The organism is Campylobacter suis (assembly GCF_905120475.1).
Taxonomy (GTDB): Bacteria; Campylobacterota; Campylobacteria; order Campylobacterales; family Campylobacteraceae; genus Campylobacter_A; species Campylobacter_A suis.
The window spans coordinates 1-56681 of sequence record NZ_CAJHOE010000006.1 but is presented as its reverse complement, the minus strand read 5'-3'; the positions used below and the strand labels follow the sequence as shown (position 1 = coordinate 56681).

Below are 56681 nucleotides of genomic sequence, written 5' to 3'. Positions count from 1 at the left end.
ATATCTGAAAACTTAGCCTGCGATGTCCAAAATGGCTCAAGTGTGATGATGGCATCTAGCTTACGCAGTGCTATGGCTGCTCTGTTTGAGTCTTGGTGGCGGGTGAAGAGAGAGCCATTTGTGCTAAACATGAGTTTTAGCTCAGGAAATTTATGCACCTTGCCATTTCTTTCTATCTCACTGCCGGGTCGCTCTAAACACTCGATAAGGCGGGAGTTTGGTATGACTGAGCCTTTTGGATTTATCATGGCTTTGTATTTTTTATCGTGTGGCAAGACATCGAAATTTCGTATCTTTGGGGCTTTATAGTGCGTGTCGCCTGTTTTGTGCGTCTGATCATTTGTGATAAAGCCACCACCTGCTTGTCCCATATGCCCTAGCATAGCGTTTAGGACGATTAACATCCAGTAGGCTTGCTCGCCGTGATCTGTACGCTGTATAGCATAGCCACTTACTATCATGGTGCGATCTTTTGCGATGGTTTTTGTAAAACTCTCTATCTCATCTTTAGCAACCCCACAAATCTCACTAGCCCAAGCTATGTCTTTTACAACACCATCTTTTTCTCCCATAAAATACTCTTTAAATTTATCAAACCCAACACAGTTATTTTCTAAAAATTTATCATCGTGTAAGTTGTTTGTATAAAGATAGTGACACATCCCTATCATCATAGCTGTGTCTGTGCTAGGACGAAGTAGAAGTGTTTTAGCGTTAAAATACTTTGCGCTTTCGTTTTTAAAGACATCGACGCTGTAAATTTTCATCTCACCGCGCGCCGCCATGTCTTTTATAACGCGGTAATTCGCATACGCATCATGAAGCGGTGCGCCGATACCAAGCTCGTTTGACACGATAGGATCAGTCCCCCAAAATACGATATTTTTCGCATTTTCCTGTATCGCTTTCCAGCTAGTTGGATGCTGTCTTGTCTCCATCACACCCAAAACATGTGGCATAATCACTTGTGCGCATCCATACGAGTAGCCTCCAGCCTCACTCACATAGCCACCAAGGACATTTAGCATGCGCTTGCCGATGTTTCGGCTGTGCCCGACCTTGCCTAGGTTGCCCCACTGATACACCTGCCCATAAACAGCGTTTGCTCCGTAAGTATCATAGGTGTGCTTTAGTCTTTGCGCCGTTAGATCAAGTGCCACCTCCCAGCTAACTCGCACAAACTCCTCCTTGCCACGAAGCTCTGGCTTTGGGTTTGTGGGATCATCTAAAAAGCTTTTACGCACATATGGGTGTTTTACACGAGTTTTGTTTTTTTGAATGATCTCAGGGATGATCTCGTTTAGTTTGTTTGTGTGGATATGACTGCGAAATGGCGTAATATTTGTTATCTTATCCTCGCTACCCTCCACCCAAAATACACCAAATTTATTAGCACTTAGCCCCTTTTGTGGTATGGCTGTGCTTGCTTGTAAATTTGTATATGCTAGTGTACTAGCAACTGCGCTTAGTTGTAAGAATTTTCGTCTTTGCATGTGGGTTCTCTGTGTTTAGTTATTTGCAAACTTGCAACTTAAAAGGCAATTTTAGCGAAATTTTGCTAAGATAAAGCAAAATTTTAGGGGAAATAATGATATTTGAAGACGAGTTTATATGGATAGAGCGTGAAGAAAACGAGCTTCCTTGGGTTAAGATCTTTACTAAAAAGCCTTTTCGTGAGCTTAGTGATTGTGATGAAAAGAGTCTTGCTAGGCTTTGGGAGGCTAGTTTAATTGTTGAGCGCGAAATGAGAAAATTTTATAACCCCACAAAAATAAATTTAGCAAGTTTTGCAAATGTCCTGCCACGCGTGCATATGCATGTTATGGCGCGCTTTAAAGATGATGCGTTTTATCCAAATAACCTTTGGCAAGAGCCATTAAGAAGCTCTAGCTTAAGACTGCCAGAGTTTAGTGAATTTGCTAAAATACTTCAAAAGGCTCTGAGTGAAAAATAAAATTCTACCACTTATTTTTGGCATCGTCACAGTTGTAGTTTTAGCGATATTATCTGTTTTATACCTAAGATACAGCGAGCAAAATCATATAAATACAGCAAAAGCATTTTTTGACTATCAGATAAAACAGCTTTATAAAAATATTGATGAGTCTAAAAGCTCGCTGCAAGCACTTGCGATTATACTTGGCGAAAATGCTGCTGTAACCGAGTGCTTTTTGGAAAAAGATAGAGAAATTTGCAAGAAAAATATAAATAAGATTATATCCAGTATCCAAAACGCACCAGCCTATCACAACCTAAAGCTCCACCTTCACACAAATGATATAGTGAGCTTGATACGCAGCTGGGATATGGATAGGTACGGCGATGAGCTTAGTAGTTTTCGCTATATGATATATGTATCGCGACAAGGAAATGGCACTATAAGTGGGATAGAGCGCGGTGTTGCTGGTACATATATTAGGGCACTTTCACCAGTTAAGAAAAATGATGAAATTTTAGGCACTATCGAGCTTATGAGCGACTTTGAAGCGATTAGTAATTTCTTTAAAAACCAAGGCATAGACCTTTTTGTCTTGCTTGATAAGGAGATAAATTTTGAACGAGCCGCTAGGGATGGCGATGAGATAATGACAAATTATTTTATCGCAAATTTAAAAAGTGCAAATTTAAGCGTTGTACCTGTGATACAAAAGCTAAATTTGCAACAAAATGGCTTTTTTGTCCAAGGCTCACACTATCTTTCAGTATCGCCGATATTTGATGCTAGCTCAAAACGCATAGGCTCTTTCGTGCTTCATATCGACAAAGATTTTAGTGATAAAAAAATTCTCAGCGAAAATATGTTCTTAAACCCACTTTTCTAGGTTTTTGTAGCCTAGAAATTTTAATAATTTTTAACTCCAAAATAACATTTTCATAACTTGATTCAAATCAAGCATATTTAAACTAAATTTAGACTATAATTTCATTAAATACAATTTTAACCAAAGGAGAAAATATGGATCGTCGGGATTTTATAAAAAGTGCTGCGGCAACGGCTGCTTGCGCTAGTGCTGGCATCGCAGTGCCAAGCTCGCTAAGTGCTGCCGAAGCAGAGAAGGGCTGGCGTTGGGATAAGGCTGCCTGTCGTTTCTGCGGAACGGGCTGTGGCGTAATGATCGCTACAAAAGAGGGTAAGATAGTTGCTGTAAAAGGCGACCCAGAAGCTCCAGTAAATCGTGGTTTAAACTGCATCAAGGGCTATTTTAACGCTAAAATAATGTATGGTTCTGACCGTATAACTCAGCCACTTTTGCGCGTAAATGAAAAGGGCGAATTTGATAAAAAAGGTAAATTTAAGCCTGTGTCTTGGGAAAAAGCCTTTGATGTAATGACTGAAAAATATAAGCAGACTATCAAAGAAAATGGCGTTCACTCAGCTGGCGTATTTGGCTCTGGTCAGTATACCATTATGGAAGGCTATGCGGCGGCTAAATTTTTAAAAGCTGGCGTTAGAAGCAATGCCATAGATCCAAATGCACGCCACTGTATGGCTTCAGCTGTTGTTGGCTTTATGCAGACATTTGGTATAGATGAGCCAGCTGGCTGTTTTGATGATATCGAGCTAACTGATACTATCATCGCTTGGGGAGCCAATATGGCTGAGATGCACCCAGTGCTTTGGTCTCGTGTGAGTGATAGAAAATTAAATAACGCTGAGCGTGTAAAGATAGTAAATTTAAGCACATACTCAACTCGTACTTCAAATATAGCAGATACTGAGATCATCTTTGCTCCTTCAAGTGATGTTGCTATTTGGAACTATATCGCACATGAGATAGTTTATAACCATCCTGAGGCTATTGACTGGGATTATGTGAAAAACTATTGTGAGTTTGTGACAGGTCCAGTTGATATAGGTTATGGCTTAAGAAATAATCCAAACCACCCAAAATACGCAGCCGAGAAAGATATCTTAGAAAAAGAGATTAAAAAGACTTTGAGTCAAGCAGAAGGCAAGACATTAGCTTATCTTGGATACAAAGAGGGCGATGTATTAGAAAATAAAAATGCCGCAAAGCCTGATAAGCACTGGATTATAACATTTGAAGATTTCAAAAAAGCGCTAGCTCCTTACACTCTTGATTTTGTTGCAAAAATTTCAAAAGGCGATCCAAACGAGGATATTGAAGAATTTAAGAAAAAACTAAAAGAGTTAGCAAATTTATATATAGAAAAAGGCCGCAAAGTTGTAAGCTTTTGGACTATGGGCTTTAACCAGCACCAAAGAGGAACTTGGGTAAACGAGCAAGCTTATATGACGCATATGCTTCTTGGTAAACAAGCCAAACCAGGCGATGGCGCGTTTTCTTTAACAGGACAACCAAGTGCGTGTGGAACGGCTCGTGAAGTTGGAACTTTTGTTCATCGTTTACCAGCTGATATGGTTGTAGCAAATCCTGAGCACAGAAAAGTAAGTGAAAAAATTTGGAAGCTCCCAGAAGGCACCCTAAATCCAAAGCCAGGCTCACACTATGTAAAAATGATGCGTGATTTAGAAGATGGAAAGATGAAGTGGGCTTGGGTTCATGTAAATAACCCTTGGCAAAACACTGCAAATGCAAACCACTGGATAAAAGCAGCTCGCGAGATGGATAACTTCATCGTTGTAAGCGACCCATACCCTGGTATCTCAGCCAAGGTTGCTGACCTTATACTTCCATCAGCTATGATTTATGAGAAGTGGGGTGCTTATGGAAATGCTGAGCGTAGAAGCCAGCAATGGCGCCAGCAAGTACTGCCAGTAGGTGAAGCGATGAGTGATACATGGCAAATTCTTGAGTTTTCAAAACGCTTTACTTTAAAAGAGGTTTGGGGCGAGACAAAGGTCGATGATAAGCTAACACTACCAAGTGTTTTAGAGCAAGCAAAAGCTATGGGTTATGATGAAAATGCAACACTTTTTGATGTACTTTTTGCAAATGAAGAGGCAAAAACTTACAAAGCACAAGACCCGATAATGGAAGACTTTGATAACACCGAAGTTTTTGGTGATAGTAGAAAAGTTGTCGGCTCAGATGGTAAAGTGTTTGAGGGTTATGGATTTTTCGTTCAAAAATATCTTTGGGAAGATTACCGAAAATTTGGTGTTGGTCATGGTCATGATTTGGCTGATTTTGATACATATCACAAAGTTCGTGGATTGCGCTGGCCAGTTCTTGATGGCAAAGAGACTCAGTGGAGATTTAACGCAAAATATGACCCATACGCGAAAAAATATGCTAATGGCAAAGCATTTGCTTACTATGGAAATGCAAAAGCTAAGCTACCAAAAGGCGATCTAAAAGGCGTTACAAGTGGCGAAGAGAAATTCTCATTGGCCCATAAAGCTAAAATTTTCTTCCGTCCTTACATGGATCCATGCGAGATGCCAGATGATACATACCCATACTGGCTATGTACAGGTCGTGTGCTTGAGCATTGGCATACAGGCACTATGACTATGCGTGTTCCAGAGCTTTATCGTGCTGTTCCAGAGGCACTTTGCTATATGCATGAAGGCGATGCGACCAAGCTTGGTGTAGCACAAAATGATATTGTTTGGGTTGAGAGTCGTCGTGGTAAGGTTAAGGCTAGAGTCGATCTTCGTGGCAGAAACAAAACTCCACAAGGGCTTGTATATGTGCCATTTTTTGATGAAAATGTATTTATCAACAAGGTCTGCCTAGACTCAACTTGTCCGATCTCAAAAGAGACAGATTACAAAAAGTGTGCGGTTAAAATTTATAAGGCTTAATCATGCAAACTAGAAGAGAGGCGTTAAAGTTTGGACTAAAGGCTATTAGTTTAGTGCTTGCAGGAGGTTTTATGTGGAGTACTCAAACTAGCCTTAAAGCTCAAACTCTGCTTATCAGACCGCCTGGCGCACTAGATGAGAATAAATTTCTTGCTGAGTGTGTTAGATGTGGGCTTTGTGTTGAAGCCTGTCCGTGGCATACGCTAAAGCTGGCTGATTTAAAAGATGGTTTGCCTTATGGCACTCCATTCTTTACGCCACGAGAAATTCCGTGTTATATGTGTACTGACATACCTTGTACGGTTGCTTGCCCGACTGGAGCGCTTGATCCTGTTTTAGTTAGCAACGATGATGGAAAGCTAAATATAAACAAAGCAAAGATGGGTATAGCTGTGCTTGATCCAAATTTTTGTATCGCTTATGAGGGGCTTCGCTGTGATGCTTGTTATAGAGCCTGCCCTGTTATAGATAAGGCGTTAAAGCTTGACTATAGACATAATGATAGAACTCAAAAACACGCTATGCTTATACCTGTTGTTGATGCAAATTACTGCACGGGTTGTGGCATGTGTGAGCAAGTTTGTGTAACGCCAAAGCCGTCGATTTTTGTGCTTCCGCTAGCTCTTGGACTAGGCTCAAGCAACGAGCAGTATGTTAAGGGCTGGATAGCAGATGATGAGAAAAAGCTAAGAGATGTCGCTCCAAAAGAGTTTAAGCAAGATAGTAAAAAGCTTGATGATTATCTAAATAGCGATAAGGAGCTGTGATGAAGTATTTGATACTAAGAAGAATAACTCAAATTTCAATCCTTGCTCTATTTTTTGTCAGCAACTTTTATGGGCTTAAAATTTTACAAGGAAATTTAAGTAGCTCAAAGCTTTTTGATACCGTTGTTTTAAGCGATCCATTTGCTGTATTGCAGCTATTTTTAGCAAGTTTTAGCATAGCTAGTTCGGCACTAGTTGGGGCGGCTATCATTTTTGTTTTTTATGCCATTATAGCGCCTCGTGCGTTTTGTAGCTGGGTTTGTCCTGTAAATATCATAACAGAGACAGCTCGCTGGGTTAGGGTAAAATTTGGCTATGATAAAGATAACAAATTTGTAAATTTCTCTCGCAATGCAAGGTATTATGTGCTTGGTTTTGTTCTTGCTCTTTCGCTTGTAACATCGGCACCAGCCTTTGAGGGTGTTAGCTTTATAGGTATAATACAACGCGGGATAATTTATGGCACAACACTTTGGCTTTTTGTGGCATTTGGGGTTTTTGCGATAGATGCATTTGTGGGCGATAGGGTGGTTTGCTCTAAAATTTGTCCACTTGGTGCTTTTTATGCGATTATCTCAAAATTTTCACTTATTAGGATAGAGCATAATAGTGATAACTGCACTAAATGTATGAAGTGTAAGCTTATTTGCCCAGAAAATCAAGTCTTAGGCATTATAGGCAAACAAAATGGTTTTGTAACCTCTAGCGAATGTACAAGTTGTGGTCGTTGTATCGATGTTTGCAATGACGATGCATTAAAGTTTAATATAAGAAATTTAAGGAGAAAATGATGAAAGCTTTTAAGCTTATTTTGGCTGGTCTTGGTGCGGCGGCACTATTGGTTGGCTGTAATACAAAAAACGCAGACTTGACAAGTTTTAATCAAAATGATGTCTTTGATGATAACATTACATTAGTTGATGTAAACTGGACTGCTACACCAGCAGGAGAGTCAACTAAGATAGATCGTGCCTTTGAAAACGCACCACCGCTTATCCCGCATGATATTTCTGACATTATACCTATAACAAAAGATATGAATATGTGCGTAACTTGCCATATGCCAGAGGTTGCTGAGGGTGTCGGAGCTACAGCTATACCAAAGTCACATCTTTATAGTATAAGATTTCAAAAATCAACTGGTAGCGAGCTAAGCCAAGATCGTTTTAGCTGCACACAGTGCCATGTCCCTCAAGCAAATGTAAAGCCAAGAGTGAAAAATAACTTTAAAGCGGATTTTCGTGATGAAAGTTCGTCAAAAAGCTCAAATTTACTAGATGTCTTAAATGAGGGTGTTAGGTAATGCAAGATGTCTCACGAAGACAGCTTTTTAGAAAAATTTTGGGCGGTAAATCCGCTCAAAATTTTATCCCACCGCCATATTTTAGCGGCGAGTTTGAGTGTGTAGAGTGTAAAGCGCCTTGTGTTGGTGCTTGTGATGAAAATCTGCTTTCATTTGATGGCGAAAAAGTAAGTTTTAAATTTCAAACTAAGGGTTGTACTTTTTGTAAAAAGTGCGCCATAGAGTGCGAAAACACCCAAAAATCAGTTTTAAATTTAAAATTTCCTGCTATCATTGAGGCTAAAACCACTATCGATGTTAGTAGCTGTTTGGCATGGAATGGCACGATGTGTTATAGCTGTCAAGATATTTGTAAATTTCGTGCGATAGAGTTTTTTGGGGTATTTAGACCTACTATAAATGATAGATGCACAAACTGTGCACAATGCATGGAAGTTTGCTTTGTAAATGCTATAAAAATGGAGGCAAGATGAGAAAAGTTTTAGTTCTTTTGGCTTTTTTTGGAATTTGTTTTTCGGCTGAAATTTCGCAGCCAACTCGAGTTGTTAGTGCTTTTGCAAATGTTATCAGTTCAAATTTGATAGATGAGATGCTTTATCTTGGCACGGATATCGGTGAGGTTGAAATTTATGATATAAAAAATGACAAATTTTTACCTAAAATCATACTGCCTAAAAAGAAGGCATACTTTGCTGATGAGCCTAGCTCTAGAGTGTTTAGTATAGATAGACTAGATGATAAACTTCTCGTTTTGGCTGAGCTTAGTTATGATGAGAGAAGACTTTTTGTATATAAATTTGACGGAGAGAAATTTACCGAGATAAATAACTTTATCACTCCAAATAAATCTGCTAAAAAAGCCTTTTTCACAAGTGAAAATGAAGCCATAATTTCAGACTTTGGCAATGAAATTTACATTGTAGATCTAGCCAGCGCACAACTGAAGTTTAAACATAAATTTTCAATAGCACTTTATGTTGATTTCGAGATTAGCAAAAACCGCGATAAGATAGCCATAGGTGCTGAAAGTGGCGTGATATACGAGTATGATTTAAAGACAAGGCAAGTTATAAAAACGCATAATTTCTTTAAAGATAATATGTATGATATTGACTATGTAGATGATGCTTTGGCTGTTGGTAGCATTACGCGTCAGGTGGGTGTTTTTGATGGATCGAATATGAACTATTTTAACGCTGATTTTATAGTTTATGCCTTAGCTCTTAGCCCAGATAAAAGCAAGATAGCTTTTATGAACGGCGAGCATAGCGATATCGTAGTTTATGACATTAAAAGTAAAGAGCTCTTACATACCATAAAAACAGGGCAGGAAATTTTAAGCGAAATTTATTTGTCAAATGATGGCAGGATAATAAGCATAGCGTATCAAAAAGAAGTAAAATTTTGGAGTATTAAATGAATATATCAAGCCTAATTGTATATACAAAAGATGAGACGAGTGCTGAAAATGTTATACCACTTATTGAGAATGTAGATGGTTGTGAGGTTGTTGCTGCACAAGATGGAAAGATAGTGGTGGTGGTTAGTGTTGAGAATTTAGATGAAGAGATAGAGAAATTTAAGGTACTTGAAAAATTAGATGGTGTGTCAAGTGCAGCCATGATATATAGTTATCAAGAAGATTTGCAAAATGATATAGAAAGTATCAAGAAAAGTGGCAAGATAAGTGAAATTTTACTTGATGAAAATATTGATGCTAAGAATATAATTTATAACGGTCATATAGGAGATCGTGTAAAATAGGACTTAAGAGTAAATCTTAGTTTTTAGAGAAGTTTGTTTTTTATCGTAAAAATTTCTAGTTTTAGGGTTTATAATACTTTATACTAAATAATAAAATTTATTAGATAATATAAATTTCGTTTACTTTTTTATGTTATAATTTTATAAATCAAACAAAGGAGACAAAATGTCAAAAGTTATTTCTCAATTAAACAAAATTCAGGCTGACGCTCATGCGTTATACATTAAATTTCATGACCTACACTGGAATGTAAAAGGTATCCAGTTTTTTAGCATTCATGAATATACAGAAAAAGCCTATGATGAGTTTCATGAAATTTTCGACGAAGTAGCTGAGCGCGCTATAATGCTTGGTGGCAAGGCTATCGTTAAAGCTGACGAACTTGCAAAGACAACTTGCATAAAGCATGAGCCAAAAGCAAGCTATACTCCGACAGAAGTTTTAGAGATAGTTTTGGCTGACTATAAGCACCTTTTAGATGAGTTTAAAAAACTTGATGAAGCTGCTGAGGGAGATACAACAACTCAAGCTTATGCACAAGATCAGATAGCTCACTATGAAAAAGCCATCTGGATGCTAAACGCTACACTTGCAAAGTAATTTTAGCCCCATATTTGGGGCTTTCTTTCTTAAAATTTTACTTTTTACATTTTTTAGACTACACTATTTAAGATTAAATTTATTTTTAGACAACAAAATTCAGGCAAAAGAAGTAAAACCGTCGTTATTATTAGCGATAAGACTAAGGGTTTTTTTGGGCTTGAGATAAATTAGGCGGTGTGACTAAATTTATGACTAAGCTTTATGATATAAAAGATGGTTTTGATGATGTCAAAAGTAACTATTAATATTTTTGACTTTAAATCAAGTCAAAAAAATAAAATTTGCCAAAAAGCGCAAAGTACTACATATAAATAAAATTTGGTTAGCTTAAAACCTACTATAGCAAAATAGCATTTAAAATATCACTCGAAATTTACAGGCAAGCTTACACAAAATGTCTTTGGATTTAGCGTGACTTCGATACTGCCGTGATGTGCTTGTATGATTTGCAGGCATAGTGGCAGTCCAAGTCCGTTGCCATTTAGCTTACTTGTCTTAAATGGTTCAAATACCGCGCCAGCATTATTTATCCCTACGCCACTATCGCAGATATAAAATTTATGCTCAGTTTGCGTTTTTTCATAGCTTATACTTATCTCATCGCTCTCATTTTCACTCTCTTCGCATGCGTCAATAGCATTAAAAAGCATATTTTCAAAAACCATAGATAGCAAGTTTTTATCTGCGTTGTAATCTTCATCTCCAAAGTTAAGTAAAATTTTTATATCCTTTGTGTAAGAGTAGTATTTTAGGGCTTCTTCGCACTCTATCTTTAACTCATTAAAATTAAAATTTGTTCGATTTATCTGCACACCTTTTGTAAAGAGTAAGGTCGCTTTGATGATACGCTCAACTCGCCATATAGCTTTTTGAATTTCTATCGCAAGCTCGTGAGTTTTGCCTTCGCTTCGTCGCAATAAAGATGAGGTAAGCAAGGATACTGAGCCGATAGGATTTCGTATCTCATGGGCCAAGTGAGCGGCTACGCTATCCATGCTAGCAAGGCGCTCGGTGCGCTTTTGAGCCGTGATATCTATGGCTGATACGATCTTTTTGTCATCTTTTATGGCGATTTTAACTAGATAAAATAGACCTTTTAGCTCTATCTCACACTCTGAAATTTCAAGGTTTATGCGTGAAAAGAGTAGGGTATTTTTGGCTGCTTGAGCATTTTGTAAAAATATGGTCGCATCGCTGTTTAGTACCCATATCGCTGTTGGTAAGACATCTACGACATCTTTTATGATCTTTTGCAAACTTTCGTATGAGTTGTTTAAATTCTTATACTCTTGCTCTATTAGATAGGTTTGTTCTATTAGGCTTTTTAGTCCAGCTTCGATATTTTGCTCGTTCATTCTAAAAGCTCCGTCATTTGATTTAAATTTATGAGTTTTACGCGCTTTTGACCTAAGTTTTCAAGCTCTTTGCTAAAACCACTTTTTGAAAAAAGATATACTTCATTTGGCACAAATCCAAGTCGCTCGCACTTTGTTAAAAGTAGCGTCAAAATGCTTTTACAAACCTTTTTTGCTCTAAATTTAGCCTCCGCAACAACTATGCCATTAACGCCTATGCCAAGCAGATCTATCTCTATGTTTTTATGCCAAAAGCTATTTGCATTTTTAACGCCTCTATCGCGCAAAAATTCAGCACACAAAAGTTCAAAACCAAGGCTAGCGTATTCATAAAACTCGGCTTTTATGGTCTGCATGACGCTTGAAAACTCTCCATTTTCAAGTTGGGCTAAATTTGGTTGGATAAACCTAAACCAAAAGCGCGTAAAGTGGCTTGTAAAATGCACTTTATCTTGTACTATGTAGCGTCGTTCGCTCTTTTTTAGCTTTTGGTTTTTGGCTTTGACAGGGCGAATTTCACGACTTTTTTCTATATAAATCAACCCATTTTCAAGCAGTTTTGCAAAAGTTTTGCTAGCTAAAATTTGCGGTAAAGCTTTATTTATACTAAATCTTTTTCTATCACTATTTGCAAGCTTTAAAAGAGCTTTTTTCATCGGTTCACTGAGCTCATCATCAAATTCAAAGCGCTTTTTTAGCTCCTTAATATTAGCAAAAATTTCACCCTCTATCGCTTCAAAAACATCGTAGTAAGCCTTGCTTAAAACTATCTCATCAAACACGATGTGAAAGTTAAAAACATCATCTATATCAAGATGTTTCATGCGCTCGTAGGTTGATTTTAGTGCTTTTATGTTTGCTCCTTTTAGCCCATTTTACAAAAATTTTAATGAAAAATAGCTATAATCACCCAAAATTTTTAAAGGTCAGCGTGTGCAAATAGAAAATTTAAGAGATGATATTATTTTAAAAGATGGAATTTATTATTTTGACTTTACGGCTTCTGGTCTTGGTTTAAAAAGTATAGAAGAAAAGATACAAAAAATGCTTTTAACTTATGCAAATACCCACTCAGACAGCGCTAGTTCAGCCATCATCACGCAAAATTTATACGAAAATGCACGCAAAAGCCTAAAAACATCGCTTGGGCTTGATGATAGTTTTGCACTGCTACCAACAGGATATGGCTCAAGCTCAGCGATTAAAAAATTTCAAGAGCTTTTGGGTCTTTATATTCCACCAAAAACTCGCAAACGCTATGCTATCAAACAAAACTCAAGCTCCCCGCTCGTCGTGCTAGGACCTTATGAACATCACTCAAATGAAGTTAGTTTTCGTGAGGCACTTTGTGATGTTGTGCGTATTGGTCTTGATAAAAATGGAGGCATAAATTTAAAAGAGCTAGAGCAGGTTTTAAAGCTAAATTCAAGACGCGAGATCATAGCTAGTTTTAGCGTGGCTTCAAATGTTACTGGCGTTATTAGCGATTATAAAAAAATTTATGAGATGGTTAAGGCGTATGATGGTGTTGTTGCGCTTGATGCAGCGGCTTCTAGTGGCTACTTTAATGTAGATACTAATCATTTTGACGCGATGTTTTTATCGCCGCACAAACTTCTTGGAGGTGTTGGAGCGTGTGGCTTGCTTGCGATAAAAAAAGAGCTGGTAGATTGTGATGAGCCTACATTTGCTGGTGGTGGAACCGTGGGTTATGTCTCACGAACATCTCATATTTTTGTGCCTGAGATAGAGCAAAGGGAGCAAGGTGGGACACCTCCTATAACACAGCTCATGCGTGCAGCTCTTGCGTATAAAACTCGTGATGAAGTCGGACTTAGTAAAATTTATGACATAGAATTTGAGCTTGGTGAGTACTTTGAGCAAAGGCTAAATAAATTAGATAGCGTGAAAAATTATCGCCCAGAAAGGCAAAAGGCACTGCCGATATTTTCATTTAATGTCGCAGAAATTTCTCCTTACGATCTGTCTGCGATACTTAGCAACGACTTTGGTATCCAAACTAGGGCAGGGTGCGCTTGTGCTGGACCATATGGGCATGAGCTCCTTATGATGAAGGATGATGTTTTGCTTGATAAGAAGCCAGGCTGGCTTCGCGTGAGTTTGCATTATACGCATACGAAAGAGGATATTGATTATTTTTTTGACGCACTAAAAAAAAGCATAGAGAAATATCATACGAGCTGGGCTGAGGAGAGATCTTTTTATACGACATACAGCGAAAAGCTTTGTTAAAATTTTAGAAAAAATGTAAAATCAGTCTTTTTTGGTTAATAAATAGTAACAAAAAGACAAAATTTAAGCTATATTTTAGAAAATAATAGATAATATTTCGATAAATATTTTCAATAAGGAGACAAAATGAAACTTGCAAAAATTTCACTTGCAGCTTTGGTTGCGTTAGGTGCATTTTCAAGCGTAGCTTCAGCTACACCACTTGAAGAGGCTATAAAAAATGTTGATGTATCTGGTTTTGCTAGATATAGATATGATGTTAAACAAATAAAATCATCAGATTCAACTGAAGCAAAGGAGATCGATCGTGGACATAAATTTAGAATCACGACTGACTTTAAGGCTGCTATTGATGATAACTTCTTTGGTGTTTTAGGTATAAGATATAATTCAAAAGACGATACTGGAAATATTCATGATAAGACCAGTGCAGATGATAAATTTGGTGTATATCAACTATATTTAGGTTACACTGCACAAAATACTACTATTACTGCTGGTAAGCAAATTTTAGGAACTTTCTTTACAGATGACGAAGTTGGCACAGGTATAAAGATAGTAAATAATGACATTGAAGGTTTAACACTTGCAGCTCTTGCATTTGACGCTCTTGATTATGACACATATGAGGCTGATGGTGGTTTATTGGCGACAGCGGGTGGAGCAAATGATGAGTTAAATGAAATTTTTAGAAATAAAGCCGGACTCGTAAATAATGAGGCTTTAACATATAAGCCAGGTAATCTTTATGGTGTAGCAGCTATTGGCTCTTATGATCCAATTGGTTTTCAATTATGGTATGCTACTTTAACCCAGTTAGTTGATATAGCAGCAATAGAATTAACAGGCGATTTTAATATAACTGATGATGTAAATGTTGGCGTAAAGGCTCAATATGCACATTCTGATGCAGATAAAAAAGCTAAAAAAGCATTTACTGATGCAGTTGATATCAGTTATGGAGATGGAAATTTTTATGCTGGTGAGCTTTCTACATCACTATTTGGTGCTGACCTATCTGCTGGCTATATTGGATATAAAGCCAGTGGTAAGGGTTATACGACATTTAGTCTAGAAGATCAGGGTTCATATATCAATCCAGGAGAGCTTTTTTCAGATTTTGTTGATTACACACTTGTAGATGGCAAAGGAAGTTTTTGGTTTGTGACAGCTGGATATACATTTGATGATAAATATTTTATCGGTGCTGAGTATATAGATGGTAATAAAAAGACAGCCGATAACACTAAAGAAAAGTATAAAGAAGTTGTTGGAAGATTAGGCTATAACTATAGCAAAAAGCTTGAGTTTAGCTCATTCTATGCTCATGCACAAGTTAAAGAAAAAAATGTTTCTGGCAAAAATAAAGCTGACCACTTTAGATTTCAAGCTAAATACTCATTCTAATTTAGTCTGATTTTACAAAGTTATGCTATAATCCCAAGTTAGGTTCGCCCTGCTTGGGATTTTTAAATTTAAGGGGAAAAAGTGAAAATTTTTGCGACATTATCTTTGGTGTGTATTTTAGGTGCTAGTGCATTCGGTGCTTCTGAAGTGTATTATATCAGGGCAAATGGTGAATTTGGCAAACAGCTAAGCGAAATGGCTAAAAACTACGCCAAAGATAATAATCAAAAAGTCGATATCTTTGTTGATGAAGATCCTAGGGTTTATAAGGATACTAGAATTTTAAAAACAGGTGTTGATAGAAAAAAAGGGCGCTACTCTGTCTCTTTAGGTAAAGAGATCTATGATACAAAATGTGCTAGCTGTCATGGCGAGCAGGCTGAAAAAAGGGTCGGCGGTATAAAGCCATTAAAAGATCAAAGTGCAGAGGATATAGAAGATGCGATGGTGTCTTATCGTTCAAATACAGAGTTTGGTGGCAGTATGCGTAGTGTTATGCAAAATATCGCAAAAACAACAAGCAATAACGACCTCGGTGCGATAATAGCCTATCTAAAAGGCAAAGACGCATACATAAATGAGCAATACGAGGCAAACAAGCCAGTTTCTACAGAGAAAAAACAAGGAAGCTATCTAAGATAAGGCTAAACAAATTTTAAAATTTGCCGATATAAAATATGAGAGATAATCAAAGGAGAGATTATGAATGTATCATTAAACCAAGTTAAGGGCATTGCTGGTTATACAAACCTTAACCAAGCAGGCCAAAAAACAGAGCAAAAGGATATGGCTGAGTCTATCAAGCAGATGGCGTCAAGCATAGATGTTAAGGCACTTACAAATAGTTATTTTATGCAGTATAATTCTGAAATTTTTAGCCAAACAACATCTAGTTTTTCGGCTCAAAGCTCGCTTTTTGACCTAGCAAGCGGTCACACTCCACAAAATTTAGCTGAAATTTTGGGTGGTATAGACCTAAATGCTATCGGCTATACTGGCAAGCCACTTGTATCACTTTCGCAAGATGAGGCAGCTGAGTTAGTTAGTGAAAAAGGTTTTTTTGGTGTTGATCAAACTGCTGAGCGTATAGCCGGCTTTGTTTTAGCTGGTGCCGGAGATAGCCTTGAAAAGCTACAAGCTGGACGCGAAGGCATGCTTCGTGGTTTTAAGGAAGCTGAGAAGGTTTGGGGTGGAGAGCTACCTGAAATTTCTCAAAAAACTATGCAAAAAGCGCTAGAAGCTGTTGATAAAAAGATAGCTGAGCTTGGTGGCAATGTCTTAAATGTAACTGCGTAACTAAAAGCCCAGCTAGCCTGGGCTAGCCTCGAATTTCAAATCTTTCATGCTTTATAAAAGGATACTGATGTATTATAAAATTTTGCTTTTTATTGTATGTGCATTTTTACTAAATGGTTGTGTTTTTCAAAAAGAGCAAGTAAAACCTGCGCCACCAGTAGCTATAAAAAAACCACCGATAAAAAGTGCTATAAAAGGGATAATAACTGAGCTAGCCTATGTTGATGGCAGATACTGCTACAAAATAACTTCAACTGATACAACAAACGCAAAGCTTCCAAAAGCAGAATTTTGTTCGGTAAAATTTTATCATAACAAAGGCGACCTAGTATATGCAACCCTTATTGACGATAGTCTTGAAAATATGATGCTTATACGAGAGGCAAAAGAGAGTACCCCGGTAGTTAAATCGGGTAGCAAAAAAAATATAAAAACAAAAATTTCCGTTCCTAAAGAAGAGAGCATAAGTTTTTGATTAGCCGTTGATTTACCGATGCTTGTTATAATTTCACCAAGCAATCAAAATAAGAACTCCTTTTTATACACTGGCGTCTCGTGTGGGACGCCTTTTTTATTTATACTAAGTTTTATACCAAGATAGATCTATGTTTTTTGTGAGTGTTGAGCTTATGCTACTTGATATTTTATAACTTTAATCTTTAAATTTTTGCTCAAGCTCTAGCAAAAATCTTTTTGTTTCTATCCCTTTGCCACCAGAGTACCCGCCAAGCCCTTGCGTGGATACAACTCTGTGGCAAGGTATGATGATGGGGATTTTATTTTTGGCATTTGCATTGCCAGCAGCCCTAAATGCCTTTTGTCGACCTATGCTGGCAGCAAGTTCGCCATAAGTTATCGTTTTGCCGTATGGGATTTGTAAAAGTGAGTTGTAAATTTTTTGCTCAAATTCGCTTGCGTTTATGTAAATATCTATACTAAATTTTCTAAGTTTTCCAGAAAAGTAAAGCTCAAGCTCTCTTAGTACTTTTTTTAAATTTTCATCATTTTTGTCATTTTTGCCACTATTTTCGACAAAATTTAGCTCACAAATTTGCTTGCCATTACTTACAAGCTCAAGAATGCCAATAGGTGAGCTAAAATATGCCCTTTTCAAAGCTTATTCAAGTCCCATGCTTGCACGATACTCTTCATAACTACCACGAAAATCAACCACTTCGCCATTGCCTTTTAGGTGCAAAATTCTATTTGCAAAGGCATCTATAAGCTCTCTGTCGTGGCTTACACAGATAACTGAGCCAGCAAAGTTATAAAATGCTTCGCCTAAAGCGATGATAGCTTCAAGATCTAGATGGTTATTTGGTTCATCCATGATGAGTAAATTTGGCTTATGAAGCATAAGCTGGGCTAGTCTTACACGGTGCTTTTCCCCACCGCTTAGCGCTCCGACTGCTTTTTCTTGATCAGCCCCGCTAAAAAGCATTCTGCCAAGGCATTTGCGAATTTCATCTATATCTTTGTTTTTAGCATCTTGCAGATATTCATAAAGTTTTAAATCGCCAGTTATTTTATTTACAACATCTTGAGCAAAGTATCCAAGCTCAATAGTTGCGCCGATATGAACATCTCCGTTATCTGGCATAAGCTCTGAAGTTATTATCTTACAAAGTGTGCTTTTGCCAACACCGTTGTGTCCTATTATGGCAAGCTTATCGCCTTTTTCTAATTTAAAATTTAACCCTTTAAAAATTACCTTATCGCCAAAACTTTTATCTATATATGTAAGTTCAATAAGTTCGTTGCCTATCTCGCGATTTGTGCGAAACAAAATACTAGGATCGCGCCTGCTTGAAACAGCGATCTCAGCTATGTCTAGCTTTTCAAGCTGTTTTGCACGACTCGTTGCTTGCTTTGCTTTACTTGCATTTGCAGAAAAACGAGCAATAAATTTTTCAAGCTCCTCTTTTTCTTTTAGCTTTTTATCTCGCTCCATTTCGTGCTGTTTTGCCATCAAATTTGCAGCCATATACCAATCATCATAGTTGCCACTAAACTCACGAATTTTCTTAAAATCAACATCCAAAATATGCGTGCAAACCCTATTTAAAAAGTGCCTATCGTGGCTGATGACTACAAGCGTTCCTTCATGGCGATTTAGCTCATTTTCTAGCCATGCGATAGCATCAATATCTAGGTTGTTTGTAGGCTCATCTAAAAATAAAATATCAGGCTTTGGAAACAAAACCTGAGCCAAAAGAACCTTAACTTTGTCAGAATTTTCAATCTCACTCATAAGCTTATCAAACTCATTTAACCCAAGCGAGCTTAAAATTTTCTCTATCCTTGTTTCGTATTCATAGGTTGGGTCTTCTTCGGCGCTTATTATCTCTAGCTGGCTTAAGCGATCATTTATCTCATCGGTAAATTCCTCGCTCATATAAAGCTTTTCTTTCTCTTTTACCGCATCATAAAGTCGCTTATTTCCATATAAAACAGCATCTTTTATACTAAAGTTTTCAAATGCAAACTGATCTTGCCCCAAAACGCCGACTTTTAAACCATTTTCTATCACGATTTCGCCGCTACTTGACTCTATCGTCCCACTTAAAATTTTTAGAAATGTTGATTTTCCAGCACCATTTGCGCCTATAAGTCCGTAGCGATTATTTCTTTTTAGTACTAAATTTACATCTTCAAAGAGTAGGCTGCTAGCAAATCTTTGAGTAAGTCCTTTAACTTCAAGCATATTTTTCCTTATCTAAATTTTTAAATACGATATTTTGCCAAAAGATTGATTAAAAAATAATAACTATTGATTTATTTTTTTAGGGTATAATGGCGCAAAAAATTAAAAAGGATATGAGATGATAAATGTATTGATGATTGAAGATGATGCAGAATTTGCACAAATTCTTTCCGAATATTTAGAAAATTTTAACATTAGAGTAACAAATTTTGAAGATCCGTATCTTGGCATAAGCGCAGGCGTGAAGAACTTTGACCTACTTATCCTTGACTTGACTCTGCCTGGTATCGACGGACTTGAAGTCTGTAAAGAGATCCGCTCAAAATACGACATACCTATTATCATAAGCTCAGCTCGTTCAGACATTAGCGATAAAGTGGTCGGTCTTCAGCTTGGAGCGGATGACTATCTGCCAAAGCCTTACGATCCAAAAGAGATGTATGCTCGTATCACAAGCCTTATCCGTCGCTATAAAAAAACTAGCGAAGTAGTTGAAGAGACTATAGATAGCGCATTTAGGGTAGATGAAAAGCGTCATGAAATTTTTTATAATAACGAAAGTTTGGTTTTAACGCCTGCTGAGTTTGAAATTTTAAGCTATCTTATAAAACAACATAGCTTTTCGGTGTCTCGCGAGCAGCTAGTTTATAACTGCAAAAGCCTAAAAGACAAAGACTCAAAAAGTCTTGATGTCATTATCGGACGCCTTCGCACAAAGATAGGCGATAGCTCAAAATCGCCAAAACATATATTTTCAGTTCGTGGCATAGGATATAAGCTTATCGGATGAAAAACTCGATAGCAACAAAGATAACTATAATCTTTGCCCTCTCTTTCACGCTTGTATGTGTGCTCTTTTTGACCTATGCTAAAATTCAAAAAGAGCAGGCTCTTGAGCGTGTAAGAGATAAGCAAATAAGCTCCATAAATTATCTACTAGCACTTTATGAGCGAGCAAATGCTCCCCAAGACTTAGTGCAGTACTTTAAAAATTTTGGTCTAGAGTATGTAAATAACGCAAAACTAGCAGCTATGGTTGTAGATAAGGGTGATTTGGTTGTTGCTCGTCAAACACCCATCGGTCTTGTTCAGTCGCTTTTATATAAAGACGACCTTTATCTTAGTATAAAAAATACCACATTTCAGTTTTTGTTGCAAAGCAATGAGGCAAAAAATGTAAATGACTCGCTGTTAATTATATTTGTTGCAGCCGTTGTGCTTATCATCTCACTTTTTGTTTCAGTTCTTCGCTCTCTTGCTCCGCTAAGAAAGCTAACGCTTGATATAAGGCGTTTTGCAGCTGGTAACTTAGATGTAAATATCGCAAATTCTTTTAACCAAGATGGACGAAAGAGAGATGAGATAGGCGAGGTTGCATATGAGTTTGATAATGCTGTTTGTAAAATTCGTGACCTTATCCGCTCGCGTCAGCTTTTTTTGCGTGCGATAATGCATGAGCTAAAAACACCTATTGGTAAGGGTCGTATCGTTTCAGAGATGGTTGCTAATGATACTCAAAAGTCGCGCCTGATTTCGGTCTTTATCCGCCTTGAGATGTTGATAAATGAATTTAGCAAGATAGAGCAACTACTTTCAAAAAGTTACTCGCTAAACTATCAAGAGTGCCATTTTTCGCTTATCTTAGAGCAGGTTATTGATATGCTTATGCTTGAAAATTTTCACGAAAGAGTTGCGTGTGAGATAAATGATGATGTGCTTTTAAGGGTTGATTATCAGCTTTTTACGCTTGCGGTTAAAAATTTAGTAGATAATGCCCTAAAGTACGCTGATGACAAGAAAGCTATTTTAATATGCAGTAAAGATGAGATTATCGTTAAAAATTTAGGCAAACCGCTTGAGTTTGGTATCGAGCATTATATGCAAGCTTTTGTTAGAGGCGATAAAAACGCTAAGAGCTCTGGTATGGGGCTTGGGCTTTATATCATAGATCAGATCGCACAAATGCATAAAACTAGCCTAAAATACCGTTACGAGGACGGACATCATTGCTTTGTTATCCCGCTAAAAACTGAGCAAGCAAAAAAGTTAAAAGATGAAAAAAGGGCTTGAGAAATTTAACGAGCTAGTCGATGCTTTTGCTAGACTGCCCGGAGTTGGTAAAAAGTCAGCCCAAAGATATGCCTATTTCGTAAGCTTGCAAGATAGCTTTGGTGGCTTAAAACTTGCACAAAGCATTGAAGATGCGGTTCGATTTATTCGCCGTTGTGAGTGTTGTGGAGGGCTTAGCGAGGATGAAATTTGCGATATTTGTAGCGATGAAAACCGTGATAAAAGCAAGCTTGTTATCGTTGAAAGCCCAAGAGATATTTTAGTTTTTGAACAAAATGCCATTTATGACGGACTTTATTTTGTGCTTGATGACTTAAGCGAGCAAGCTCTACAAAAGCTTCGCTCGATGATCTCTAAAAATGGTATAAATGAAGTGATATTTGCCTTTACTCCTGGGCTAAACTCAGACGCTATAATGCTTTTTACGCAGGAAAAACTAGGTTTTAGCGAGCTAAATTTTAGCAAGATAGCACAGGGAGTGCCTACTGGTGTCAGCCTTGAAAATATAGATATGCTGTCGCTTATAAAGGCATTTGAAAGTCGCGTAAAAACCTAAATGCAGCAAAAAAGCGCACAACTTTTTTCCAACAAAGATATTTTTAAACTTTGCCTACCCATAATTATCGAGCAGTTTTTAGAGCATTTTGTTGGGCTGGTAGCTTCATTTATGGCAGCACATGTTAGTGAAGATGCACTAAGTTCTGTCTCTTTGGTTGAGTTTGTTATGGCGCTGTTTATTAGTGTCTTTACAGCTATTGCAACTGGTGGTGGTGTTATAGCAGGTCAATACCTTGGTGCAAATGATGAAAAAAATGCCAAAAATACCGCAACTCAGCTCATTTGGCTTTGTTTTGGAATTTCACTTTTTGTGATGTTATTGATGTATCTTTTTAAGGACGCTATACTTGATATTCTTTTTGGGCGCATAACGGCTGAGGTTAGACAAGGGGCTAGCATATACTTACTTTTTACGGCAGCAGCAGTGCCTTTTATAGCGATTTATGCGGCAGCTGCAGCTATTTTTCGTGCGGCTGGAAATACAAAACTTCCTATGTTTATAATGTTATTTGCAAATTTTTTAAATCTTGCTTTTGCTGCCATGGCGGTTTATGTGTTAAATTTTGGCATCTTTGCGCTTGCGATTTGTATGTTTTTGGCTAGATTTTTAGCTGCTGTTATAGCGATATGGTTTTTGCTTGATGATAAAAATAAACTTTGTATAGATAAAAGTTTTAGGTATAAATTTAATGCAAAAATCGTAAGAAAAATTTTAAATATTGGCATACCTTATGGCTTTGAAAATGGTATGTTTTATCTTGGGCGCATACTTGTTTTTAGTATTGTTGCGCTTTTTGGAACAGCTGCTATTGCTGCAAATTCCGTTGGAGGCACGATAAGTATTTTTCAGGTTTTAGCTGGTTTTTCTATCGGCATGGGACTTAGCGTGGTTGTTTCGCGTTGTGTTGGTGCTGGTGAGTATGAGCAGGCAAAAATTTATGCAAAAAAGGGTATTTTTATAGTTTTTTGTGTTCATATTATTACAACATTTCTTACTTTTTTGTTTTTAGATCAAATTTTAGCCATTTACAATCTCTCTGTTGAAGCTGAAAATTTGGCGCGTCAGATAGTTCTTTGGCATGGAGTGGTTACTATGCTTATTTGGCCGCTCTCTTTTACATTTCCACAACTATTTCGTGCGGCAGGTGATTCAAAATTTGCTATGAAGGTCAGTATAGTTTCGATGTTTGTTTGTCGAGTCTTCTTGGCTTATGTTTTTAGTGTTTGGTGTGGGTTTGGTATGATGGGAACATGGTATGCTATGTTTGTTGATTGGGTGGTTAGGGCTGTATTTTTTACTTTCAGGTTTAAAAATGATGTATGGCTTAAATTCAAAACAGTTTAAAATGGTGCGGTCGACGAGACTCGAACTCGTACACCCGGAAGGCACTACCCCCTCAAGATAGCGTGTCTACCAATTCCACCACGACCGCAAGATAAATTTAAAAGAACAAATAGCCCCAAAAAAGGGGCTTTAAGATCACCTTGATTATTAGCCCAACATTGGGTTTGCATAAAGAAGGATAAGTGTTATAACAAGTGCGTAGATAACTTGTGCTTCGATCATCGCAAGAGCGATAAACATCGTAGTCATAAGCTTTGAGCCTACACCAGGGTTTCTAGCTGTACCACTGATAGTAGCCGCTGCTGTGTTGCCCATACCTATGGCACCACCAAGAGCTGCAAGACCAAGACCAAGACCAGCTGCGATAACTGTGTATGACTTAATCATCTCACCATCAGCACCAAATGCAAATGCAGCAAGACCAAGAACTAAAAAAACGATCTTTTTCATCGTATCTCCTTAAAATTTTAAGCCCTTTCGGATCTGTCCCCTACTCAAACTTTTAAAGCGTGCATTATACAAAAAAAAGCTTTGATTTACTTAAAATTTGCAAGAGTTTTATTTTTGTTTCTAAAAAACCCAGCCAAAATAAAATTTTTTCATATTTTGTTGCTATTTATATAAATTCAAAGCTTTTTATGGTATTGTTGCAAAATATTTATTTTAAATTTATTATTTAAATAGGGCAAAAATGAACGAAAAATTTACAAAAATAGGCTTTGTTTTAGCGATGGCAGGCTCTGCTGTTGGGCTTGGCAATGCTTGGAAATTTCCCACAATGGTCGGCAACAACGGCGGTTCTGCCTTTATAGTACTTTATTTAGCGCTTACTTTTGGTGTTGCTTTTGTGGCATTTTTGGCTGAGCTTAGCGTTGGAAGGCTTGGTGAAACCGATGTTGTAAATTCCCTTTATAAGCTTGCACCAAAACATAAAAAAACTTGGAGTTTGGCTGGGTTTTTCATGATAACAGCTGTTTTAATCGCTTCGTTTTATATGGTTGTTATAGGTTGGATTTTGTATTATATATATCTTAGTTTTGGTTCGCTTCCAACTCAAGCAAGCGATGCTGGAGCGATATTTGGCAAGCTTTTAAGTGGAGATGTTGCAAGTGCGCTTATTTGCTTTAGTGCTGTATTTTTTCTTATATTTTATGTTGTTTCAAGAGGTATAAAAGGAGGCATAGAAAAGCTAAATATATGGATGATGCCAACACTTTTTATTTTGCTTGTGCTTATGCTTTTTTATTCGCTTTCCATAGGCGATGGCTTTATGCAGGCTGCAAAATTTCTTTTTGTTCCAAATTTTAGTGCCATAACTGGCGATACTGTTTTAGCAGCGCTTGGACTTGCATTTTTTTCACTATCAATGGGTGTTTGCACCGTTCCTACATACGCAGCAAGCTTGCCAAGTGGAACAAATCTAGTAAGATCAACACTTTCTATCATCTTTATAAACATAATGATAGGTATCATAATGGGGCTTGTGGTTTTTACCTTTGTTTTTGCCTATGGAGCAGATACTACGCAGGCTGGACCAGGTCTTATTTTTGTTTCGCTCACTACACTATTTGCTAAGCTTGGTGTTGTTGGTAATCTCTTATCGGTGGCATTTTTTACATCACTTTTGTTTGCTGGCGTTACGAGCGCTGTTTCTATGATAGAGCCATTTGTTTTTTACCTTGTAAATAGATTTAAGATATCAAGAATTAATGCACTTGTTTATGTTGGTATTTTTGTCTATATTTTGGGTGTATTTTGTATATTTTCTTACTATGAGCCAACAGCTGCAAATTTCACACTCTTTGGTAAGCCTATTTTTGATGCGCTTGATTATGCTACATCAAATATCTTAATGCCGCTTGGAGCGATAGTTTTTAGCTTTTTTGTAGGTTTTATGCTTAAAAAAGAGGCTCTTGTAATGCTTTTTAGTGGTTTTATGAGTAAGGGCATGTTTGAAGCATGGTACTTTTTGCTTCGCTATATCACACCACTTGCAATCATGGCGATTATGATATATCAACTGGTTAAGTAATGAACGATAAATTTTCAAGACTTGGCTTTATTTTATCTATTGTTGGTGCTGCTATAGGGCTTGGCAATGCGTGGAAGTTTCCATATATGGTCGGTTCAAACGGCGGTTCGGCGTTTGTGCTTGTGTATCTTGTATTTGCTATCGTTGTTGGGCTTAGTATATTTTTTGCCGAGATGAGTATGGGCAGACTTGCTAAAACTGATCCTGTAAATTCATTTAGGATGCTTGCACCGAGCAATAAACGAGCGTGGGGATTTGCTGGTGTTATGATGATAACGGGAATTTTTGTAGCATCATTTTATACTTTGATAATAGGCTGGGTGGCAAAATACGCACTAAATTCATTTTTTGAATTGCCAGCAGATATCCAAACATCATCGGCGCAATTTGGAGCATTTATATCATCTGGGGCGGGCGAGCAAATTTTATATTTTACGCTTGCTTTTTTTGCATACTTTTTTGTGCTTGCAAAGGGTATAAAAGGTGGCATAGAAAGTATAAATTTGCTTCTTATACCGACACTTTTTGTGCTTATTTTGCTAATGCTAGTATTTTCAACCACTATGGATGGTTTTGAAAAGGCGTTGGAGTTTTTACTTGTGCCCGATTTTTCAAAGCTAACTGCCGAGAGTATTTTTATGGCACTTGGACTTGCATTTTTTACGATGTGTGTTGGTATTGGAGCTATTGTGACTTACTCTGCAAACATGAACGATAGCACAAATTTATTTACATCATCGCTTTATGTTGTTGCTTTAAATATCATAATAAGCATAGCCATCGGTCTTGTCATATTTACATTTGTTTTTGAGTTTGATGCTCAGCCAAGCCAGGGTGTGGGGCTTGCATTTATATCCTTGCCAACGCTATTTGCAAAGCTTGGAGAGATAGGGCATTTTTTATGTTTTACGTTTTTTATAGCACTTGTTTTTGCTGGTCTTACATCGGCAGTTTCAATGGTTGAGCCGTTTATATTTTTTTTAGAGCGAGAATTTGGTTTTTCAAGACTAAAAGCCATAAGCATTGTTGGTGCGGTTGTTTATGTGTTAGGAATTCTTTGTGCGCTTTCAAATGTTGATGGCTTTAAAGAAGGTCTTACATTTTTTGAAAAGGGATTTTTTGATTGGCTTGATTATATAGCGTCAAATGTCATGCTTCCGCTAGGTGGCATAGTCTTTTGTGTTTTTGTCGGATATATAATTAAGCGAGAGTATTTGGAGGATGTTTTTTTAAGATATATGGGTAGGGCGATTTTTGAAATTTGGTATTTTTTACTTCGTTTTGTCGCTCCTGTTTGTGTTTTTGCAGTTTTTGTTGTAAATTCTGGTCTTTATGACTTTGTAATGAAGTAATTTTTTAAAGGATAATAATGTCAAAAAATGAACATTTTAGTAAATTAGGTTATGTCCTTGCAGTTGCTGGTTCGGCTGTGGGACTTGGTGCTATCTGGAAATTTCCCTATGTTGTGGGTCAAAATGGCGGCTCAGCATTTGTACTTTTATACATTTTAATATGTGCTGTTGTGGCGATCCCTGTCTTTTTAGCAGAACTTAGTATAGGTAAGCTTAGTGAGAGCGATAGTGTAAATGCTTTTAGAAAACTCGCTGTTAAAAACAAGGGTTTTTGGGGTTGTGTAGGTGGTCTTACGATGGTTACGGCAGCTCTTATTTCTGGATATTATTTGGTTATAATAGGCTGGGTTTATAAGTATATCGTCTTATCTTTTGGCTCGCTTCCTGCAAATATTGATGACTCAAAAAGCTACTTTTTAGAATTTTTAACCAAAGATGCTCTTGGTCAGTTTATATTTTACGCACTTGCGTTTGCTTCGTGTATTTATATCCTTTCAAGAGGCGTTAAAAGCGGTATAGAAAAGGTTAGTATGGTTATGATGCCAGCGCTTTTTGTAATGCTTATGCTTATGCTTTTTTACTCATTTAGCATGGATGGCTTTTCTAAAGCTGCATCGTTCTTACTAATACCTGATTTTAGTAAGATAGGGCTTGACTCTTTTCTTTCTGCGTTAGGGCTTGCATTTTTTACAATGTCGCTTGGTATGGCGGTTATTATAACCTACTCAGCCTCGCTTTCAAACGATACAAATTTAGTTAGATCAACACTAAGTGTTGTGGGGATTAACATTATCATCGCCATCATCGCTGGTCTTGTCATCTTTACATTTGTTTTTCAGTTTGATGCTCAGCCAAGCCAAGGCGTTGGACTTGTGTTTATGTCACTTCCTACTTTGTTTGGAAATTTAGGTTTTGTTGGCAATATCTTAGCTGTGGTATTTTTTGTTGCACTTAGTTTTGCAGCACTTACTTCTTGTATATCAATTATTGAGCCTTTCGTATTTTTCTTAATCCGTGAGTTTGGATTTAGTAGAGCAAAATCCTTAACGATAGTTGGAAGCGGAATTTTTGTTCTTGGTATTTTATGTATTTTTGCAAATATAGAAGGCGTTGGCGATAAATATATGGTCTTTGGCAAAGACTTTTTTACATTTTTAGACTTTACAGCTGAGAAGATCTTGCTACCTCTTGGTGGCATAGGTGGCGCACTTTTTGCTGGATACATTATAAGAAAAGAAGCCCTAAAAACACTTTTTGGACCTTACATGAATGACTTTGCGTTTAATGTATGGTATATTTTGATAAGATTTGTTTCGCCTATTTGTGTTTTTGGTATTATGATAAAAGGGTTGTTTTTTTAGATAACTTAAAGCGCTTTTATTTTTGGAAGCGCTTTTTTAAATTAGAGCCAAAATTTCTTAAAAAACAAAGGAAATTTTAGCTCTTTTTTGCTATATTTTTGTATCTGAAATTTTATAAGGAAATTTATGCAAGATGTAAATCTGGTCACTGAGGGTTTTAGGTTTATGGTGCTTGGCATGGGTGGTGTTTTCTCATTTTTGCTACTTATGATTTTTGTATTAAAAATTCAGTCTAAAGTCTTTGCAAAATTTGACAATTCACATAACATAACCCCAAATACAAGCCAAATTCCTGTAAGCAACATTAAAGATGATGGCATTTTGACAGCGGTTATTAGTGCCGCAATAACCCAACATAAAAAAAGATCAAAGGGGAGATGATGGCTAAAAAATTTATAGATGTGATGGATACGACTTTTCGTGACGGCTTTCAGTCGGTTTTTGGTGCTAGGGTTTTGATGCAAGATTTTTTGCCAGCTCTAGAAGCTGCTAAAGAGGCTGGCATAACGCACTTTGAGTTTGGCGGGGGGGCTAGATTTCAAAGTCTTTATTTTTACCTAAATGAAGATGCTTTTGCGATGATGGATAAATTCCGTTCAGTTGTTGGCAAAGAGGCAAATCTTCAAACCCTAGCACGCGGTGTAAATACCGTCATGCTAGATACTGGTAGTAGCGAGCTTATCGATCTTCACGCTAAGCTTTTTAAAAAGCACGGCACGACTACGATACGAAATTTTGACGCTTTAAATGATGTTGAAAATTTAAAATACTCAGGCGAGAGAATAGTTGCCAATGGTCTAAAACACGAAGTGGTAGTAACTATGATGGACTTACCACCAGGCTGTGTTGGGGCACATGATGTGGCTTTTTATGAGAGAATTTTAAGGGAAATTTTAGATGCTGGCATACCTTATGATAGCGTTTGCTTTAAAGACGCTAGCGGGACTTCAAGCCCACAAAAAGTCTATGAAACTATAAAGATGGCTCGTAAAATGCTACCCGAAAATACGCATATCAGACTCCACACTCACGAAACCGCAGGCGTTAGCGTGGCTTGTTATTTGGCGGCTTTGGAAGCTGGTGCAGATGGTATAGATCTAGCAGCTAGCCCAGTTAGTGGCGGTACAAGTCAGCCAGATATCCTTACTATGCTACACGCAGTAAAGGGTCAAAACTACGATCTTGGCGGACTTAGCACGGATAAAATTTTAACCTATGAACGAGTTTTAGGTGAGTGTTTGAAAGATTATTTTATCCCGCCAGAAGCTACGCAAGTAAGCCCGCTTATACCATTTTCACCTATGCCAGGTGGTGCCTTGACGGCAAATACTCAGATGATGCGAGATAACGGCATAATGGAGAAATTCCCAGCTGTTATCGAGGCTATGCAAGAGGTTGTAGAAAAGGGCGGATATGGTACGAGCGTAACACCAGTTAGTCAGTTTTACTTCCAGCAAGCGTTTAATAACGTAATGTTTGGCAAATGGGCAAAGATCGCTGATGGATACGGAAAAATGGTGCTTGGATACTTTGGCAAAACGCCTTGTGAGCCAGATAGTGAGGTTGTAAAAATCGCAAGTGAGCAGCTAAAACTGCAACCAACTACTCGCAAAGCACTTGATATAGCAAATGATGATAAGAGTAAATCTTTAGCACATACAAAAGAAATTTTAGCCAATGAGGGCATTGAGGCAAGCGAGAAAAATATCTTTATCGCTGCAGCATGTAAAGAAAAGGGTATAGCATTTTTAAAGGGAGAGGCTAAGGTAAATGTTCGTAAAATTTCAGTCGCTCCTAAGCCGATTGCCACTACGCCTTCTACAAAAAATGAAGCTGGCAGATACAGCGTTTGTGTTAATGGTGTGCGATATAATGTTGAGGTAAAAGATGGGTTTGATGATGGAGTTGAGGTAACAAATGTTACGCCAGCCAGTCAGCCAGCACAGCAAGCCATGAGTATATCAAATGGTAGCGGAGAGGCAGTTACTGCAAGTTTGCCAGGAGTTATATTTAAAATTTTAACTAAAGTTGGCGATAGCGTAAAAAAGGGTCAGCCGATATTTATCATAGAGGCAATGAAGATGGAGATCGAAGTTTCTGCTCCTTGTGATGGGGCTGTGACAAGTATCGATGTTGTGCAGGGGCAAAGCGTTCAAAATGCTCAGCTTTTAGCTAGGATAGGCTAATGAAAATTTTAGTCAAAATTTTACTCGCTTTTTTGATTAGCGGTTTTTGTTTTGCGAGCGAGCCAGCTAGTAATGTGCAACCAAAATACGAGTCAAAGACAATGAGTGAGCTATTTACTAGCTTTTACAAGACCACAGGGATAAATGCTCTTTTAAATCCTATTGAAGGCTATAAAGATAGTGCAGGACACGAGCTTAGCAAATTTACACAAAGCTACGGCCGTATCATAATGTTTTTTATCTGCTTTTTGCTCTTTTATCTTGCGATTAAAAAAGGTTTTGAACCACTTTTGCTTTTACCAATCGGTTTTGGTGGATTGCTTGCAAACATACCTGTTGCCGAGATAGCGGGATCAAATGGCTTTTTGGGTATCATTTATAGTTTTGGTATAGAAACTGGGCTTTTCCCGCTCATTATCTTTATGGGCGTTGGAGCGATGACTGACTTTGGACCGCTTCTAGCAAACCCAAAAACAGCAATGCTAGGAGGTGCGGCACAGCTTGGAATTTTCACAACTCTTATAGGTGCCGTTACGCTTAGTCAATACACAAATATATTTGACTTTACGCTAGCTGATGCCGCCGCTATAGGCATTATAGGTGGAGCAGATGGTCCGACAGCTATATTTTTAGCTTCTCGTCTTGCACCTGACCTGCTTGGAGCGATAGCAGTTGCAGCGTATTCATATATGGCTTTGGTGCCTATTATCCAGCCACCGATTATGCGTGCTCTGACCACAAAAGAGGAGCGTCTTATTAAAATGGTTCAACTTCGAGAAGTTAGCAAGCGCGAAAAGATAGTTTTTCCTATAACCATCTTAATGCTTTGCATACTTGTTTTACCAGATGCCACTCCGCTTGTAGGAGCGCTTTGTTTTGGCAATCTCGTTCGTGAAAGTGGCGTAGTTAACCGCTTAAGCGATACGATGCAAAATGCACTTATTAATATAGTTACGATATTTTTAGGGCTTACAGTTGGCTCAAAACTTGCAGCAGAGAAATTTCTAGTAGCAAATACTCTTGGAATTTTGCTACTAGGGCTTGTGGCATTTGCTTTAGGCACCGCAGCTGGTGTTTTGATGGCAAAACTTATGAATAAGCTTGGAAAAGATAAGATAAACCCGCTCATTGGTGCAGCCGGCGTTAGTGCCGTGCCGATGGCAGCTAGAGTGGTAAATAAAGAGGGCATGAAAGAAGATCCTACAAATTTCTTACTCATGCATGCAATGGGACCAAATGTTTCTGGGGTTATCGGCTCTGCCGTCGCTGCCGGTATTTTACTATCAATATTTAAGTAAGAGGTGAAAAATGAAGGCAAATTTGGAAAAAATGGGATTAAAAAATGTCGGAAAAATTTTCTACAATCTAAGATACGATGAACTTTTTGAACATGAGAAAAATAACAACGAAGGTAAAGTTTCAAGCAACGGAACTTTTATGGTCGATACAGGAGTTTTTACAGGTCGAAGCCCTAAGGATAAGTATTTTGTAAAGCAAGATCCAAGCGGTAAATATATATCTTGGGGTAAAGTAAATAAGCCTATCACAAAAGAGCTATTTGATAAGCTTTTGCAAAAGGCAAAAACTCAACTTAGCGGCAAGGATTTGTATGTTCAAGATGCTTTTTGTGGAGCTAGCAAAAAGAGCAAAAAATCAGTTCGCTTTGTTACAGAAGTAGCTTGGCAGGCGCATTTTGTAAAAAATATGTTTATCCGCCCAAATGAAGCTGAACTAGAAAATTTTAGCCCTGATTTTGTTGTTTATAATGCTTGTAAGTGCAAAAATGATGAGTGGGAAAAAGATGGGCTAAATAGCGATGTTTTTGTTATCTTTAATGTCGAAGAAAATGTTGCTGTTATAGGCGGAACTTGGTATGGCGGCGAGATGAAAAAGGGCATTTTTTCTATGATGAATTATTGGTTGCCACTTGAAGGAAAGCTTAGTATGCACTGTTCAGCAAATGTCGGTAAAGACGGCGATACTGCGCTATTTTTCGGACTTTCTGGCACTGGCAAAACAACGCTTTCAACAGATCCGCATAGAAAACTAATAGGCGATGATGAGCATGGCTGGGATGATGAGGGCGTGTTTAACTTTGAGGGTGGATGTTATGCAAAATGTATAAATCTTGATCCTGAGAGCGAGCCTGAAATTTACGGGGCCATAAAGCGCAATGCCCTGCTTGAAAATGTCGTAGCAGATGCAAGCGGAGTAGTTGATTATAAAGATGGTAGTAAAACCGAAAACACTCGCGTGAGCTATCCGATAGAGCACATCATAAATCATGAGCCAAGCCTAAATGCTGGACATCCAAAAAATATTATATTTTTAACAGCCGATGCTTTTGGTGTGCTTCCGCCAGTAGCAAAGCTTACAAAAGAGCAGGCGATGTATTATTTCTTAAGCGGCTACACTGCAAAAGTGGCTGGCACTGAACGCGGGATAACCGAGCCACAAGCGACATTTAGTGCATGCTTTGGAGAGCCATTTATGCCACTTCATCCGACTGTTTATGCAAAACTCCTTGGCGAAAAGATCGATAAGCACGGCGTAAATGTATATCTTGTAAATACTGGCTGGAGCGGAGGCGCTTATGGCGTGGGTAAGCGTATGAGTATAAAAGCAACAAGGGCTTGCATAAATGCTATTTTAGATGGTAGTATCACAAAATGTGAGTTTGAAAATTTTGAGAAATTCAACCTTTGCATACCAAAAGCACTTGATAGAGTTGAAACAAAACTTCTAAATCCTATAAACACATGGGCAAATTCTGATGAATATATAGCTATGCGTGATAAGCTAGCAAAGATGTTTGTTGAGAATTTTAAACGCTATGAAGATGTAGCTGAGGGCGTTGAATACGCAAAAGCTGGACCAAAAGCGTAAATTTAGCCTGCTTTTGCAGGCTTTTTCTTTTTTAAATTTTATTCATCTTGCAAGGATTGACTTACCTGAAAAATTTACTTATAATCACCCTATTTCTGGCTGGCATTTACCTGCTTTATGAAAATTTTTTAAATAACAAGCCGCTTATACTAGCTTTAGAGCCAAATCATAGTGAGATGAATTTTGATGAACTTGCCTACATAAATGAGCTAAGGGTTACAAGCGGGCTAAATCCGTTAAGCTTAAGCGAGACACTAAATTTATCCACCAAAAATCACGCAAATTACCTAATACAGCACAATATAAGTGGCATTAGTATGCATGATGAAAATAGCTCTTTTTCAGGTTTTACTGGAGAAAATGCCACTGCTAGAGCTATAAGTGCTGGGCATAAGACTAGGTTTGTCCTTGAAAATATCTCAAATAATCAAATTAGTACAAAAAGCGCGATAGATAATCTTTTTAGTGCCATTTATCATAGATTTTTATTTTTAAACTATGGCATTAGCGAGATAGGTATGTCTTGGATGAGCGGAGAAAACGGGCGAGTTTATGTCTTTAATATGTCAAATTCTAGCCTAAATGAACTTTGTAAAAATGGTGGCAATTTTTATCAAAAAGGATATTATTATGATAAAATTTGTAAAGATAAAACTACGCGAATAAAAATGCAAACATTTAATGAAGCTCTTAAGCCAAAAAGTCCAGAATTTGTGCGTTTTCCAGCAACTTTTGGTCTTGCTTTTTTTGGAAAAGAGTATCCTGATCCACTGCCAGAGTGCAAGGTCACAGCCGCTCCAATCAGTATCGAATTTAATCCAAATTTACCAGACATAAAGATGAAAAATTTTGAACTTTTTAAGGATGGCAAAAAGCTAGAAGATAGCATAGTTTTAGATAGACAAACCGATAAAAACAAAAAGCTAAATGAGCGTCAGTTTGCTTTGTTTTTAAGGCAGGTTCTTGAATTTGATAAAAATTATACGGCAAAATTTAGCTACGAACAAGATGGCAAGAGTAAAATTTTAGAGTGGGACTTTCGCACATTAACTCCAGTGATGCCATATTTTTTGGTTCGTGGAAAAGAGAGACTTGGTGTGATGCCTGATGTTTGGTATGAGCTATTTTTTGTGCCTAAGGATTGTAATGATGAATTTGATGATTATAGCTTTTCTGATGGCGTTTTTAGCGACTTAAATATCTCATACTCTGATGTTAATACACTTCGTTTTAAGCTTAGTGGAGCAAAACAAAGTAGCGCTTGGGTTATGGCAAATGGCGCAAAAGTGGAGATTGTTTTGCTTGAAAGCTCTAAGGGGTATTTTGGATTTTCTATATTTGTCTTTATTTCTCTTTTAGCTCTTGCGTTTTTGCTTTTTGTTTTTAAAAGGGCTAATTAGGGGCGTTGCTTTATTAAATTTTGTATATTTTCTTTGATATTTTTTGCTGTTAAATTTGAGATTTCAGCAAAGAATTTACCTTTTTTATCAAGCAGATAAATCGAACTTGAATGAGCAACTGAGTAGCGCATAGCAGAGTCTGGCATTTCTATCTTTTGATATTTTACCCCGTAGTTTTTGGCAACATTTTCTAAGTCATCTATCTTTAAACCAATCGCATTATCATAAAAATTTTGTGCCATTTGCGTAAGCTCTTCGTTTGTGTCGCGCTCAGGATCGATCGTTATAAATACCAGTTTAAAATCACTTCGATTTAACTCTTTTAGTGCTTCTGATACCTTAAAAAGCGTACTTGGGCAAACATCTGGACAATAAAGATAACCAAAATAAACTGCTTTATACTCGCCATCAAAGCTCTCAAGTCCGACCTTTGTGCCATTTATATCGGCATAAAAATAGTGTGGATCTTTTTTTATAAGTAAAAAAGTTGAGCCTACGATAACAAAAAGAACGATAAAAAATGAAAAGAAGTATCTCAAATTTCCCTCCTAAAATTTCAGGTCAAAATCAATATAAAGACCAGTCTTTCTGCCTTGCTCTAAGACTTCAAGACGATATCTCATAACATCGATAAGACATGAGCTAAGTACGATGTTTGAGATGAAATTTTCATCTTGTTTTGCAAGTTTTGCATTGATATTTCCCATATTCATATTTAATCCATATATTTGTAAGCTCGGAGAGTGGAAGTTTAGCTTATCAAGGCCGCTAATAATTAGTGTAAGCTCTTGCATAGGCGTGATCTTATCATCTAAAAAATCAAATTTTATACTCTTATTATTATAAATGACCTCGCAGGGCTTAACATTAAGGTCGCATTTTAGTGGCTCAAGTTTATTTTGTGATGCACTAAAACTTGATGTAACAGAGGTTTTGTTGCTAAAAAAAACAAACGATAAAGCCCCAATCGTAATGGCTACGAGCAGGGCATAATACTTTTTCATTACTCTAAAAAGAGTTGCTTGTGATTTACAACATCAACTTTTAAATTTATCACTCTACCAGTATCAAATTTAAGGCTAAGATCGATCTCATCGCCATTTACAAGCTGTTTTTTAAGCCCCATAAGCATTATGTGAAGACCGCCTGGCTTTAGATGCACAGTCTCTTTGTTTGCGATAGCGATGTCATCTACTTTTGACATCATTGACATGCCATTAATAGTCTTATGCTCGTGCAACTCTACACTGTCTGATACATTAGAACTTGCCGAAACTAGCTTTATATCCGCACCCAAGTTATTTGTTATATCCATGAAAATAGCACCATTTGCAGCGCTTTTCATGCTCTCTTTTGCGTAAATTTTCTCGATGCTTATCTCAGAAGCAAAAGCACCAAGTGCTAAAAGCGAACTAAGTAGTAGAATTTTTTTCATTTTCTATCCTTTATGAGAAATTTAAGATAAAAATTAATATTTTTCATCTTTTTATCACATAAGTTTAGCAAAACTAAGTAAATTGTTGGTATAATAAGCAGTTTAAATTCCAACAAAATGGGTATAAATTTGAGAAAGATTATCTTATTTTTTACTGTCTTATCCTGTTTAAATGCAACAGATTATGAAGAAATTTATCTAAAAAATGGCGCAAGTGAAGTTATAAAAACGATAGAAAAAAACATTCTAAGCGATAGTTTTTGGCAAAAAAAACTAGAAGGTAAAAATTTAGAATACGGCTACTACGATAGTGATGTTTTGCTAAGTGTGGTTGATAAGGATAACAAAAAACTCGAAGTTATCTCCTATTCAAACGGCAACACAAAAAGTGAGCTAAAGATAGATGTAATCGTGGGAAAAAGTGGTGAAAAGTTGGCTGAAGGCGACTTAAAAACGCCTATTGGTGTATATGAGCTTACACGCCGTTTTACCCCCAGTGATCCATATTTAGGGCCACTTGCTTTTTCGCTTTCTTATCCAAATTTGCTCGATAAGCATGCCAAACGAAATGGAAGTGGTATCTGGATACACGGCTATCCGCTCAATGGCGAACGCACCGATGATCTAAAGACCAAGGGTTGTGTCGCTATGAAAAATGACATCTTGCTTGACTCGTATGATAAGTTGATTGATCATAAAAAAAGCCTTGCTTTTATATATGAGGGTGAGCGACCAAAGGCTGATGCCGCAAAGATAGGTAAAATTTTTTCTAGTATTTTTAAATGGAAAAAGGCGTGGACACAAAATGATACGCAGGAGTATTTTAACTTCTATGATAAGGACTTTATCCGTTACGATGGCATGAGTTTGGAGAATTTTAAAAATATGAAACGCATGATATTTTCACGCAAAGAACAAAAGAGTATTAGCTTTTCAAATTTTGTCATAACCCCGTACCCAAACTCTAAAAATGAGCCACTTTTTCGTGTGAGTTTTTATGAGGTTTATGATGCTCCATCAACGAAATTTAGCGGACAAAAGACACTTTATGTTAAGCTTTATGAAGATGGTATGAAAATTTTAGTTGAGGAGTAAAAGTGGATAAAAAAGAGGAAATAGCAAAAAAAATTGAGGAAATTTTTAAAGCAAGGGCTGAGTTTTTTAAGCTTTTGGATACAAATATCCCCAAGAAAAATGGTACGGATGTTTTTGACTTTGATAGTGCAAAAGAGATTAATGCAAGGGAAGTTTATCAGAAATTTTATGCTCTTGATTATAGCGTAAGGCGCCTTTTGCCAGATGTTTACAAGGCTTATGATGTGAGTTTTAATGTCTAATGGCAGAGATTAGACTAAATAAAAAAAATTATGAACACAACCTTAGGGTTATCTCTAAAAAAGCTAGCGGGCGCGTCATACTTGTATTAAAAAGCAATGCTTACGGGCATGGGGCAAAGCTTTTGGCAAAAACAGCAAGTGAGCTTGGGTTTAAATTTTGCGCGGTAAAAAATGAGCAAGAAGCATATGAGCTTACGCAGTATATGCAAGAAATTCTTATACTTTCACACATTTTTAATGGCTCTGAAAAAGATGACTTTATCTATGCTGTAAATTCTCTTGATGACCTAAAAACTGCAAAAAGTGGCACAAAGATACACTTAAAGATAGATACTTTAATGCATAGAAATGGTATAGATTTAAGCGAGATAGACACCGCTTTAAAAATCATAAAAGAGCGAAATTTGCAGCTTCTTGGGGCTTTTACGCACTTTAGATCGGCTGATGAGATGAATGCGGATTATTTCGTGCAAAAGCAAAATTTCATGCTTGTAAAAGCACGCATAAAAGAGCAAACTGATAGTAAAGATGAGCTAGTTTTTCATTCACATGCTTCAGCTGCCTTTGAGAGAAACTTATCTGGGTTTGATGATGAATATGTGCGCGTTGGTATGGCACAGCTTGGATATGCACAGTTTGATAAAAATTTAGAGCTAAAACCAGTTCTTAGTCTTTGGGCTAGGCGTATTAGTGCACGCACGCTAAAAGCCACTCAGGGTGTGGGATATGGGGCAAAATTTATTGCACAAAAAGATATGGCTGTGGCAACCTATGACATTGGTTATGGTGGTGGACTTTTAAGGTATGGCGGGCAGGGTGAGCTACTTTTAGCAAACAAAAAGCCAATGCTAGGCAAGATGAGCATGGATAGCTTTAGTTGTGAAGATGTGGGCGAGTGGGTTTGCGTGTTTGATGATGCGCGTAGTTGGGCAAAATTTTTTAATACGATAGAGTATGAAATTTTGGTCAAACTCTCACCTTTTATAGATAGGAAATGGGTATGAAAAAGATAGCTTTGTTGCTTAGTTGTATGACTTTGCTTTTTGGTCAAAAGGCGCCTGACTTTAGCATTTATGAAAATTTGCTAAAAACACTAAAGCCAGCTGAGATAGCTCAGTTTATAGCCGTTTTAGCTGTGCAGTATCTACCCGCAAAGATAAATGAAAACATTACTTTAAATACCATAAGTGCTAAAAATAGTGAGCTAAATGGGACTTTTATTATCGAAAAAGATAAATCAAATCTAAAATCTGATCTTGTTTTGGGCGCAAAGCGAGATTTGTGTGAAAATGAGCTTTTTGTAAAAGTTTTGCACCACGACTTAACCTTAAATGGGGTATTTTTAAAGGACGGTAAAGAGAAATTTCGCATAAGTGTGGATAGGCAGTTTTGCGAGCGATAGTCCTTTTTTGTAGTCTTTTTGTGGTACTTTTTGCCACACCTTATGAGCTAGCACGCTCTTATGCTGAGTATTATTCGCGTGCTCTTCCGCAGCGTCGCGATATAAATTTCACACTTACTGCGCTTTTAAATGTTGGTGAAGAGCTATATTATCACTATAAGATAAATGACGCCTCAAGTAAAGCTATCTTAAAAATGAGTGATGATGAGCTAAAAAAATATCGTCAAATACTTATAAAACGAAGTATTGAAACTCACTGCAAAGATCCAAGAGTTGTGCCCATGCTAGCTGGTGGCATTAAGCTTCACCATCTTTTTTACAGGGATAGTGGGGCAAAGCTTTTGTTTGAATTTATCATTGATAAAAAGCTTTGCAATATACCTTAAAAACTTTTAAAAGCTTGCAAGGTTAAATTTTAGTAAAATTCCATAAACCATTGAGCTTGCTATCCCAGCAACAAAGCCAGCCACGATGTCATCACCCATTACACCAAGCCCGCCCTTTACATCTCTATCGATTCTACCGATAATAGATGGCTTTAAAATATCAAAAATCCTAAAAAAGACAAGAGATAAGAGCATTTGTATCTCAGTTGCTCCGCTTATGACAAACGCTAGCCATACGCCAGCAACTTCATCGATGACTATCCAGCCATTATCATGCTCTCCACTTTGCTTTTCATAAGCGTTTATGACACTTATGGCGATGAGAGAGATTAGGATAGTTGCTAAAAATAGGGTGGTTGCAGAGAAAAGTTTAAGTATAAAGTATCCTACGATAGCCGCAGCCACTGAGCCAACAGTGCCTGGTGCCTTTGGGCTAAGTCCTGCACCAAAAAATGTTAAAAATAATTTTTGCATAAAATTCCTTATGTTAAAGATGAGGTTTGATAAAGTCTCATCAACTCTTCGTAAAATTCTCGCTCAGTATGTTTTTCAAGTAGTCCAGAATTTACAAAAAGTCCATGGCAAAGATCTTGTAAATTTTCAAACCTGTCCTTAAAAAGTTCACCTAAAACGATGGCTGAAACATCTGGTCGCACAAGGATTGCTGGCGGTAAAATCCCCTGAAATAGCAATGTTTTTATCACATTTGGATTATAGCGTATGTGATGGTGCGCGCCGTGAGGGCATGTTCGTGTGCTAACAAGCGTTTTACACTCATTGCAATACACAAGCTCAGGCAGTATGACTATCTCCATATCCTTGCGTTTTACATAGCTATCAAGTATGCTTTTTACTTGATTGTGATCGTAAAATATACTAAGGCTACTATGGTTTTGCCCTAAAACTAGGCGGTTTGAGCCAAGTCTATATGCGGCTAGGTATTCAAGAGTCGGGTTTTGGTGTGCGCTAAATAAATTTGTATTTTTAAACGGCATTACCACGACGCGATTTTCAGGAAGGTATCGCTTGATAAAGTAGTCTATTATCTCTCTTCTAAGCTCAAAATTTAGGTGCTTTTCTTGATACGTTTGAAGTAAAAATATAACAACTAAGTCCGCTTGATCAATTGTCATTCTTATTATGCGCTCATGCGCTCTGTTTAAGGGGTCTGCGGTTAGCATTATGGCGGTTATTTTTTTGGCATTTTGCTCTCTTTTTATCCGCTGTATCTGCTCTTTTGCCTCCCTTACTTCGCTAACAAAAAGCTCAAAATTTCCACTTATAGCAAATTTACTAAATTCGCATTTATTTATCTGGCTAGTGTTAAAGATATTTTTTTCATATTCTGGCTTCATCTCATATATGGTTGAAATTTCTATAACCCCAGCAGCCGTCCCTTCAAAAACTAGCTCTATTTGCTCTGCGGCTTTAAGCTCCACTTCATCAAGCTCTTTTGGAGCAAAGATAAAGGCAAATGGCATCTCCTCGCCTGCAAGCTTGCCAGTTTTTAGACACTCTTTTGCCTGCTCTTCGCTCATAAGTGCATTAAATTCTGAAAAAATTTGGTTTTTTATGAGTTCAAGTGTGCCTAAAATTTGTTTGCTGATGTTTATACTTTTACTTTTTCTTTGAAATGTCATACTTTTTTCTCTTTTCCCAAAGTGATTTGCGTGAAATTCCAAGCTTTTTAGCAAGCTCAGTGTCAGGATAACGGTCTTGATAGGTGGATATAGTGTGTTTTAAATACTCATCAAGAGTCACTATGCTATCCACGCTAAAGCTTTGCTCATCTTTAGCAAGCTCCATAGTTTCAAAAAGTGCACTTTGCTCAAAGTCACTTGTTGCAAGTATAACGCGCTTTTTGTAACAGGCTCCAACGATGGCTTCACGCTCATTTTCGTTGAAATTTTGTAGATTATTTATATATAACACTTCATCTTTACAAAGTCTAATCGCATTTAAAATCTCCGCTAAATTTGTTGTGTTCGCCATTCCAAAAGGCAAATTTTGCTCTTTGGTGAATCTAAATACAAATTTGTCTGCAAACTGAATTTTGGGAGTTTTTATAAGCAATGGAAGTTTTATTTTTTTGCTTTCAAGATCTGGGATCTTAAATTTTTCAAGAGTATGTTTTATGTAATTTTCTTGCGTTTGTATAAGGCTTTTCATCCTTTTATATTCGATAAAATGGTTTATTTTACGAAGTAGCTCTTCGATCATAAAGGGCTTTTGTATATAGTCACTAGCGCCCGCTTGTATAGGTTTTTGCACTGTGTCGCTGCTTATATATGTTACAAAAAGTATAACGATAGCATTTTTAAATTTTTCAATGATAGGATAAAAGTCCTGCCCGCCAAGTGTTGTTGAGAGCAAGATAATGTCTGCACTTTCATGCTTTAATGCGTCTTTGACACTGTTTGCTATCTCGCAGTCAAACCCAACATCGCCAAGCTTGCTGGAGATTGAGCCTGCTAGGTAAATTTCGTTTTCTACTATTAAAATTTTCATACTCTTGTCCAATCAAAATACTTTAAACTCGCACTTGCTATCACGGCTATACCCTCTTTGCGTCCGACAAATCCAAGCTTTTCTGTCGTTGTTGCTTTTACATTTATGCGGCTTGGCGTTATATTTAGAGCATTTGCGATATTTGTCTCCATTTTTGTTTTAAATTTGCTTAGTTTTGGCTGCTCTGCCATTATGGTGATGTCGGCATTTACTAGTTCAAAACCAACATTTTGTACCTTTTTGTAGATTTCTTGAAGCAAGGTTACCGAGCTTGCGCCCTTATATTTTTCGTCAGTATCAGGAAAGTGCTCGCCTATATCACCAAGCCCAGCTGCGCCAAGTATAGCGTCACTTAGTGCGTGAAGTGCGACGTCGCCGTCGCTATGTGCCTTTAAGCCCTTTTCATGCTCTATCTTTTCGCCACATAGCCAAAGCTCATAACCATCTGCAAACTCATGCACATCAAAGCCAGTTCCTACAAACTGCTCAAAGCTTGGCGGCTGTAAATTTAGCTTTTTTAGATCTTGTGTTGTTGTGATTTTTCTAGCTTGCTCATCTCCTAAAATTTGCCATACGCTGCCACCCATCGCACGGATAGCTGAGCTGTCATCGGTAAAAATTTGATCTGTTTTTAAGGCGTCTTTTAAAATTTGAGTTCTTGATAGCTGAGGTGTTTGTATGAGCTTTATCTTTTCTCTATCTATCGCGTCCTCTCCAAAATAAGCAGTGTCAGAAACTTTTAGTGCAGGAATTACACAATCAGCCTGTTTTGCGCCGTCTATTATTTTGCTAAAAAGCTCTTGTGTTATGATGGGACGAGCTATATCACTTACTAAAACAAACTCAGTTTTTACTTCGCTAAGTGCGTTTTTTAGGCTTTCTTGACGAGTTTGTCCACCAGTGATAAACTTAAAATTTGGAGCAAATTTAGACATATACTCACACTCTTTGCTAGCTATGATAATATCTTTAAATGTGTAAAATTTACTCAAATTTTTAGTAGCCATAAGCCAAAGCGGATCAGAGCCGATACGAAGCCATTGTTTTTTAACAGGTAGCCCAAAGCGTGTGGAGTTGCCAGCTCCAAGCATAATAAGTGTGACATCTAACATAATAAGCCTTTTACAAATGTTACGAAATTATACACTTTAAAGACTTTTATTTTCTTTATTTTTAAAAAAATGTTTGAAAAATTCTTTAGAGCGATGTTAAAGGTTGTTAGAAGTTAAAATTTTGTAAAATATTTCTATTAATTTAGGGGCGATTATGAGAACAGACTGGTTAAAAACTAGAGCAAATGACGCTACACCAACTCAGATGTATTATGCTAAAAAAGGCATTATAACGCCTGAAATGGAATATGTAGCAAAGGTTGAGGGCTTAGAGGCTGAGTTTGTGCGTGAGTGCGTGGCTGTGGGGCGTATGATAATCCCTGCAAACATAAATCACACAAACCTAACTCCAATGGCAATCGGCATAGACGCAAAGACAAAGGTAAATGCAAATATCGGCAACTCAAGTCTTGCAAGTGATATAGACGGCGAGCTTGAAAAGCTAAATTTGTGCCTTAAATACGGTGCTGACACGGTTATGGATCTATCAACTGGTGGTGATCTTGATAAGATCAGAAAAGCTATTATTAAAAATTCAACCATTCCAATCGGCACAGTGCCTATGTATCAGATAATCCACGATGTAAAAGATGTTGAAAACTTAAGCATAGAAGTTATGCTTAAAGTGCTTGAAAAACAGGCCAAACAGGGTGTTAGTTACTTTACGATACACGCTGGATTTTTACTTAAATTTATGCCGCTCATTCCAAAGCGTAAAATGGGCATAGTAAGTCGTGGCGGGAGCCTTATGGCTACTTGGATGATGCACTATCATAAAGAAAATCCATTCTACGAAGCCTTTGATGAAATTTGCGATATTTGTGCCAAATATGATGTAGCACTTTCCCTTGGCGATAGTTTGCGTCCGGGCTGTTTGCACGATGCCACTGATGAGGCTCAGCTAAGTGAGCTAAAAGTCCTTGGTGAGCTGACACTTAGAGCGTGGCAGAAAAATGTGCAAGTCATGGTCGAGGGTCCCGGACACGTGCCACTAAATCAGATTGAATATAACGTCAAAATCCAGCAAGAGTGGTGTCATAACGCACCATTTTATGTGCTAGGACCACTTCCTACTGATATAGGTGCTGGATATGATCATATCACAAGTGCGATAGGCGGGGCGATGGCGGCGTATCACGGCGTGGCTATGCTTTGCTATGTTACACCAAAAGAGCATTTAGGGCTTCCAACGGCTGCTGATGTAAGGGACGGCATAATCGCTCACAAAATCGCCGCTCACTCAGCTGATGTGGCTCGTGGTAGGGTTGGTGCGATAGAGCGAGATCACGCGATGAGTGATGCAAGATGGGCGTTTGACTGGAACAAGCAGTTTGAGCTCGTACTTGATCCTGATAAGGCAAGAGAGCTACATGATGAGAGTTTGCCTGATGAGGGCTTTAAAAAGGCAGAGTTTTGCTCAATGTGTGGGCCTAAATTTTGTGCGTATAAAATTTCAAAAAATCTAATAAAGGAGAAAAATGCTAAGTAAAGAGCAAATTTTAGAGCGTTTAAAGGCGGTTATATACCCAGGTTTTGAAAAGGATATCGTGAGTTTTGGCTTTGTAAAAAATGTCGAAGCTGGCGAGAAGATAAAGATAGATGTTGAGATAGTTAGCTCAAGTGCCGATGTGGCAAATGAGTTAAGAGTTGAAATTTCTCGAGTTTTAGGCGGTGCGCAGGCGGAGATAAACATCATCCAGCCAAAAATGCCAGAGGAAAAATCAAACAGTCAAAGCGGTAAAAATATCGCTCCGCAGATTAGAAATTTCGTTATGGTAAGCTCTGGTAAAGGCGGTGTTGGCAAAAGTACAACTACGTTAAATTTAGCCATAAGCCTTGCAAAACTAGGCAAGAAAGTCGGGATTTTAGACGCTGACATTTACGGACCAAATATCCCAAGAATGCTCGGCGAAGTCGGCATTCAACCGCAGGTTGTCGGCAACAAGCTAAAGCCGATTTTATCGCATGGCGTTGAGATGATGAGTATGGGTGTGCTGATGGAGGAGGGCGCTAGCCTTATATGGCGTGGTTCGATGATCATGAAGGCTATCGAGCAGCTACTTCGCGATGTGCTTTGGAGTGAGCTTGATGTATTGCTTCTTGATATGCCTCCGGGTACGGGTGACGCGCAGCTTACTTTGGCTCAAAGTGTGCCAGTAACGGCTGGTGTGTGCGTGACAACCCCGCAAGTAGTCGCACTTGATGATAGCAAACGCGGACTTGATATGTTTGAAAAACTACACATCCCAATCGCTGGAATCGTTGAAAATATGAGCGGTTTCATCTGCCCTGATAACGGCAAGGAGTATGATATATTTGGCAAGGGCACGACTACTGAACTGTCTGAAATTTATAAGACGCAAATTTTAGCCCAAGTGCCGATAGAACCAGCTGTAAGAGTGGGTGGCGATAGCGGTAAGCCTGTGAGCTTTTATCAGCCTGAGAGCGTGACTGCAAAACGCTATGAAGAGGCTGCTAGAAAGCTTTGGGAGCAGATAGAAAAGATAAATGACGATGGCGGTGCGGACAACTCAAGCATACAACCCGTAATGGACGGCAAATCGGCTTGTAGCAAGTAAATTTAAATTTTAGCCCATTTTTGGGCTAAAATTTTAGCTTGATATTGTTATATATTTGTCTGCGACAAGGCAGATTTTCGTATATTATTCATTTTCTAGCATCCTATTTCTACATCTATTATGCCTCTATTTTGGGTATTTAACATTTAAAAATTTATCGTTTATTATGTTTTGGATTTTTATATGGTAATTACAGTTTGTGGCTTTTGAAATAAATTGGCTTGGCTGTAACCAATCATATTAAATACATAAATTCCTTACAAAAAGGCAAATAAGTGGGAAATAATCTATCGCAAAGAGACATTGCTGGAATTTTAAAAATAGACACCAAGACATTATACAACTGGCGTAAAAACAAACCAGAACTTTACCGTATAGTAATGCTTGGGTTTAAATTTGATGAGTTGTTAAAACAGAGTGAGAAAAATTTACAAGAGTTGCAAGAGCTTGCAGGTGAAAATCAAAAATTTAGGCTAAAGTAGTTTTAGCCTAAATTGTTTTTGATAAAATTACAAAAATAGGACTTAAACCTAATTTACTCCACAAATGGAAGTAGCTTTTTGTAGCCTAGTTCTCGCATTTTATCCACTGGGATAAACTCAAGTGCGGCGCCGTTTATGCAGTATCTTAAGCCTCCATTTTGAAGCGGTGCGTCATCAAACACATGCCCCAAGTGCGCGTCAGCCGTGCTTGAGCGAACCTCAGTGCGATTCATACCGTGCGATTTATCGGCTAGGTATTTTAAAGCGTCGGTTGTGATGGGTTTATAAAAGCTAGGCCAGCCACACCCAGCGTCAAATTTGTCCTTCGAGCTAAAAAGTGGTACGCGACTTATGATGTCTATGTATATGCCCTTTTCATCAAATTTATCAAACTCGCTTGAAAACGGCCTTTCAGTCGCGTTTTGCCTAGTCACGGCATAGCTTAACTCGCTCAGACTTGCCTTAAGCTCGGCGTCGCTTGGTAATTTGTCGGCGTTAAAAAGTGGCTCGTGTGCCATAGCTAGGTTGATGTGGCAGTAGCCGCCTGGGTTTTTATCAAGATAGTTTTGATGATACTCTTCAGCCAAGATATAGTGTCGAAGTGGCTCAAGCTCTATCACAACGGGCTTATCGTAGTCTTCTTGCAGGATTTCTAAGCTTTGTTTAGCTATCTTTTCGTGGGCTTTGTTGGTGTAGTAAATGCCCGTGCGATACTGCGTGCCGATGTCGTTACCTTGGCGGTTTAGGCTGGTTGGATCGATCACTCTAAAAAAGTGAAGTAAAATTTCAGCCAAATTTATACGGTTTGCGTCAAAGACGATGTGCATGGTTTCTGCGTGTTTGCTCTGCTTTAATCCGTGATAATCAGCACTTTCGCTTACGCCGTTTGCATAGCCTACGCTAGTCTCAATCACTCCAAAAATTTTATCAAAGTATCCTTGCATACCCCAAAAACACCCACCCGCTAGGTATATCTCATCTCTCATCTGCTCTCCTTTTTGATCTGCGTTTGCAAAAACTAGCAAAACGCACAGCGATAAAATACGCATAAACTTCATAGTTTTGCTCCTTTGTTTTATGTAAAGTTAGCAAAAATGGGCTAAAGGTTTTATGAAATTTGATAAAATCATATGAAAATTTACAAAAGGATAGGTATAAAGCTAAGGTGTTTTTTTGCTGGTATTTGTAAAAATTTTAAATTTTATAAGTTTAGAACTAAAATAGTATAATTATGTAAAATTTATAAAGGATATAGGGTGAAAAAGGGATTATTGGTGGTATCTTTGGCGGTGTTGCTTAGCGGGTGCTTTGCGAGTGATGTCAAAAACTTTAATAGTGAAAAGCTGGTGCGTTTTGAGACTGGTGGAAAGTAAACGCTAAGGGCGAAGTAGTAGTGCAACCTATATACGATAAACTGGACGAGTTTAGAGATGGACTGGCTGTGGCGTGTATGATCGATAAATGCGGATATATGGGCGTGGATACTAAGATAGCGATAGAGCTTAAGTATAAAAATGCGTCTAGTTTTGCTGATGGCAGGGCTTTGATGCCAATGGGTGAGATATTAGCCATCGATAAAAACGGAGCTGTAGTGGGCAAAATAGTGAGTGTGTATGACATTGGGATTTATAACGAAGGACTAACTGGGGTTGGGAAAAACGATAAATGGGGCTTTATAGACAAAAATGGCAAAGTTGTGGTGCCTTTGCAGTATGATGGTGCTAGAGATTTTAGCGAAGGTGTAGCATGGGTACAAATTTTTGATAAATGGATAATGATAGATAAAAATGGTAAATTTTTATAAATTTATGTTTTAGTGTGGATTGGGCTGAGGATTCAGCCCTGTTTTACTCTACCGTGACACTTTTGGCTAAATTTCGTGGCATATCGACATTGTTGCCAAGGCGCACAGAAATCTCAAGTGCGAAAATTTGAAGTATTATCATCATCTCGAAAAACTCGCTCATAGCGTGGCTTTGAGTGCTTGTCTTTATAAAATCATCGCTTAGCTCAAACTCCTCCGGGCTTATGGCTAGTATGTATGCGTCCCTTGCCGCTAGCTCTTCGACGTTGCTTTTGACCTTATCAAAAAGAGCGTTTTTTGGCATGAGTGCCACGGTAAATAGCCTCTCATCGGCTAGTGCGATAGGTCCGTGCTTCATCTCGCCGCTTGGATAGCCCTCGGCGTGAAGGTATGAAATTTCTTTTAGTTTCAGCGCCCCTTCAAGTGCGAGTGGGTAGAAAATGTCGCGTCCGATGAAGAAAAATCCATGCCCGTGTAGGTAGTGTTTGCTTAGGCGGTGAATTTTTTCTTGTAAATTTGTGTTGATGTTTAGGATTTGCGGGATGTGAAGTAGGGCTTTTATCTCGTTTTCAAGCTCGGTTTTGCCGATACTTGCCTTTGCGTTTGCCATCTGTAAAACTAGCATCCAAAGCGTGATGACCTGCGTTGCGAACGCCTTTGTGCTAGCCACACCCTTTTCGATACCGGCGCGTGTGAGTAGGGTGGTGTCGGCTAGGCGAACGATAGAGCTGTTATCGACGTTACAGATGGCTAGGGTTTTTAGCCCTGCATTTTTGGCGATTTTTAGGGCTTCAAGCGTGTCTGCTGTTTCGCCACTTTGAGAGATCACGATAAAAAGGGCGTTTTTGTTTAGTTTTGGGCTTCGGTAGCGAAACTCACTTGCGATCTCGACCTTGGCTCTAGTGTCTGCAAGCCTTTCAAAAAGATACGAGGCGGCAAGAGCTGCGTGATAGCTCGTGCCACACGCACAAAGCACGATATCGTCGATGTTTTTTAGATACTCATCGTCTAAATTTTCAAGCTTTATCCTATCATCTTTTACGCGTCCCATTATGCACTCGGCTACGACGGTGCTTTGCTCGTAAATTTCTTTCTCCATGAAAAATTTATAACCCTCTTTTTGTGCGTAGCTTTTGTCTTTTGGTAGGGCGACAAAGCTTGGCATTACGCGTTTTGCGTTAGAGTAGGCAAAAATTTCACTCTCATTTATGAAACCATAGCTTTTATCATCTAGGTAAGCGACTTCACTTGCAACGCCGATAAGTGCCGCGTCAGATGAGGCAAACATCAAACCGCCGTCATTTGCCTTTGCGATCGCCATAGGAGCAGCGTCTTTGGCAAAGAAAATTTTACCCGGCTCGGTTTTTGTTATAAGCAAGGTGGCGTAAGCTCCGTGCAGACGTTTTATCGTAGCTTCGTATGCGTTAAATGCGTCTTTTAGCTCTTTTAAATTCTCTTCAAAAAGATGAACGATGACTTCGGTATCGGTTTGGCTTAGAAATTTCACGCCCTTTGCTTCAAGCTCGGCTTTTAGCTCGGCGTAGTTTTCTATAATGCCGTTATGCACGACAAATGAGTGCTCTCCAAGGTGCGGGTGGGCGTTGATCTCGGTTGGTTTGCCATGCGTCGCCCATCTGGTGTGACCGATCGCCACGCCAAAGCCATCTGAGCTAAATTCCTTCGTCTTTTGGGCTAAATTTTCAAGCTTTCCCACAGCCTTAAAATACTCTAACTTATCATCGCTCATCACGGCTATACCCGCACTATCGTATCCGCGGTATTCTAGCTCTTTTAGTCCGCTTAAAATCACATTTTTTTTCTCATTTTGTCCGATGTATCCGACTATTCCACACATTTTTACTCGCTTGTTATTTGATTTAAAATTTTATCCCAATTATAGCACAAACTATCATCTTTGCTTATTAAAAGCAGGTTTCTTGTGCGATTTTTTATGGTTTGTATGCGAGCGCTTGCGATATTTGCGCTATTTTTTGCCAAAATTCCCATCACATGAGCCATGAGTCCTCGTTGATCTTTTGCATTTATGTTAAGTTTTGCGTACTCTTGAGAGTGGTTTAGGTCAAATACTAGCTCATCTTTTGAGATAATTATCTTTTTGCCTTTTGGCTCATCTTTGCTTTGCAAAGCCATTTTTGCAGTGTTTTCAAGCTCCTTTAGTTCGGCAGTCTTAGCGTTTTTATTAAACTCAAGTTTTATGTAAAATTTATCCTCAAAAAGCTCAAATATCTCCATATATGCGAGGTCAAAATTTGCTAGATTAAAAAGAAGCATAGCTAAGTTTACACGCTCATTTGAGATGATTATAAGGCTTAAATTTTGCTTATTTTTAAGTTCGACATAGAGATTTTTGCTATTATTTGCTAGCTTTGCTAGCTCGATGATCTCACTGGCTGAGTATTTTGCAAATAATAAATTTGAAGTTATCTTAAAAATTTTATCTTTCAGCTCATCTGTTAAAATCAAAAACTCATCATTTCTGCGTATGCTTTGCTCTTTTTTAACCCTTCTTGTTGCTTCATCAAGCAGACCTTCATCTTCAAAACTCTCCAGTGAAATCTCATAGAGTTCATGTAAAAGCTTTGCCGTGTAGTTGTTGTAAAGACTCTCGTCAGTAGCATTCATCACGCAGTATGTAAGGATATATAGTAGTTTTAATGCCTGCTTTTCGCCCAAATTTGAGATAAAGCTAAATATCATGCGTTGTGAGTATATATCCTCTCTGTTTGCCACATTTGCCATAAGAGTGTGGTGCTTTATCAGCGTAACGCCCATATTTACGGCTTCACTGCTAAGTTCTAATTTGTTTGCGTATGCCCTAAAGATGTTTGCTCCAACACTGCTATGCTCACCTCCAAGCCCCTTTCCAACATCATGCATAAGTGCAACAAGCTTTAACATCAGCTTGCCCTGCATACAAAGGTCGGCGTAGAGAGATTTTATGAATTTATCTTTTATGTTTTCTAAAAATTTTACACTCAAAATGCTGTGCTCATCGACGCTAAATTTGTGATAGCCATCGTACTCGCCAAGCCCTATAATGTGCTCTAGTGGCTTTATAATAAGCCCGAGAACATCGGCATCAAGTAGTGCCTTTAAAATACAATGTGAGTTGTTGCGTAAGAATAGTTTTTTTAGCTCACCAGCAACGCTATCTAGCTCATCTTTGTTAAATTTTAGTCTTTTTATGTAAAAAATGGCACTTATATCAAACTTTAGCTCTATATCTCTAAGCTCATTTAACTCGCTAAGCAGCTGTTTTAGGCTTGTTGGAGTGTTGTGAAGCGATGAGAAGATAGAGTTTTGTATCTGATAAAAGCCACTATTTTGGCGGGCAATTTTTTTCTCATTTAAGCTTAATTTGTTTGAATTTTCTCTAGTTATTACTGCTGCACAAAAACGCACAAAAGTGCCGATATTTAGCATAGAATTTAGCATTTTTTGGCTTATAACGCCCTCTGTGTCTAGACTTTTTTTGCTCTTTGTTTGAAGTAGTTGTGTTACACTATTAACACACTCTGCACTAAATTTATCGCTGTTTTGGGTCAAATTTAAGGCTGAGCGTAGACTTAAAAGAAAGTCAGTGTTTAGATTAAATTGGCTTATTTGTTTTTCGTTTATAAACTCAAGAGAGCTTAGGCGAGCATTGTTTTCGCTATTTTTAGTTGCTAAAATGCAGTTAAAGTGCCAAATTTCGTTCAGCCCGCCAAAGTCAGCCTTTATATCTGGGGTTTGGTTTAGCGGTTTTGAAATTTCAAATGGCATCAAGGCTTTTGCGTGATAGTTTAAAAGCTCATCTTTTTTGTGCTCTTTTGTACGGTTTATCTCATTTCTAACGCCCTTATACAGGGCTTTTGACCCACAGATATAGCGCACTATACAAAGGGAGCTTTTGGCTTTTATATCATCTTTGTAGGTGTAAAAAATTTCATCTATATCATGAGATTTTATTTTTAGATTTAAATTTAGCGTCTCAAGCTCGTTACTTAGGGCTTTTATGAAGGTTTTTGTGTTGTAGCCTTGAGTATTTTTGTAGGTAATTAAAATTTCAAGCTCTGAGTTTATGCTAATAAGGTTTTGTGCGAATTTCCCGCTTGCCAGCAGGCTTACTGGGAAGTTTTCGGCACTTGGCATAAAGTTTTCAAAAAACTCTACCATAAGCTTAGAAAAAACTTCTTGAAGCTGTTCGTCGATATTTTTTGTTAGAAAATTTACAAAATTTCTGCCCTGCGTTTTTTGCAACTGCTTAGAAAATTTTTTATCCGTTTGAACCATATTTAGCCACTTTTGTTAAAAATTTTTCTCAATAATACTAAAATTTTGCTAAATTTAAAACTCATTTTAATATAATCTGCAAATTAGTTTTATAAAAGTGGGAAGAAATTTGAATATATTACAAAAACTAGAAAATGGCGTTAGGCTTGAGGCAAGTGACGCACTTTTGCTTTATGATCTTGATCTTTTTGAGCTTGGTAAATTTGCATTTAAAAAACGCAGCGAGCTTTATGCAAACAAGGTCTTTTTTAACTCAAATCGCCATATAAATCCAACAAATATCTGTGCTGATGTGTGCAAATTTTGTGCTTTTTCAGCCCATAGGAAAAATCCAAATCCATACAAAATGAGCCATGATGAGATCATGAAGGTTGTTGATGAGAGCGTGCAAAATGGAGCTGACGAGATACATATAGTCTCAGCACACAACGCTGATAGCTCGTGGGAGTGGTATCTTGAGATATTTAAAAAGATAAAAGAGAAGTATCCAAATTTGCATGTTAAGGCTATGACCGCGGCTGAGATAGACTTTTTATCTAGAAAAAATGCTATGAGCTATGATGAGGTCATAGAAAAGATGTTAGAATACGGCGTAGATAGCATGCCTGGCGGTGGGGCGGAAATTTTTGACGAGGGCGTGAGGGCTAAAATTTGCAAAGGCAAAGTAAGTAGCGAAAACTGGCTTAAGATACATGAAAAATGGCACAAAAAAGGTAAATTTAGTAACGCCACTATGCTTTTTGGGCATATCGAAAGTAGAGAACATCGTATCGATCATATGCTTAGGATTAGAGCTTTGCAAGATCAAACTCACGGCTTTAATGCCTTTATACCGCTTGTTTATCAAAGAGAAAATAACTACTTAAAAGATGTTAAAATTCTAGGCTCGGTGGAGATTTTAAAAACTATCGCTATCTCGCGTTTAGTTCTTGATAATGTAGCGCACATCAAGGCTTACTGGGCCACTTCGACGCTAAATTTAGCTATGATAGCACAGGAGTTTGGCGCAGATGATCTTGATGGAACGATCCAAAAAGAGAGCATACAAAGTGCTGCTGGTGCGGCAAGTGCAAATGGCGTAAGACTAAAGGATTTTTGTGATCTTATAAAAAGCTCAGGCTATATACCAGTGCTTCGTGATAGCCTTTATAATGAACTTAAAATTTACTAAAAGGAGAAAAGTTGGATTATTTTAAACTCAAAGAGCATCAAACGAGTGTAAAACAAGAATTTAACGCTGGTTTGACGACATTTTTAGCGATGGTTTATATCGTGCCAGTAAATGCCATCATAATGAGCAAAACCGGCATGCCTATTGACGCATTAATCAGCGCAACAGCTCTTATCACCGTTATCTCAACTGTTTTAAATGGACTTTGGTCAAATACGCCAGTTGCCATGAGTGTTGGAATGGGGCTAAATGCTTATTTTACATTTGGGCTTGTGCTGGGTATGCAAGTGCCGTGGCAGACAGCTCTTGGCGTTGTATTTTTGTCGGGAATTTTGTTTGTGGCATTATCATTTACAAATTTTCGTGTTTGGGTTATAAAAGCTATACCGCTTGATCTTCGTCGAGCCATAAGTGCTGGTATAGGCACTTTTATAAGTTTTGTTGGGCTTCAGCAAATGGGTTTGATAGTAAATAATGATGCTGTTTTGGTTGGACTTGGAAATTTAAAAGATAGCAATGTTTTACTCGGAGTTTTTGGGCTTGTGCTTGTTATAGCATTTTGGGCATATAAAATAAAGGGGGCTTTTATACTTGCTGTTTTTGCAACTTCTATGGTTGCTTGGATTTTTGGTATCACGCCATACCCAACTGAAATTTTCTCTCTTACAACATCGTTTGCACCGATATTTTTAGAGCTTGATGTAAAAGGCGTGCTCTTTGATGCTGCTGGAAATTTCACTCTTGCATTGCTGCCAGTTGTCTTGGTCTTTTTGGTTACTGACCTTTTTGACTCAGTTGGAACACTAACTGGTATAGGAACTAGAGCTGGGATATTTGATGATAGTAAAATGGAAGGCTCGGCTAAGCTTCAAAAGACTTTAGAGGTTGATGCTGTGGCTACTGTAACTGGTTCGTTAATGGGCGTAAGTACCACGACTGCATTTGTTGAGAGCACAAGTGGCGTAGAGCAGGGTGGCAGGACTGGACTTACAGCTGTTTTTTGTGGTCTTTTATTTGGACTTACGCTATTTATGCTACCACTATTTAAGGCCATACCATCAAATGCTATATATCCAGTACTTGTGATGGTTGGTGTGCTTATGTTTTCAGAGGTTAGTAGGATAAATTTTGAAGACTCGGCTACAACGATAGCTACATTTTTTATAGTTACCTTAATGCCTCTTACTTATTCTATCACAAATGGCTTGGCTGCAGGCTTCTTGGCGTATTTGGTTGTAAAGATAATAAAACGCGAATGGAGTGAGGTAAATTTAGGAGTTGGCGTGCTTGCCGCGATAAGTTTTGTTGTATTTTTGGTTCATTAAGGGGTAGAAGTGATATATTATTCATATGAAGAATTTGCTGTTGATGTAGAGAAGATGGCTAGGCAGATAAGGGGTGAATTTGCGCCCGAAGCACTAGTGGCAATAGCTCGTGGCGGACTTACTTTGGGACACTCGCTAGCTGTTGCTTTGGAAAATAGAAATCTTTTTGCATTAAATTCCATCCACTATGATGACACGAATAAACTTGACACCATTGATGTTTTTAACATCCCTGATTTGTCGAAATTTAAGAGTATTTTGTTGATTGATGACATAATAGACAGTGGCGAGAGTATGGTCGAGATAAAACGCAGACTGCTTTTGTTATATCCAAATTTGCAAATAAAAGTAGCAACCGTTTTTTATAAGTCAAAAGCGTTAATGCAACCTGATTATAGCGTCAAAGAGGCGACCGAGTGGGTTGAGTTTTTTTGGGATATAAAGATAAAGTAGGTGTAAATGAATAGCGAAAAAGGGCAGGGTGTGGTAAAAAATGAGTATAAATTTTTAGCACTCATCTGCCTTTTTGACCTTGCTTTTTTACTCATTTGTGCTAAATTTTTAAGCATAAGCTACTATGAGGCGGTGATATATTTTAACAAAAATGATGCCATAGGTTATGTGGTGAGAGCTAGTACGGCACTCTTAGGACAAAATGACTTTGCTCTTCGTTTGCCGATTGTGATTTTGCACTTTGTAAGCATTTTGCTTATATATAAACTTAGTAAATTTTACCTAAAAAATAGCACGGACAGGCTGGCTAGCGTTGCGGTTTTTATCTTGCTTCCTGGCACTCTAGCCAGCGCTCTTATCGTAAATAACGCTGCTCTTTGCATTTGTGTAGTGCTTTTGCTTTTATATCTTTTTCATTTAAATTTAAAGTTAGCTTTTTATATTGTTTTAGCTTTATCGTTTTTTTTAAATAGTGATTTTTTGGTAGTTTACGCTGCTTTTTTTATCTATGGTATAAGCAAAAAAGACCCTCATCTTATCTGGAGTAGTGCACTTTTATTTTTGGCTACTTTTTATATCTTTGGTTTTGATACTGGTGGGCACCCAAGCGGACATTTTGCTGATACTTTTGGTATTTTTGCTGCAGTTTTTTCGCCGTTTGTATTTTTTTATTTTATCTATACTATCTATAGAATTTGGGTTAAGGAGAGTAAAAGTCCTCTTTGGTTTGTCTGCGTAGGAGCATTTTGTTTTTGCATGGTGCTTTCATTAAGGCAAAAGTTAGAGCTTGAGGAGTTTTTGCCTTTTTGTGTGATTGCTACGCCATTAATGGTAAAGATGTTTTTTTCAAACTATAGAGTTAGATTGCCTAAATTTCGTGTGCGTTATAATATTTTAGCTGGATTTTTACTTATAAGCCTTTTGCTTAATTATCTTGCGATAGTATTAAATCCTATTTTTTATAATTTCTTAGATGAACCAAAAGATCATTTTGCCTATAAATTTCAAGGAACAAAAGAGCTTGCAAAGGCTTTGAAAAACGCTGGATATTTATTGGTTGATGCAGATGATAAAGAGGCTCTAAGGCTAAAATTTTATGGTATCCTAGATGGTAGCAAAAAACTTATTTTGGATGAAAGTGGTGATATAGTGGTAGAAATTTTTGGCAAAAAGGTTGCGAGCTATAGCTTAAAATAGCCATGAAAAGGGCATTTTCTTTTTTGGAAATAGTGCTTATTATAGTCATAATAGGCATCTTAACAACAATTTCTCTACCAAAACTTAAATTTTCATCAGAAAAATTTTTAACCGAACAAATTTTGATGCACCTTAGATATACTCAACAGCTTGCTATGCAAGATAGTAAGCTTAATCTTGGCGAAAACTGGCAAAAAAAGCGTTGGACTTTAGTTTTTGCAAACACCAAGCTAAGCACAAAAAGCTGCAATATCGATAGTGATAGAAGTCGGAAATACAGCATTTACTGGGATAATTCGATAAGTGGAAATCTAAATTCAAAATAAGAAGTCGCCAGAAATCCATTAAAAACTCATATGTATTTAAGCCCTGGATGGAGTGGAATTTCGTCTAGCGACTGTAAATTTATAAGCCCAGAACTAAATATAGGCAAAAAATATGGCGTAAGAAATGTTGTTTTGGAGGGTGGATGTAAGGGTGGGTTATCAATTAGTTTTGATGAGTTTGGTAGACCTATGATGGTTGTAAGTACAACTACTGGAGGCGGCGCCAAAAGAGGATATGATAGACTTTTAAAAGAGGATTGTAGGATAAATATAACAACATTAGATACTCAAATTTTAATAAATATTAACCATAGAACAGGTTTTGCATGTGCAATAGACCAAGAAACTAAAAAATGTAAGATGGATTAAAAATACTTCTGTTCTTAATGTAAGTAAACCCCAAATTTACTTACATCCCATTTTATCTCTAAGCTCATCTTATTACTATATATTATATATTTCTACACTGTTTTTAATATTTTTTCAACTTTTTA

At 37.7% G+C, this 56681-nt stretch carries 58 protein-coding genes and 1 tRNA gene; 42 read left to right on the top strand and 17 right to left on the bottom strand.

The genetic code is table 11. The features are described 5' to 3' along the window. The coding region (locus LQV35_RS08390; protein ID WP_230057432.1) for a molybdopterin-dependent oxidoreductase at window positions 1–1493 on the bottom strand (1493 nt) is incomplete at its 3' end. 95 nt (window positions 1494–1588) lie between these two features. On the opposite strand from LQV35_RS08390, the gene LQV35_RS08385 reads away from it, so the two are divergent. From LQV35_RS08385 to LQV35_RS08340, 10 genes are all read left to right on the top strand, one after another. Continuing rightward, complete coding sequence (locus LQV35_RS08385) at window positions 1589–1954, top strand: HIT family protein (protein WP_230057431.1); 366 nt, start codon at window positions 1589–1591, stop codon at window positions 1952–1954. Then, window positions 1944–2822: a cache domain-containing protein gene (locus LQV35_RS08380; RefSeq protein ID WP_230057430.1), complete on the top strand. Its 879-nt coding sequence runs from the start codon at window positions 1944–1946 to the stop codon at window positions 2820–2822. Before LQV35_RS08385 ends, LQV35_RS08380 begins: the two co-directional genes overlap by 11 nt. Before the next feature lie 134 nt (window positions 2823–2956). Then, window positions 2957–5734 carry a nitrate reductase catalytic subunit NapA gene (gene napA / locus LQV35_RS08375; protein ID WP_230057429.1) on the top strand — a complete coding sequence of 926 codons (2778 nt, stop codon included), beginning with the start codon at window positions 2957–2959 and terminating at the stop codon, window positions 5732–5734. 2 nt (window positions 5735–5736) lie between these two features. Further along, window positions 5737–6501 carry a ferredoxin-type protein NapG gene (gene napG / locus LQV35_RS08370; RefSeq protein WP_230057428.1) on the top strand — a complete coding sequence of 255 codons (765 nt, stop codon included), beginning with the start codon at window positions 5737–5739 and terminating at the stop codon, window positions 6499–6501. Beyond that, window positions 6501–7292: a quinol dehydrogenase ferredoxin subunit NapH gene (gene napH, locus LQV35_RS08365; protein WP_230057427.1), complete on the top strand. Its 792-nt coding sequence runs from the start codon at window positions 6501–6503 to the stop codon at window positions 7290–7292. The genes napG and napH overlap by 1 nt, the downstream gene beginning before the upstream one ends. Continuing rightward, window positions 7292–7804: a nitrate reductase cytochrome c-type subunit gene (locus tag LQV35_RS08360; protein ID WP_230057426.1), complete on the top strand. Its 513-nt coding sequence runs from the start codon at window positions 7292–7294 to the stop codon at window positions 7802–7804. The genes napH and LQV35_RS08360 overlap by 1 nt, the downstream gene beginning before the upstream one ends. After that, window positions 7804–8277: a 4Fe-4S binding protein gene (locus LQV35_RS08355; protein WP_230057425.1), complete on the top strand. Its 474-nt coding sequence runs from the start codon at window positions 7804–7806 to the stop codon at window positions 8275–8277. Before LQV35_RS08360 ends, LQV35_RS08355 begins: the two co-directional genes overlap by 1 nt. Then, entirely contained in the window at window positions 8274–9224 is a 951-nt protein-coding gene (locus LQV35_RS08350; RefSeq protein WP_230057424.1) for a WD40 repeat domain-containing protein, read from the top strand. Before LQV35_RS08355 ends, LQV35_RS08350 begins: the two co-directional genes overlap by 4 nt. Then, window positions 9221–9568: a chaperone NapD gene (locus tag LQV35_RS08345; protein WP_230057423.1), complete on the top strand. Its 348-nt coding sequence runs from the start codon at window positions 9221–9223 to the stop codon at window positions 9566–9568. Before LQV35_RS08350 ends, LQV35_RS08345 begins: the two co-directional genes overlap by 4 nt. A 166-nt stretch (window positions 9569–9734) precedes the next feature. Then, complete coding sequence (locus LQV35_RS08340) at window positions 9735–10169, top strand: Dps family protein (RefSeq protein WP_230057422.1); 435 nt, start codon at window positions 9735–9737, stop codon at window positions 10167–10169. A gap of 365 nt (window positions 10170–10534) precedes the next feature. Here the strand turns inward: LQV35_RS08340 and LQV35_RS08335 are convergent, their stop codons facing one another. Next, window positions 10535–11527, bottom strand: a complete 993-nt coding sequence (locus LQV35_RS08335) for a sensor histidine kinase (RefSeq protein WP_230057421.1) — start codon at window positions 11525–11527, stop codon at window positions 10535–10537. Further along, window positions 11524–12351: a DUF234 domain-containing protein gene (locus LQV35_RS08330; protein WP_230057420.1), complete on the bottom strand. Its 828-nt coding sequence runs from the start codon at window positions 12349–12351 to the stop codon at window positions 11524–11526. The genes LQV35_RS08335 and LQV35_RS08330 overlap by 4 nt, the downstream gene beginning before the upstream one ends. A 109-nt stretch (window positions 12352–12460) precedes the next feature. Between LQV35_RS08330 and LQV35_RS08325 the strand changes: the two genes are divergently transcribed. The 5 genes from LQV35_RS08325 to LQV35_RS08305 all read left to right on the top strand — a co-directional run bounded on the left by LQV35_RS08325 (window position 12461) and on the right by LQV35_RS08305 (window position 16958). Then, window positions 12461–13780 carry an aminotransferase class V-fold PLP-dependent enzyme gene (locus LQV35_RS08325; protein ID WP_230057419.1) on the top strand — a complete coding sequence of 440 codons (1320 nt, stop codon included), beginning with the start codon at window positions 12461–12463 and terminating at the stop codon, window positions 13778–13780. A 126-nt stretch (window positions 13781–13906) separates the two neighbouring features. Further along, on the top strand, window positions 13907–15187 hold the full coding sequence (locus LQV35_RS08320; RefSeq protein WP_230057418.1) for a major outer membrane protein: 1281 nt from the start codon (window positions 13907–13909) through the stop codon (window positions 15185–15187). 81 nt (window positions 15188–15268) lie between these two features. After that, window positions 15269–15829, top strand: coding sequence for a c-type cytochrome (locus tag LQV35_RS08315; RefSeq protein WP_230057417.1), 561 nt, complete (start codon window positions 15269–15271; stop codon window positions 15827–15829). Window positions 15830–15889: 60 nt separating this feature from the next. Then, window positions 15890–16483 (top strand): hydrogenase-4 component G, encoded by a 594-nt coding sequence (locus tag LQV35_RS08310; protein WP_230057416.1) that lies wholly within the window; start codon window positions 15890–15892, stop codon window positions 16481–16483. Between the two features lie 67 nt (window positions 16484–16550). Next, window positions 16551–16958 carry a hypothetical protein gene (locus LQV35_RS08305; RefSeq protein ID WP_230057415.1) on the top strand — a complete coding sequence of 136 codons (408 nt, stop codon included), beginning with the start codon at window positions 16551–16553 and terminating at the stop codon, window positions 16956–16958. Window positions 16959–17135: 177 nt separating this feature from the next. Here LQV35_RS08305 and LQV35_RS08300 read toward each other — a convergent pair whose 3' ends face one another. Together LQV35_RS08300 and LQV35_RS08295 are read right to left on the bottom strand one after the other, a co-directional pair. Further along, entirely contained in the window at window positions 17136–17597 is a 462-nt protein-coding gene (locus LQV35_RS08300) for a methylated-DNA--[protein]-cysteine S-methyltransferase (RefSeq protein ID WP_230057414.1), read from the bottom strand. A gap of 3 nt (window positions 17598–17600) precedes the next feature. Continuing rightward, window positions 17601–19187 (bottom strand): ABC-F family ATP-binding cassette domain-containing protein, encoded by a 1587-nt coding sequence (locus LQV35_RS08295; protein ID WP_230057413.1) that lies wholly within the window; start codon window positions 19185–19187, stop codon window positions 17601–17603. Between the two features lie 118 nt (window positions 19188–19305). Here LQV35_RS08295 and LQV35_RS08290 point away from each other — a divergent pair, with 118 nt between their 5' ends. Genes LQV35_RS08290 through LQV35_RS08275 form a run of 4 tightly spaced genes read left to right on the top strand, consistent with a single transcriptional unit; the run spans window position 19306 to window position 23160 of the window. After that, window positions 19306–19977, top strand: coding sequence for a response regulator transcription factor (locus LQV35_RS08290; RefSeq protein WP_230057412.1), 672 nt, complete (start codon window positions 19306–19308; stop codon window positions 19975–19977). Next, window positions 19974–21257: an ArsS family sensor histidine kinase gene (locus LQV35_RS08285; protein ID WP_230057411.1), complete on the top strand. Its 1284-nt coding sequence runs from the start codon at window positions 19974–19976 to the stop codon at window positions 21255–21257. The genes LQV35_RS08290 and LQV35_RS08285 overlap by 4 nt, the downstream gene beginning before the upstream one ends. Continuing rightward, window positions 21241–21813 (top strand): recombination mediator RecR, encoded by a 573-nt coding sequence (gene recR / locus LQV35_RS08280; protein ID WP_230057410.1) that lies wholly within the window; start codon window positions 21241–21243, stop codon window positions 21811–21813. The genes LQV35_RS08285 and recR overlap by 17 nt, the downstream gene beginning before the upstream one ends. Then, the gene (locus tag LQV35_RS08275; protein ID WP_230057409.1) at window positions 21814–23160 is read left to right on the top strand and encodes an MATE family efflux transporter; all 1347 of its coding nucleotides are present in this window, start codon (window positions 21814–21816) and stop codon (window positions 23158–23160) included. Between the two features lie 2 nt (window positions 23161–23162). On the opposite strand, the gene LQV35_RS08270 is transcribed toward LQV35_RS08275, so the two are convergent. Beyond that, window positions 23163–23248 (bottom strand) — tRNA-Leu (locus LQV35_RS08270). Between the two features lie 59 nt (window positions 23249–23307). Continuing rightward, window positions 23308–23610: a F0F1 ATP synthase subunit C gene (locus tag LQV35_RS08265; protein ID WP_230057408.1), complete on the bottom strand. Its 303-nt coding sequence runs from the start codon at window positions 23608–23610 to the stop codon at window positions 23308–23310. Between the two features lie 241 nt (window positions 23611–23851). On the opposite strand from LQV35_RS08265, the gene LQV35_RS08260 reads away from it, so the two are divergent. The 8 genes from LQV35_RS08260 (at window position 23852) to LQV35_RS08225 (ending at window position 34377) form a co-directional block, all read left to right on the top strand. Then, a complete protein-coding gene (locus tag LQV35_RS08260; protein ID WP_230057407.1) occupies window positions 23852–25192 on the top strand; it encodes a sodium-dependent transporter in 1341 nt (446 codons plus the stop codon). Continuing rightward, on the top strand, window positions 25192–26544 hold the full coding sequence (locus LQV35_RS08255) for a sodium-dependent transporter (RefSeq protein ID WP_230057406.1): 1353 nt from the start codon (window positions 25192–25194) through the stop codon (window positions 26542–26544). Before LQV35_RS08260 ends, LQV35_RS08255 begins: the two co-directional genes overlap by 1 nt. A 17-nt stretch (window positions 26545–26561) precedes the next feature. Beyond that, on the top strand, window positions 26562–27905 hold the full coding sequence (locus tag LQV35_RS08250; RefSeq protein WP_230057405.1) for a sodium-dependent transporter: 1344 nt from the start codon (window positions 26562–26564) through the stop codon (window positions 27903–27905). 126 nt (window positions 27906–28031) lie between these two features. Continuing rightward, window positions 28032–28286, top strand: coding sequence for an OadG family protein (locus LQV35_RS08245; RefSeq protein WP_230057404.1), 255 nt, complete (start codon window positions 28032–28034; stop codon window positions 28284–28286). Further along, window positions 28286–30091 (top strand): biotin/lipoyl-containing protein, encoded by a 1806-nt coding sequence (locus LQV35_RS08240; RefSeq protein WP_230057403.1) that lies wholly within the window; start codon window positions 28286–28288, stop codon window positions 30089–30091. The genes LQV35_RS08245 and LQV35_RS08240 overlap by 1 nt, the downstream gene beginning before the upstream one ends. Beyond that, the gene (locus tag LQV35_RS08235) at window positions 30091–31389 is read left to right on the top strand and encodes a sodium ion-translocating decarboxylase subunit beta (RefSeq protein WP_230057402.1); all 1299 of its coding nucleotides are present in this window, start codon (window positions 30091–30093) and stop codon (window positions 31387–31389) included. The genes LQV35_RS08240 and LQV35_RS08235 overlap by 1 nt, the downstream gene beginning before the upstream one ends. A 10-nt stretch (window positions 31390–31399) precedes the next feature. After that, on the top strand, window positions 31400–32977 hold the full coding sequence (pckA, locus tag LQV35_RS08230) for a phosphoenolpyruvate carboxykinase (ATP) (protein ID WP_230057401.1): 1578 nt from the start codon (window positions 31400–31402) through the stop codon (window positions 32975–32977). A gap of 176 nt (window positions 32978–33153) precedes the next feature. Beyond that, a complete protein-coding gene (locus tag LQV35_RS08225) occupies window positions 33154–34377 on the top strand; it encodes a CAP domain-containing protein (RefSeq protein ID WP_230057400.1) in 1224 nt (407 codons plus the stop codon). Here LQV35_RS08225 and LQV35_RS08220 read toward each other — a convergent pair. From LQV35_RS08220 to LQV35_RS08210, 3 genes are read right to left on the bottom strand one after another with little or no spacing between them, the layout of a single operon-like run. Continuing rightward, window positions 34374–34916, bottom strand: a complete 543-nt coding sequence (locus LQV35_RS08220; RefSeq protein ID WP_230057399.1) for an SCO family protein — start codon at window positions 34914–34916, stop codon at window positions 34374–34376. The genes LQV35_RS08225 and LQV35_RS08220 overlap by 4 nt on opposite strands. 9 nt (window positions 34917–34925) lie before the next feature. Further along, the gene (locus LQV35_RS08215; RefSeq protein WP_230057398.1) at window positions 34926–35381 is read right to left on the bottom strand and encodes a hypothetical protein; all 456 of its coding nucleotides are present in this window, start codon (window positions 35379–35381) and stop codon (window positions 34926–34928) included. Beyond that, window positions 35381–35812, bottom strand: a complete 432-nt coding sequence (locus LQV35_RS08210; RefSeq protein ID WP_230057397.1) for a copper chaperone PCu(A)C — start codon at window positions 35810–35812, stop codon at window positions 35381–35383. The genes LQV35_RS08215 and LQV35_RS08210 overlap by 1 nt, the downstream gene beginning before the upstream one ends. A gap of 129 nt (window positions 35813–35941) precedes the next feature. On the opposite strand from LQV35_RS08210, the gene pgp2 reads away from it, so the two are divergent. Genes pgp2 through LQV35_RS08185 form a run of 5 tightly spaced genes read left to right on the top strand, consistent with a single transcriptional unit; the run spans window position 35942 to window position 38937 of the window. After that, window positions 35942–36907, top strand: coding sequence for a cell shape-determining L,D-carboxypeptidase Pgp2 (pgp2, locus tag LQV35_RS08205; RefSeq protein ID WP_230057396.1), 966 nt, complete (start codon window positions 35942–35944; stop codon window positions 36905–36907). Between the two features lie 2 nt (window positions 36908–36909). Continuing rightward, window positions 36910–37149 carry a CmeU family protein gene (cmeU, locus tag LQV35_RS08200; RefSeq protein ID WP_230057395.1) on the top strand — a complete coding sequence of 80 codons (240 nt, stop codon included), beginning with the start codon at window positions 36910–36912 and terminating at the stop codon, window positions 37147–37149. Further along, window positions 37149–38153 carry an alanine racemase gene (locus tag LQV35_RS08195; RefSeq protein WP_230057394.1) on the top strand — a complete coding sequence of 335 codons (1005 nt, stop codon included), beginning with the start codon at window positions 37149–37151 and terminating at the stop codon, window positions 38151–38153. Before cmeU ends, LQV35_RS08195 begins: the two co-directional genes overlap by 1 nt. Then, complete coding sequence (locus LQV35_RS08190) at window positions 38150–38551, top strand: hypothetical protein (RefSeq protein WP_230057393.1); 402 nt, start codon at window positions 38150–38152, stop codon at window positions 38549–38551. Before LQV35_RS08195 ends, LQV35_RS08190 begins: the two co-directional genes overlap by 4 nt. Continuing rightward, window positions 38539–38937, top strand: coding sequence for a hypothetical protein (locus LQV35_RS08185; RefSeq protein ID WP_230057392.1), 399 nt, complete (start codon window positions 38539–38541; stop codon window positions 38935–38937). The genes LQV35_RS08190 and LQV35_RS08185 overlap by 13 nt, the downstream gene beginning before the upstream one ends. Before the next feature lie 6 nt (window positions 38938–38943). Here the strand turns inward: LQV35_RS08185 and LQV35_RS08180 are convergent, their stop codons facing one another. Genes LQV35_RS08180 through LQV35_RS08165 form a run of 4 tightly spaced genes read right to left on the bottom strand, consistent with a single transcriptional unit; the run spans window position 38944 to window position 42557 of the window. Then, window positions 38944–39411, bottom strand: coding sequence for a phosphatidylglycerophosphatase A family protein (locus LQV35_RS08180; RefSeq protein WP_230057391.1), 468 nt, complete (start codon window positions 39409–39411; stop codon window positions 38944–38946). A gap of 8 nt (window positions 39412–39419) precedes the next feature. After that, window positions 39420–40577, bottom strand: coding sequence for a sulfate adenylyltransferase (locus tag LQV35_RS08175; protein ID WP_230057390.1), 1158 nt, complete (start codon window positions 40575–40577; stop codon window positions 39420–39422). Continuing rightward, entirely contained in the window at window positions 40555–41445 is an 891-nt protein-coding gene (locus LQV35_RS08170; protein ID WP_230057389.1) for a response regulator, read from the bottom strand. Before LQV35_RS08170 ends, LQV35_RS08175 begins: the two co-directional genes overlap by 23 nt. Then, window positions 41442–42557: a bifunctional 2-C-methyl-D-erythritol 4-phosphate cytidylyltransferase/2-C-methyl-D-erythritol 2,4-cyclodiphosphate synthase gene (locus LQV35_RS08165; RefSeq protein ID WP_230057388.1), complete on the bottom strand. Its 1116-nt coding sequence runs from the start codon at window positions 42555–42557 to the stop codon at window positions 41442–41444. Before LQV35_RS08165 ends, LQV35_RS08170 begins: the two co-directional genes overlap by 4 nt. A 154-nt stretch (window positions 42558–42711) precedes the next feature. Here LQV35_RS08165 and thiC point away from each other — a divergent pair, with 154 nt between their 5' ends. The 3 genes from thiC (at window position 42712) to LQV35_RS08150 (ending at window position 45618) form a co-directional block, all read left to right on the top strand. Further along, on the top strand, window positions 42712–44046 hold the full coding sequence (gene thiC / locus LQV35_RS08160) for a phosphomethylpyrimidine synthase ThiC (RefSeq protein ID WP_230057387.1): 1335 nt from the start codon (window positions 42712–42714) through the stop codon (window positions 44044–44046). Next, on the top strand, window positions 44036–45136 hold the full coding sequence (locus LQV35_RS08155) for an Mrp/NBP35 family ATP-binding protein (RefSeq protein WP_230057386.1): 1101 nt from the start codon (window positions 44036–44038) through the stop codon (window positions 45134–45136). The genes thiC and LQV35_RS08155 overlap by 11 nt, the downstream gene beginning before the upstream one ends. Before the next feature lie 275 nt (window positions 45137–45411). After that, on the top strand, window positions 45412–45618 hold the full coding sequence (locus LQV35_RS08150; protein ID WP_230057385.1) for a transcriptional regulator: 207 nt from the start codon (window positions 45412–45414) through the stop codon (window positions 45616–45618). 53 nt (window positions 45619–45671) lie between these two features. On the opposite strand, the gene msrB is transcribed toward LQV35_RS08150, so the two are convergent. After that, the gene (gene msrB / locus LQV35_RS08145; protein ID WP_230057384.1) at window positions 45672–46676 is read right to left on the bottom strand and encodes a peptide-methionine (R)-S-oxide reductase MsrB; all 1005 of its coding nucleotides are present in this window, start codon (window positions 46674–46676) and stop codon (window positions 45672–45674) included. Window positions 46677–47011: 335 nt separating this feature from the next. On the opposite strand from msrB, the gene LQV35_RS08140 reads away from it, so the two are divergent. Beyond that, window positions 47012–47422 (top strand): WG repeat-containing protein, encoded by a 411-nt coding sequence (locus LQV35_RS08140; protein ID WP_230057383.1) that lies wholly within the window; start codon window positions 47012–47014, stop codon window positions 47420–47422. Window positions 47423–47465: 43 nt separating this feature from the next. Here the strand turns inward: LQV35_RS08140 and glmS are convergent, their stop codons facing one another. Continuing rightward, window positions 47466–49277: a glutamine--fructose-6-phosphate transaminase (isomerizing) gene (gene glmS, locus LQV35_RS08135; RefSeq protein WP_230057382.1), complete on the bottom strand. Its 1812-nt coding sequence runs from the start codon at window positions 49275–49277 to the stop codon at window positions 47466–47468. Window positions 49278–49279: 2 nt separating this feature from the next. After that, window positions 49280–51715 carry an HD domain-containing protein gene (locus LQV35_RS08130; RefSeq protein ID WP_230057381.1) on the bottom strand — a complete coding sequence of 812 codons (2436 nt, stop codon included), beginning with the start codon at window positions 51713–51715 and terminating at the stop codon, window positions 49280–49282. A 109-nt stretch (window positions 51716–51824) separates the two neighbouring features. Here LQV35_RS08130 and mqnE point away from each other — a divergent pair, with 109 nt between their 5' ends. From mqnE to LQV35_RS08100, 6 genes are read left to right on the top strand one after another with little or no spacing between them, the layout of a single operon-like run. Further along, on the top strand, window positions 51825–52886 hold the full coding sequence (mqnE, locus tag LQV35_RS08125) for an aminofutalosine synthase MqnE (RefSeq protein ID WP_230057380.1): 1062 nt from the start codon (window positions 51825–51827) through the stop codon (window positions 52884–52886). Window positions 52887–52897: 11 nt separating this feature from the next. Beyond that, the gene (locus LQV35_RS08120) at window positions 52898–54211 is read left to right on the top strand and encodes an NCS2 family permease (protein ID WP_230057379.1); all 1314 of its coding nucleotides are present in this window, start codon (window positions 52898–52900) and stop codon (window positions 54209–54211) included. A gap of 9 nt (window positions 54212–54220) precedes the next feature. Then, complete coding sequence (locus LQV35_RS08115) at window positions 54221–54664, top strand: phosphoribosyltransferase (protein ID WP_230057378.1); 444 nt, start codon at window positions 54221–54223, stop codon at window positions 54662–54664. A 6-nt stretch (window positions 54665–54670) separates the two neighbouring features. Next, a complete protein-coding gene (locus LQV35_RS08110) occupies window positions 54671–55861 on the top strand; it encodes a glycosyltransferase family 39 protein (protein WP_230057377.1) in 1191 nt (396 codons plus the stop codon). Window positions 55862–55884: 23 nt separating this feature from the next. Continuing rightward, window positions 55885–56187, top strand: a complete 303-nt coding sequence (locus LQV35_RS08105) for a hypothetical protein (RefSeq protein ID WP_230057376.1) — start codon at window positions 55885–55887, stop codon at window positions 56185–56187. 30 nt (window positions 56188–56217) lie between these two features. Next, window positions 56218–56556: a hypothetical protein gene (locus tag LQV35_RS08100; protein ID WP_230057375.1), complete on the top strand. Its 339-nt coding sequence runs from the start codon at window positions 56218–56220 to the stop codon at window positions 56554–56556. The last annotated feature ends 125 nt before the right edge of the window (window positions 56557–56681 follow it).

Excerpts from the sequence above, each read along its gene's own strand:
- LQV35_RS08360 (WP_230057426.1), top strand. The coding sequence starts at position 7,292 with ATGAAAGCTTTTAAGCTTATTTTGGCTGGTCTTGGTGCGGCGGCACTA.
- LQV35_RS08180 (WP_230057391.1), bottom strand. The coding sequence starts at position 39,411 with ATGCAAAAATTATTTTTAACATTTTTTGGTGCAGGACTTAGCCCAAAG.
- LQV35_RS08385 (WP_230057431.1), top strand. The coding sequence starts at position 1,589 with ATGATATTTGAAGACGAGTTTATATGGATAGAGCGTGAAGAAAACGAG.
- pckA (WP_230057401.1), top strand. The coding sequence starts at position 31,400 with ATGAAGGCAAATTTGGAAAAAATGGGATTAAAAAATGTCGGAAAAATT.
- LQV35_RS08285 (WP_230057411.1), top strand. The coding sequence starts at position 19,974 with ATGAAAAACTCGATAGCAACAAAGATAACTATAATCTTTGCCCTCTCT.
- LQV35_RS08100 (WP_230057375.1), top strand. The coding sequence starts at position 56,218 with ATGTATTTAAGCCCTGGATGGAGTGGAATTTCGTCTAGCGACTGTAAA.
- LQV35_RS08320 (WP_230057418.1), top strand. The coding sequence starts at position 13,907 with ATGAAACTTGCAAAAATTTCACTTGCAGCTTTGGTTGCGTTAGGTGCA.
- LQV35_RS08310 (WP_230057416.1), top strand. The coding sequence starts at position 15,890 with ATGAATGTATCATTAAACCAAGTTAAGGGCATTGCTGGTTATACAAAC.
- LQV35_RS08235 (WP_230057402.1), top strand. The coding sequence starts at position 30,091 with ATGAAAATTTTAGTCAAAATTTTACTCGCTTTTTTGATTAGCGGTTTT.
- LQV35_RS08260 (WP_230057407.1), top strand. The coding sequence starts at position 23,852 with ATGAACGAAAAATTTACAAAAATAGGCTTTGTTTTAGCGATGGCAGGC.
- LQV35_RS08245 (WP_230057404.1), top strand. The coding sequence starts at position 28,032 with ATGCAAGATGTAAATCTGGTCACTGAGGGTTTTAGGTTTATGGTGCTT.
- LQV35_RS08215 (WP_230057398.1), bottom strand. The coding sequence starts at position 35,381 with ATGAAAAAGTATTATGCCCTGCTCGTAGCCATTACGATTGGGGCTTTA.
- LQV35_RS08330 (WP_230057420.1), bottom strand. The coding sequence starts at position 12,351 with ATGAAACATCTTGATATAGATGATGTTTTTAACTTTCACATCGTGTTT.
- recR (WP_230057410.1), top strand. The coding sequence starts at position 21,241 with ATGAAAAAAGGGCTTGAGAAATTTAACGAGCTAGTCGATGCTTTTGCT.
- LQV35_RS08255 (WP_230057406.1), top strand. The coding sequence starts at position 25,192 with ATGAACGATAAATTTTCAAGACTTGGCTTTATTTTATCTATTGTTGGT.
- LQV35_RS08110 (WP_230057377.1), top strand. The coding sequence starts at position 54,671 with ATGAATAGCGAAAAAGGGCAGGGTGTGGTAAAAAATGAGTATAAATTT.
- LQV35_RS08130 (WP_230057381.1), bottom strand. The coding sequence starts at position 51,715 with ATGGTTCAAACGGATAAAAAATTTTCTAAGCAGTTGCAAAAAACGCAG.
- LQV35_RS08225 (WP_230057400.1), top strand. The coding sequence starts at position 33,154 with ATGAATTTTGATGAACTTGCCTACATAAATGAGCTAAGGGTTACAAGC.
- napH (WP_230057427.1), top strand. The coding sequence starts at position 6,501 with ATGAAGTATTTGATACTAAGAAGAATAACTCAAATTTCAATCCTTGCT.
- LQV35_RS08210 (WP_230057397.1), bottom strand. The coding sequence starts at position 35,812 with ATGAAAAAAATTCTACTACTTAGTTCGCTTTTAGCACTTGGTGCTTTT.
- LQV35_RS08175 (WP_230057390.1), bottom strand. The coding sequence starts at position 40,577 with ATGACATTTCAAAGAAAAAGTAAAAGTATAAACATCAGCAAACAAATT.
- LQV35_RS08305 (WP_230057415.1), top strand. The coding sequence starts at position 16,551 with ATGTATTATAAAATTTTGCTTTTTATTGTATGTGCATTTTTACTAAAT.
- LQV35_RS08275 (WP_230057409.1), top strand. The coding sequence starts at position 21,814 with ATGCAGCAAAAAAGCGCACAACTTTTTTCCAACAAAGATATTTTTAAA.
- LQV35_RS08340 (WP_230057422.1), top strand. The coding sequence starts at position 9,735 with ATGTCAAAAGTTATTTCTCAATTAAACAAAATTCAGGCTGACGCTCAT.
- LQV35_RS08345 (WP_230057423.1), top strand. The coding sequence starts at position 9,221 with ATGAATATATCAAGCCTAATTGTATATACAAAAGATGAGACGAGTGCT.
- LQV35_RS08355 (WP_230057425.1), top strand. The coding sequence starts at position 7,804 with ATGCAAGATGTCTCACGAAGACAGCTTTTTAGAAAAATTTTGGGCGGT.
- LQV35_RS08295 (WP_230057413.1), bottom strand. The coding sequence starts at position 19,187 with ATGCTTGAAGTTAAAGGACTTACTCAAAGATTTGCTAGCAGCCTACTC.
- LQV35_RS08240 (WP_230057403.1), top strand. The coding sequence starts at position 28,286 with ATGGCTAAAAAATTTATAGATGTGATGGATACGACTTTTCGTGACGGC.
- LQV35_RS08290 (WP_230057412.1), top strand. The coding sequence starts at position 19,306 with ATGATAAATGTATTGATGATTGAAGATGATGCAGAATTTGCACAAATT.
- glmS (WP_230057382.1), bottom strand. The coding sequence starts at position 49,277 with ATGTGTGGAATAGTCGGATACATCGGACAAAATGAGAAAAAAAATGTG.
- LQV35_RS08350 (WP_230057424.1), top strand. The coding sequence starts at position 8,274 with ATGAGAAAAGTTTTAGTTCTTTTGGCTTTTTTTGGAATTTGTTTTTCG.
- msrB (WP_230057384.1), bottom strand. The coding sequence starts at position 46,676 with ATGAAGTTTATGCGTATTTTATCGCTGTGCGTTTTGCTAGTTTTTGCA.
- LQV35_RS08165 (WP_230057388.1), bottom strand. The coding sequence starts at position 42,557 with ATGTTAGATGTCACACTTATTATGCTTGGAGCTGGCAACTCCACACGC.
- napG (WP_230057428.1), top strand. The coding sequence starts at position 5,737 with ATGCAAACTAGAAGAGAGGCGTTAAAGTTTGGACTAAAGGCTATTAGT.
- LQV35_RS08335 (WP_230057421.1), bottom strand. The coding sequence starts at position 11,527 with ATGAACGAGCAAAATATCGAAGCTGGACTAAAAAGCCTAATAGAACAA.
- thiC (WP_230057387.1), top strand. The coding sequence starts at position 42,712 with ATGAGAACAGACTGGTTAAAAACTAGAGCAAATGACGCTACACCAACT.
- LQV35_RS08170 (WP_230057389.1), bottom strand. The coding sequence starts at position 41,445 with ATGAAAATTTTAATAGTAGAAAACGAAATTTACCTAGCAGGCTCAATC.
- LQV35_RS08265 (WP_230057408.1), bottom strand. The coding sequence starts at position 23,610 with ATGAAAAAGATCGTTTTTTTAGTTCTTGGTCTTGCTGCATTTGCATTT.
- LQV35_RS08195 (WP_230057394.1), top strand. The coding sequence starts at position 37,149 with ATGGCAGAGATTAGACTAAATAAAAAAAATTATGAACACAACCTTAGG.
- LQV35_RS08250 (WP_230057405.1), top strand. The coding sequence starts at position 26,562 with ATGTCAAAAAATGAACATTTTAGTAAATTAGGTTATGTCCTTGCAGTT.
- LQV35_RS08190 (WP_230057393.1), top strand. The coding sequence starts at position 38,150 with ATGAAAAAGATAGCTTTGTTGCTTAGTTGTATGACTTTGCTTTTTGGT.
- napA (WP_230057429.1), top strand. The coding sequence starts at position 2,957 with ATGGATCGTCGGGATTTTATAAAAAGTGCTGCGGCAACGGCTGCTTGC.
- LQV35_RS08155 (WP_230057386.1), top strand. The coding sequence starts at position 44,036 with ATGCTAAGTAAAGAGCAAATTTTAGAGCGTTTAAAGGCGGTTATATAC.